Raw genomic sequence first — 44,787 nt, forward strand, 5'->3', positions numbered from 1 at the left:
CTTTCAATTCTTCCGTAACGCCTTGCTTCTCCATCATCTGACGCACCAGAATACCCATCCTCTCCTGTGCTTCATCGTCCACAGCATTCAGATGTTCTGTTAATCTGTCTTCCAACATATACAGAGAATACATTGCCGGACGATGCCCTTTCAGATACGTTTTCCGCATTCTTCCATATTTTCCATAATGCGGTTCTTCATCTGTACTGACAAGATTCGGATAGTAAATTCCGTCTGCTCCCAGTGTGTAGATTCCTCCCATCTTTTCAAATGTGCTTTTCATGTGTTATTCCTCCTTGAAATCAGCAATGTCCTTAGATCATCGCAAAATATTTCAGGGCAGCCTTGATAGCATCTTCTTTCTCTTTCGGACACTGTGGCACTTTTGGATTTTCTGTCCTTGGCAGATTATAGTTCTCTCCTACTTCGATTCCACATTTCCTTTTGATTTGAGAAATATATAAACTTGAAACCTTCAAGCCAAATTCTTTCAGCACATAATCTTTGATTTCCTGATAGGTCGCTTTCGTCTCTGCACTGGTTGCATCCAGCTCATCCAAACCCAAGTCGATCTCTATCGTGTCATCTGGCTTTTGTTGGAACAAAAGAACAACCGTCTCCAGGTAGTCCTCCCCGGACGAAGTTATTACTGGCTTCACAAACTCTTTTCGTTCCTGTTCCTGCTTTTTTTGCATTTCCGCAATCGCTTCACGGACAATTAAAGAAAAAAATATAGTACGCCCCCTTTCTTTCTAATTAGATGCTTTCTAAATGTTCCTCTCTGGGCACATGAAGTTTCATGATTACACGGCCCAGCCAAGGCTTTCCTGCTGAATATGGAACAGCTTATGATACAGACCGTTCTTCTTCATCAGCTCATCGTGGGTTCCATGCTCTACCAACCGTCCATTGTCAAGGACGAGGATTTGGTCTGCATCTACAACTGTACGGAGGCGGTGAGCGATCATAATAACCGTCTTACCTTCCACCAGTCTGGCAATCGCCTTTTGAACCAGAACTTCATTCTCCGAGTCGAGGGATGCTGTTGCTTCGTCAAGCAGAATGATGGGCGCATTTTTCAGCAATGCGCGGGCGATGGAAATACGCTGGCGCTCACCGCCGGAAAGGGTGTTGCCGTTTTCACCGAGGACCGTCTGATACCCGTCCGGCATTTCCCGGACAAATTCATCACAATAGGCGGCTTTGGCCGCGGCAATTACCTGATCGTCTGTTGCGTTTGGATTGCCCAGCCGGATATTGTTCATAACCGTATCATTGAACAAGGTCACATCCTGGAATACGAAAGACATATAAGACATGAGGCTTTCCGGCTCCATACTCTTGATGTCTTTGCCGCCCACAGTAATCTTGCCCTTCTGAACATCCCAAAAGCGGGCAATCAGTTTGGAAATCGTGCTTTTACCGGAACCGGACGGGCCAACGAGGGCAGTCACGCTCCCCTGGGGAATTTTGCAGGAAACATCTTTGATGACATCTTCCTGATTGTAGGCAAAAGTCACATGGGAAAGTTCAATATCGCAGTTCGGGACCGTTTTCCCGTCACCGTCCATTGCAGGAGTGGTGAGCAGGGTACGCATACGACTTGTAACTACATTCAAATTCAGCAGCGAGGACAAATTCGCCAGGATTGCCAAAATAGGGCCATAAATCCGCGTGACCATCAGCAGGAACATGAGCAAAGGCAGCAGTTCAATTTGTCCACTGGTCAGGAGGATAGCACCGACAAAGATTGTAATGCCAATACCTGCCTGCAAAATCATACTTGCACTGGACATGAACACGCCGACAGCCATCTCCACTTTGATGGCGATTTTTTTCATTGCTAACAGAGCTTTATCCAGCGCGCTGAAATGAGAACCGGACAGCCCGCAGGACTTGATGATCTTCATGCCTTCCAAGTATTCCTGTACCTGGTCAGAAGCAGCCAGCTTTGCGTCAACCTGTTTTTCAAACAGTTTCTTTTGATGGTTCCGGCTGAGCCAGATAATGAGGAAGGCAATCGGTACTGTGATAAATACGCACAGAGCGAGCCGCCAGTCAAAGAAGGCCAGCAAGATGCAGGTCAGGGTCACCGTGATGCCATTTGCAATCAGTGGAGGGATCGTGCTGCTGAGCAGGGATTCCATGCTGCTGCAATCTGCCATCATATTTGTGGTCAGTTCGGAAAGGTCCTTGGTATTAAAGAAATTCATAGGGAGTTTCCGCAGATGCTCCGCAATCCGCAGCCGGGTCGTGTTCGACTCCTTATACGAGGCAATATAGGTTTTGCGGTAATCATTTTTGGCGGCCAGAAATACCAGGATGGCCGAAACAATGCCTGCGCCCCACAGCATCCAGATATGGTTCCACTGGATGGAGCCACCGCTGACAAAAGGCGTCAGAATTTCACTGAAAATCATAACAGTTACACAGAACGGCAGAAGCATAGCCAAGTTCGTCAATGTGCAGGCGAAGATCGCTTTTTTCAAATCTGTTGTCTGACAAAAAGAGAGCTTTTTGTAATCTGCTCATAGTTACACCGCCTTTCCGCTGATTTTCCAGCCAATCGTTTCTGTATAGTGGTTCCACATTTGTGCATATCGTCCACCTGCGGCCACCAGCTCGTCATGTTTTCCTTCTTCGATTAGGTGTCCTTTCTCCATGACAATAATCTTATCTGCATTGCGGATCGTGGAGAGGCGGTGTGCGATGATGATAACTGTCTTACCCTGCATCAGCTTTTCAAAAGCTTTCTGGATCAGGTATTCATTCTCCGGGTCGCTGAACGCCGTTACCTCATCCAGCACGATGATGGGCGAGTCCTTGATAATGGCCCGCGCAATGGCAATTCGCTGGCGCTCGCCGCCAGAGAGATGGATGCCTTTGGAGCCGACCACCGTATGATACCCGTTGGGCAGTTTGGAGATGAACTCGTGGCACTGCGCCGCTTTCGCCGCCGCAATCACTTGTTCCTCACTGGCCGAAGGATTGCCCATACGGATATTATCCAAGATGCTCTGCTTGAACAGGAAAATATCCTGGAACACAAAGCTGACATGGCGCATCAGGTCATCCTCCGCCATATCGCGCACATCTACGCCGCCGATGGTAATGCTGCCGGAAGATACGTCCCAAAGCCGAGAAATCAGATTGGCAATCGTACTCTTGCCGCCGCCAGACGGGCCGACAATAGCTGTGATCTGTCCCTGCTTCGCAACAAAGGAAACATCCTCCAGCGCCTTTTCGTGTGTGTCTCCCGTGTAGGAATAGCTGACATCCTTGAAAGCAACATCATCATTGGTGGGTTTCTTGGGATGGCTCGTTTCCGGCATTTCAGGGATGTTCAGAATTTCATCCATCCGAGCCACATTCCCATCAATTTGCATGAACGACTCGGAGATATACATGATCTTATTCAGTACGCCGGAAATTGCAGGTACAAAGAGCAGATAGAAAATGAAGGTCATGGCAAACCCGGCAAAATCATCTGACCTGGAACCGATCAAAATCCCGACAGGTACAAGGATCAGATAAACATTATTGATGATTGTGGTGAAGGCGGGCATACAGTTCTGCCAGCCCAGGGAAAATTTCAGGACCCACTCTGTATATCCGGTAATCGCTTCTTTGAGCTTTTTGAAAGAGGATGCGATCTGGTTGAACGCCTTTACAACCGACATTCCACGAACATACTCCACAGAAGCGTTGTTCATTTCTTCCAGGGCTTTTTGATATTTCCCCATATTCTCTTTCATCTCGCCACTGCCAAAGCCAATGAACTCCGCAACAAACGCCAGAATGATACCGACCAGAGAGGCAAGACCGAACCGCCAGTCAACGGCCAGCAGGATGATGACCATGACAATGGGAGCTGTAATAGAAGCGACAAAATCCGGGAACTGATGAGCAATAAAGCCCTCTACGCTTTCAATGTTTTCATCCATGATTTTCCGCAGACGTCCGCTGCCAATCGTCAGGTGATACCCAAGTGGAATTTTCGTAATATGGTCTGCAAAGAGAACCTTCAGCTCGTACAGCGTTCCGAACGCTGCCATGTGTGAACTAAAAATAGCCAGAAAGTACAGCAGGATATTCGCCACGATCCCGGCGAGCGCCAGCCAGCCATAATTCATGACCATCCCCATATCCAACTGATCCAAGTTCGGGAAAACACCGATAATCGAGCGGATCATAAAATAGACCGCTATGTACGGGATGAACGAAGCAATGGCCGCCAGTGACGAAAGAACCGCAGCTAAGAATACAAGGCCCTTTCTGTCAGCAGCCAATTCCATGCATCGTGCCAAACCCGTCTTTGGTTTTGCCTGTTTCGACTTTGCGTTTGACATAGCATTAACTCTCCTTAAAATTGAAAGTGGTGAGGTTGGCAATCCCTAACCTCACCACTCATTTTATCAACCTTTGAAATTGCCTGCTACTCCATAACTCTGTTCCACTGCCAAAAATAGCCCAAAGATACCATGGAGTTAGTCGCAACTATATTTCCCTTAGACAATGCCTGCCTTCTGGAAATGCTTTTTGAACACGCCTTTTGCAATCAAAGCGCCGACGATGCCTGCAACGAAGGTCACAACAGCGATGATGACTACCATTGTTCCATTCATAAAGCTATGCAGCTCCGTCAGATACTCGGCGCTGACACCATTCGACGTAGACATATCATCCACATAGCCGGTCATAATGACCATAGGGAGATAGGTTCCCAGCGCAAAGAACATCATATACACGGAATAGCCAATGGTATTCAGCCAGAAGCTCTTGTAGTGGCCGATACGGGCCAGAAGCTCCGCAATTACGGCACCTGCAATAAAACCGACGGCAACCGCCCATCCTGCGCCAATCAGGAACTCAATCAGGCCAATCACCACACCGCTCAACAGAACGCTCCCGGCCTTTGGCACTTTAGCGCGCATCAGCATATAGATAATGCCTCCAGGAATTGTAGCAATGGCGCTTCCAAACGCGAAGGTCACTACGGTAGCTGCGGAAGCAAAGATGCACACCATTACTACGGCAAAGAACAGAACCGTAAAAATGCCCAGTGTAATATAGTCCTTTGCCTTCATTTTGTCGGACACGCCGACAGCTTTTGCTTGTTCACTCATATAGATAGCCCCTTTCTATTATTGGTATATAACTAAGATGAAGTCTTTTCATCCATGCGAATGACACGGGAACAAATCTTCATCAGTAGTTCATTGTCATGGGAAATCACCAAGATGGCTTTCCCTCTTTTGGATAGCGCACTTAAAATTCCTGCAACACTCTCCATGTTTTTGTAGTCCAAGCCGCTTGTAGGCTCATCAAAAATAAGTACCTCTGCATCCCGGAGAGCCGCAACGCCGATAGCAGTGCGCTGCTTTTGCCCACCTGATAGGGACATTGGATGCCGCTCTTTATAAATTGTCAAATTCAGCTCATCCAGAATATCGTCTATTCTCTTTTCGTCTTTATCCTTCTGGTCAGATAATGCCAGCAGTAGTTCCTGGTAAACGCTATCGGTAAACAGTTGATAGTCCGGGTCCTGCATGACAAGATATGCTTTCCTGATCCGCCGTTTGCTTGGGATCATACTGTTTTGGTATAGAACTTCTCCACGGAGTTCCTTCTGCAAGCCACATAAGGTCCGGGCTAAAGTTGATTTCCCACAGCCATTTTTTCCTACCACACCAACAATTTCTCCTGGGTAGACACGAAAATTCAGGTGCTGCGCCACGGGTTTCCCTTTCTCATATCCTATCGCAAGATCTTTAACTTCGACAGCCGGGGTATCGTTTCGAGATGGCATTGTTTCTGGAAGTTCTAACCTTGCAGGCGTATAGCTTCTAAGTCCCAGCGCCTTGATTTGCTCGGTACTGAGTAAAGCAAAATCACGGGCGGACCAAGATTGTTTCAGCTTACCATGTTCCATAAGGACAATGCGGTCTGCAATCCCATTCAAGAAGTAAAGGCGATGTTCGGATACAACAATCGTTTTTCCCTGCGCCTTAATCAGCAAAAGCAGCCGCCGTAGTTCTTGGATGGCCTCCGGATCCAAGTTTGAGGAAGGCTCGTCCAAGACAAAAATATCAGGATTTAATGCGTAAACGCTGGCAAAGGCTATGGTCTGCTTTTGCCCGCCGGACAAGTCAAACAGGTTGCGATCCTTTAACTTTTCAATATGTAATTCCCGGATAGTCTGTTGGTAACGGTTCAACATCACTTGATAAGGCATCCCCTTATTTTCCATACCAAACACAATCTCGCTGTCCGTATCCAGGCTGAAGAATTGACTGCGCGGATTTTGGAAAACAGAGCCTATCTTGTCTGACAAATCGTGCGGTTGGATTGTGTGGGTATCAACTCCGTCAACAAGAACAGTCCCGGACATTTCCCCTTCGTAAAAGTGGGGAATAAGTGTATTTATCAGCCTGGTCACACAAGTTTTTCCACATCCATATTCGCCAGTAAGAACAACACACTCCCCCTTTTCAATCTGCAAATTGAAATCTTGCAGATTTTCCCGCTCAGCACCGGAATATTGAAAAGATACATGGTCAATATCAATCATCAGCATATCCTCCCATATATCTGGTATTTGCAGAAAAATAGCACCACGAATGCAACGAGAAAGAAGCACAGTACCATCCAATCTTTAGCATGAACTTTTAGCTGAATGAACGAAGTTCGTTGTGCCGGATTATCAATGCCTCGTGTCACCGCAGAAGCAGATAATTCTTCTGCAATCGAAGCAGAGCGCATCACGATGGGGATAGCGATTGCCTCCAGAATGAGCACAGGGCGCGTGAATACATTTTTCCACGAAAGTGCGATGCCTCTTAACTTCATCGCGTCATAGATATTGTGGATCTCCTCACTGAAAGTAGGAAAAAAGCGCAATACCATAGCGAATGTAATGGTAATGCTCCGAGGAATTTTTAGCGAGTACATAGCCGCAATCAATTCGCTGACTTTCGTTGTAGCGATAAAGATTGAGGCAAAGAGCACCACGGGTATCATCACCCGAATAAACAATGTGAAGATCGACAAAATAGTTTCGATGGCCTTGGGAAGGAAGGCGCAAAGCTGCTGTATGGCCGCAATCACCACATAAAAGATAAGGTATTTCAATACAATCTTTTTCTGCCCCATCAGGCACGAAAGGATACAGATAAAGAAAAAACACACGCTGCCAAGAATGAAATCCTTCAAGCCGAACACCATAAAGTTGATAAGAATGAATAACAACAACTTTATTCGTGTGTCTATAACAAGCACAAATCACCACCTCCTAAAAATGGGTTGATGTAGTTAGATAAAGCTAACTACATCAACCCATTATACACAGTCCCTCAATTTTTTTCCGCTCCATTCCTTTGAGATGATGCAGAAAATAGCCCGTTCTTCCTATTTATTTTTTCGATAGTCCTTTGGTAACATCCCATACACAGATTGAAACGCTTTAGCAAATTTGCTGGCATTGCTATATCCGAGTTCTAAAGCTATATCCCCGATTTTCATTTTATCTTCCGAGAGCCACTGGGCTGCTAAATTCATTTTGTATTTTTTGAGATACGCATAGGGTGTGTCTCCGTAGATATGAGAAAAAACCAAATGAAAAACAGAGAGGTTTAAGTGTGCTTCCTTTGCCAACTGCTCCAGAGACACTTTTTCATTCAAATGGGAAATGAGGTATTCTCGTATCGCTTTTGTGGTCTGTATCTGTTTCTTATCAAAATACTTCAAATCGCACCCGTTAATCTGTGTCAACTGATCCATGTGGTATAGTAATTCGATAGCTTTGATTTTGAAATAGCCGATTGGCTCCGTCTCAGCGGCAGAATATAATTCTGAAAACAGATGCTTCAACTGCGCTGGGGTATCACTGACATACCACCGTGTTTCAAGTCCCAGCGTTGTTCCTATTTTATCAAGGTCAATAGGGATTGTCTGCATCATCCGGCGTGTTCCATCTGAAAGCGCCTGACGGTCAATGACGAGGCTGACGCCGTAATATTTTCCCAAAGGGAAAGAAAAGGAAATCGGCAAATGCTCTGTTGCCGCAACGCTAAAATAACCCTCTGGCAAATATGAGACAGTGTGATTGGCAAATTCACATTCATAGCGTCCAGTTTGACAATGCGTAATCTGGATAATATCTGGATTGAACTTTTGAGCTTTCATAGCCCCATCCGTCTCAAAATCGAGGAAACAAAGCTGTATCCCCTCAAATAGGTTATAGTTTTTCACGATACCACGGCCATTGCAGCCATAATCAACGACTACACAATCATCACTCTGCGATAACATTTTGGCCTGCATACCGTACCAGTCTTGATTAAAGTTGGGTTTGTCCACACACATCCCTCCAATCGGTTAGTTTTAACTTACTGATTTTATAATAACACACGCCTGGACGAAATTCAAGAAAATAGCCCGTTCATGTTTTTACGAGTCCAGATTCGGGATAATACTGGCAAGCAATGCCTGTGTTAATACACACAGGCCCGCAGGGAAGAAAATCCCTCCGTGATTTTCCTCTCCGCTTGCTTGTTGAGGGCAGCGCCCCCAAGCCCCTTTGAACACAGAATTTCATTCTGTGGCTGCGCGTTCTGCGAACGCTTTTGACCAGGACCAGCTTACCGCTGGCCGTGGTCTTTTTCTTGTGTGCCGAGCATGGCACTAATCTTACTGGTGAAAGTCCAGTCACGGGTATTTACCGCCAAGTGTAGTGAACCACAAGTCGGTATCGAGCATAGCCAGCACCTTTTCCAGCCTGCAATTTTGCCTGAATGTCCACCAGCAGATTGATCTTCGGCGGCTCTGCCTGTGTGACTGTTTTCTTTCGCGGGGTATGTACTTTCTTCCCTAAGAGAACTGCCCGCAAATCTTCCAATCCATATCCTTCGTCCAGACTGTCCATGCGGGCGGCTATCTCCCAACCAGAGAGTTTCAGTCGATACGATTTTCCGCGCTTTGAGACTTCACAACCATACTCTTGCAACAGCTTCAGCAGTTCTTCAAAGTCAGCAGGACTTTGTGATAATGCGTTGTCAATCGCCACACGAAGCAGCTCTCGGTGAGAGGGCTTTGCCTGATCTCCCAGCCACTTGTTATAGCTTTTTCCGTGAGGTTTCGGATTCTCTACAATGGACAGTCCGTTTTCAATGCAGATTGTATCACTTAACCGGCGAACCGCCTTGGTGCTGCCCCAAAAGTTTCGGAATTTCCGGTCATATTCTAAGCTGACCGATGACCAGATAATGTGATTATGAATGTGCGACTTGTCTATGTGAGTGCAGACCACAAAGGCATGATTGCCTTTAGTAAAACGCTTTGCAAATTCTACGCCCAGCCGGTTTGCTTCTTCCGGGGTAATCTCACCAGGGCGGAAGGACTGGCGCACATGATAGGCGATCACATCATCTGCGCCGCGCACCCGTCCGGTAGCGGCAATGTACTGCCGCTTTGCCAGAAGGAACTCCGCATCCGCAGTCCGGCTGTCACAGCCATAGCCGGTAATTAGTTTTCCGTTGTCAGTCTTTTGCGGATTTGCCACATAATCAATAATATCGCTGATTGCTCGGCTCTCAGTGCGCCCCTTTCCGATATGCAGGGGCATGATGCGTGTGGTTGCCATAGAAGGGCCTCCTTTCTAAAAAAGAAACGGCCTGCATGGTGCAGACCGCTTCTGCTATTCTATAAAATCGTCCTCGATGTCCTCTAACCGCTTTGGAGGAAACCTCATCTCGTATTGTTCTTCTTCCCATTAAATAAGGGGACAATATTGTCCCCAAAAAGTTTTATGCAGCAATATAAAGCTCTTTTTCCCTGCTTGCAAGGGGCAGGACATATGTGCTCTTCTCCAGATGATGTGTTTTCTGATACTTTACACCATCATGATAAGAAGGAAAGTTCATAACCTGTCCATTTTTTTCATAGGGCTTCAGCTCTTCCCTCTGCCCTGGTTCCATGCCGGGAACCGCAAGTCCCCAGGCCACCTTGCAAAGATTGCATCTTAATCCTGCATACCCAAGATATTCTTTTACAAACTGTTCCGCACTGTGGATGTTGAAAAAATAACGGGCATACTCCAGGGAGCGGCACAGTATTTTTCCCTCTTGAAATCCTGCAAAATAACAGTCTTTTTTTAGTTCAATCACATACCCGGTTGCGTAGATTTCCTTTCCAGGATTCCGTTTTTTGGAATCCGTATGAATCTGTAACAACTGCTCGGAATAAATCTTTTTTCTATCCTGCATCATATTCCTCCTGTTTTTAATTTGCTCTTCTAAGTAATTTTGCAAGCTGTTTGGTCAGACGAACTGGCAGTTCCCCCAGATCTGAAATATCAAGATAAGCATTTCCGTAAATCTCCTGGATGGCTTTTTTGTCCCAGCCAATTGCAGCAGCCTGGAACACAATTCCTTTCTTTACAAGTTTTTCCTTGATTTTTCTTAGGTCTGCCATGGCATAACCTCCAGAATAACAGGTTGCATTTGGCAATCCGTCACTGATCAAAAACAGCATTTTATGCTTTTCCGGCCGGTTCAGAAGCTTATTTGCCACAAAAAGAAGGGCTGCCCCATCCCGGTTGCTGCCACAGGTTTCCATAGTGGTAATTCTCAGACGGTCGTTTCGGTCTTCTGCAAACTCTGCACAACTGTGAAAATAGACGGTTTCCTCACTGGGATTATTATGACTGTAGCCATCCGTATGGTGCCCATAAACAAGAACCGGGATTCCAGCCTTCCTGCAAAAATCATATAAGGTAAGGGCAGCTGCCTTGGCAGCTTCCATACGCTGTCCCATCATGGAATCGGAATTATCCACTAATACACAGACTGCTGCATCCGTTTTCTTTCCCTGAAAAGTCCGCTTGTACACCGCACCGCCAGGATCCGCAATTGTACGCATATCCAGTCGCTTTCCGAAAATCATTCTGTGTTCCGTTCGTTCCTTCTGGTTTTCCAGAATTGGAAGAAATCTGACCCGAAGCCGCTTTTCCGTTCTTTTTACAGCAGCTTCATATAGGGGAAGAAACTTCTTTTCCGCTTCTGTAAAGACATTCTTATACAGAATCTTTTTTTTCACCCTGTCATGAGCCGCATCAAATTTCATCCCATCCACTTCCTTCTGTAGGCGGTTTCGGACTTCCAGTCCTATTTTCTGATCTACAGTTCCCTCTACCAGCTGAAAAAGAATCTTTTGGAATATAAGTTCAGAGTTCTCATCTGTACTCTCTTTTTGGTCTTCGATTCTTTTGGAAACCTGTATGACCCTGGCATTTTCAATATCTGGTAAAGCTTTTTCCTCTGCCTCCGATTCCTGGATAAAGGCTGGAAGGTTCTCCGTCAATTTTTTTAAATACTTATCCATGGCACTTTCCATCTTTTTTTGCTGTTCTTCTGTCAGCTCTTCGCTGCATCCATTTTCCTGAGCCTCAGCTTTCCATTTTTCTTTTTCAGATGGTTCATCTGAAGATTCTTTTCCTGGCTGTTCCTCCTGGGGCGTTTCTTTTTCCGGAGGTTGTTCCTGTGTCTCCTGCTGCTGTTCCCCATTTTCTTCCGGATCCTGACATTCCTGCTTCAGTTCCTCCAGAAGCTTTCTAAAATACTTCCACATCTTTAGGAGAATCCGGTTCGTGGTCTGGTAACGGATCAGGTCACTGTCTGCTTCCACTGACAGATCTACAAGCTGTTTTACTTCATTTAAGGTATCCAGCATCTCACAGCTTTCCATATTCCAGGAATTTACATAGCCCCGTAGGGCATACTGCACAAGTACTTTTAAGAAGACGGAAACCGGATCCGGCTTTCCCTCCAAAAGTTCTTTCAAAGGAGGGATCCATTCCACATTACGTCTCCGGTTGACCAGAATCCCTTTTTTGATACTGCCAGGAAACAAACTGCACATTTTCTCCTCTATATATACGTCATTTAAAAGATTGCTGATATAGGAAGCGCATTCTGTCAGAAGGGATAGTACCGCCGGATCTTTCTTGGTCAGATAAGTATTGATTTCAGCCAATGCGCTCTCTTCATCCTCGTTTTCGGGCTCCGGTGCATCTGGATACCAGGTTCCCGCCTGCATTTTCTGTATATAGACTCTTCGAAGCCTGGAATCCGTAAATCTGGCATGGCCACATTCGTGTCCTAAAATTCCAACCAGGCTGTCACTTTTTTGTTCCAGTTCCAAAAAGCTGCCAGTGATTGTATTATCAACGTTGATGCCAATCCTCTTTCCGTCATTCCAGCCGGCAATCCCATCTGAAGCGTTCTGGTACAAAAGCAGCTGTTCCAGCTTTTCCCCTGCCACTTCATCTGCAAGATGCTGGAAAAGCCGCTGGTAGCCTTCTGAAAAAAACACCTGCTGGGGGCTTAACTTTTTTTGTTCCTCTTTGATCCGTTCTCTATAAGTATCCTTCATTCTTTACTCCTGTTTCGAATAATATGGTTCGATATAGGTTTTCATCAGATGTTCCCGCTCTTCCGGATCCATTGCTGCCTTACTAAGCACCGCAATCTGGGCTGCCCGCCTGATATCTTTAATTGCCCGAAAAGTAAGCACCCAGTTTTCCAGTTCCCGGTAGCCGCAGACGCCATCCTGGAGGTCTTCTTCCTTCAGATAAGCATGGATCTTTTTTACCACGGAAATCATAAACCTTAAAACGTTCTCATCTGCATACCCAGTCCTTGCCGTTATCCGCTGCTTCATTTCCTCTTCTGTAAGCTCCTGCTTGGGCTGGATCAGACTCATACGGGACAATACAGACTGGTTAAAATTCCCACATCCCACATAATCCAGGTTAGTGGTCATAATGATAATGGTATTCGGATTTCGTCGTATTTTTTCACCGTTAATCAGATCCGTCACCGCACCATCATCAAAAAGGGAATTCAGCCTGGTCAGGGTACCCGGTTTCTCGATCATGGACGGTTCCTGTATTTCCAGAACCGAAGGCCGCCGGCAGGCTTTTATGATTTCTGATTCCTTTAAGAAAAAATCCTTCTCTTTCCTTGCACTTTCATATCCTTTTTCAAAAGCCAGGCTCAAAAGTTTGTGGAATGCCTCCCCTTCTGAAATGCCGTCTTCATAAGTACCGCTTAATACATAAAGCGCAGAGGCAGGATCCATCTGAAGGTCCTGAAAATCTGGCAGTTGCGGCAGCGTCCTTTTTTTCGTTCCCATGTTTGGAACGGTACTTGCCAGGAGTTCCAGTTCATCCGTTCCAGGTCCACAGGTAAATACGTAATAGGGAAGTCCTAAAATCTGGGCCAGCATCCTGGCATCTGTGGTTTTCCCGGTTCCTGCTTCCCCGGTCATCATAAACAGCCTTGCCGGGGTATGCGTCACCATTTCCAGAATCTCTTCCACTTCCTGGCTGGCAATATAATTCTCCGGAAGCATGGGAATCCTTTCTTCTTCAGCAGCAGGGCAGGTAAAGCATCCTTTATAAGCCACTTTTAACTCTGCAATGGTAGCGTTATTCTTTCCCTTTCGCGCTCCCAGCACTTTAAAGCTTCCGATTATACAGGCATTTGGGGCATAAATTCCAGAATTAAGGTCAAAGGGCAGAAAACTATCCTTTAATTTCCCGTTAAAAAACTGGTTACAGTCAAATGGAATCGCGTCTTTTGTTCCGGCCGTAACCCTTTGATACAGGTTGTCACAGCAGAGGAAGGACATTTTAAGCACCAGCTGCACCAGTCCTTTTTTTAGGGCACGTTTTAACTCTTCATAGCAGGCATGAAACTCATCATCGTAATACCTGCTTTTGGAAACAATACTTGCAAAGGCAAGCATGGCAAGATATTCCTCCCCTGTGGAGCCCCCTTTTAAAACCCCGGGCATTTTTGTTGTATCTCCTCCGTCCGGATCTTTTTTCTTTCTGATTCCACAAAACCTTCCATTCCGGAAATTATAGGTCATGACACAAACTTCTTCATCCAGTGGATATTCCATACAAAAATACCGGATGGAATTTTCTACATTCTGGATCCCGGCAGCTCCCGCATCCGGCTCTTTTTGTTCCTGCATGGCAATAAGCTTTAAAACAGCAGACAGAGTCGGCGGATGGAGTTTTGCTGATTTACCCTGGGTCCGCGTATTATACTGTGAACAATGGTCTGCTTCATAGCTGATTCTTTTTTTCTTAGTCTCTTCTAAAATCTGCTCAAATTTCTCCGGCAGTGCCAATTGATAGGTCCATGGCTCGTAAAAACAAATTTCCGGCATTTTCATTCCTCCCATAGGAAAAGCAGGGCATGGGAATCTGTTTTCCCATATCCTGCCCTTCTTTGTCCGTTATGCTGATTTCTTTTCCTGTTCCAGATAGGCTTCGTAAATTTTCCGGATCCGGAGCCCAAACATGGTATTGCGTTTACTCAGCGTATCATTCTTAATGGCGATTGCCATTGCTTTTTTACTTCCGACTATGATCACCTTCCGCTTTGCCCTTGTAACGGCTGTATAAAATAGGTTTTTACGGAGCATCCGGTAAAAACTGGTAAGCATCGGCAGGATCACAACCGGGTATTCATCCCCCTGTGCCTTATGGACTGTGATACAGTAGGCGAGGTTTAATGGCCATATATCATCATCTGTATATTCCATGATCTTTCCATCCCCAAAATCTACGCGCATGACATTTTTTCCATCTGCCTTGTAGATATTTAAGACCTCTCCCACATCACCATTTGCTACTTCCTCGATATTTTTCAGCTGCATGACAAGATCCTTTTCCCGGTATAAGGTCGTTCCATTTTTGATTTCCGGATAGCCGTACCGTTTCGGGTTTACAATATCCCGAAGAACAGGGTTTAATGCATCTGCTCCAGCCCTGGTATCTTTCCGGAGCGGGGAAATTACCTGGATTCCTTCTGCCTGGATTTCATTTTTTTGGAGTTCCTCCCTATAAAGCTTTTGGATCAGCTCCGATGCTTCTGTATCATCAGCAGCCGGGTAAAACTGGAACGTATCATCAAATACCAGGTTGGTTTTTCTTTCATTGATTTTATCTGCATTCTGGATGATCGTGGATTTGCCTTCCTGACGGAAGCTCTCTGTTAATACCGTGACTGGGATCACACCGGATTCGATCATTTCCTTAAACACATTGCCAGGCCCCACAGATTCCAGCTGGTCCTTGTCACCAAGAAATACCATTCGCGCACCATTCTGGACCTGCGACAAAAACTTATCCATGAGATACATGTCGATCATACTGCATTCATCCACAATGATAAGCTCCGCCTGGATGGAGCATTCCTCGCTCCACTCTTCCTCGCCGGCTTCTCCCTTTAAACCTACAGCCTTATGGATGGTCAGAGCCGGATAAGCAGTGCAGTCACTCATACGTCTTCTTGCACGTCCAGTTGGAGCACATAAAAGAATCTCTGCATTTTTGTTAAGTGCTTCCTGGACGGCCATGATAAAACGGATGATGGTCGTCTTACCGCGTCCCGGACCTCCGGTAATAATCGATACCGGATTTTGGAATGCTTCCAGAATTCCTGCTTTTTGTCTGGCATTTAAAAGGATTTTTTCTTTCTTCTGGATATCCCGGAGGATTGTTTCCACGTTTCTTCCCATTCCTTTTTGCAAGCTGAATTTCACAAGGGAAGCAGCTGCCCCAAGCTCTGCTTCAAAGCTTTTTTTCGCGTAGAAGCCTCCTGCATTACACACAAGGGTTCCATCTTCGCGAATCATTTCATTTCCCACATCACGGATGGTTCTTTCTGTTACCTGACCATCTGCACCTTTGTGGTTTAAAAGCCTGCCTGTCCGTGTCAGGACCTGCTCACAGGATAAATATAAGTGTCCTTCGCCCTCAGCCTCGGACATGACATGCAGGATAGCCGCTTTGATCCGCATGGGCTCATCCGGTTTAAAATTCTTTGCTTTTACTGCAATGGGATCTACGGTCAAAAAGCCAAACCCTGGGATTTCACATAAGCGAAACGGGGTGTCCTGAATGATAAGAGGGGCTGCATTTCCAAAATGCTCCTGAATCTGCGCCACCTTCCTTGGTGTCATCCCAAAGGGAGATAATGCTACCATCAGCTGCCGCAGCGTCTCACTGTTTTGATATCCTTCCAGGATTTCCATAAGCTTTTTCTTTGTAATCCCTTTGATTTCCAATAGCCTCCCTGGGTCTTTCTCCAGAATTTCAAAGGTTTTTTCCTTATAATGGTCTACGATCCGTTCTGCGAGTATCGGACCGATCCCTTTTATAAAATCTGATGCCAGATACGCCTTAATCCCTTCTGTGTTTGTGGGAAGTACCACCTGAAAAGACGATACTTTGTACTGCATCCCAAACTTTCCATCTTTCCAGGTTCCGTTTAGTTCCACTTCAAGCCCATCCTCTGTCGGAAGCTCATTTCCAACAGCTGTAAACATTCCGTACTGGCTGTTTTTCTGGGTACTTACTTTCTCTGGAAGGGCTTCTTCTGTCACATAGGAGGCAACCGTGTATCCATTGCCTTCATTGTAGTAGATACATCTAAGTGCTTTACATTTCATTTTTTACTACCTCATTTCCAGGAAATCCATAGATAGGAACCAGAAGATCTGACGGTATAACCATCGTCTTTTAACAGCTTCACCAGAGTTTCTCTCGGCCGCCCTGCATAGCCTTTTAAAAAGCCAATACGGTGGTAACCGTTTTTTCCAGGTACCGTACAGATCCCATCCTTATTAACCGCCAGCTCTGTTTTTTTCTCGTAACCTGCTTTCTTCCGGATTGCAGCAAGCCGTTCTTTTCCTTCCTTTTCATACCAAAGTAATGCTTCCTGGCTTATCAGTTCTGGTTCTTCCTTCGTATTTACCGGTTCTGTCCGCGTTTCATCCGGACTTTTTGGAACACTGCCGGACGCTTCAGCATGTTCGCATACTTCACCGGGAGCTGATTCTTTTGTTTCAGCATGATGGCATTTTTGTTCATTCTCATTCGTTTTCTCCTTCTTCTCATTTAGATATTTGTAACAGCAAATCCCTGCTGCAATTGGAAGGCCAATCGTCAGGCTCTGCACAATAACAGCCAGAAACACAGACCATAAAAAAGGAGCCAGAAGCAGCCCCATAATTCCGGTAACCAGGCAGGCTTTTTTATGCACCCGGCCCCATTTTTCTACCTGTTCCATTTTTCCTCCTTTACCATCAGCAAAAATCATCCATAGCTTCACCGCCTGCGTTCATGAACTGCTCGTCCACGCTATAACTGTCTTGCGAATGTTGGCGTGAAGGCTGTGCGTTCTGGGTTCTGTTTCCGGTCCGGTTTGTCTTATTCTGATTACTGTTTTGGTAATAAGACGAATTCTGGTAAGAGCTCCTCTGATTGAACCGCCCTGTAGCATTCGAACTGCTGTTTCTTGATGACTGTGAGGAACTGTTGCGACCGGTATGCCCCTTTTGACTCTCACCTTCGCCCTTACTGTCGGCAAACTCAATATCGCTCACAATAAGTCTCATTCCATATACTTTTTCTCCCCTGTCATTCGTATAGTTATCATTATGCATCTCACCTTCTAAAGCAATCCTTTTTCCTTTTTGAAAATACTTGCCTAAAAACTCTGCTTTGGTTCCAAATGTAACACAGCTGAAGTAATCTGCATTTTGGTCACCTTCCTGTCCATATTTTCGGTTAACTGCAACCCTGAAATATGCTGCTGTCTTTTTTCCTTCTGAAGCAACCACTTTAGGGTTCTGTACCAGGCAACCGATAAGTATGATCTTATTCATATAAATGCTCCTTTTCTTTTGGATAGCAAAAAAGACATTCAGAATAACTTCCAAATGTCCGTTACCAGATTCTTTCTTTTCGTTTCACCAGTTCTTCTGGCCTCCTTTCTTTTCTGATTTTTTGTTTTTCCTCCTTTCCGGGTATTGATCCGTATTTGTTTTTTGCAACAAAAAAAGGCCACTTAGAATCCATTCTAAATGACCTTATCCATCACAAAAGGCAGGAACCATGTCCCTCATAATTTTTCTTTCAGGCTTCCCCGAAACAAGAACTTCTTACCTGCTTTTACAGATACAAATACAAATCTCAAAATCATAATAACACAAGATGTAGTATGCGTCAACTTTACTTTCCTATATTTTGTGTTTCTTTTTGCGCATATACTTATTTTGCATACACCTGCCATATGTACACAGTCAGGAAACTCATTTTTTCATCAATCTGGTTTCATTTACAGTTTTTGATTCCACCTGACGTCATATAAGTTCCAACTAATATTACCAATACCGACATAACTGCAATAATGCCAGAAAGGAAACATCCGATCCCATTTCCAGCCACAATAAAATGCAGAGCAGCTAATATTATACCAATCACTATCAATGCAATTCCATATAAAACTTTTTTCCACTGTATGGTTGATTTCATCCAGACACTCCTTCCCTATCTACCTCTCTGATAAATTTTTCTATAAGCCTGTTTACTTCATCCGGTTGGTCAGTGTTGGAATTATGACCAGCATTCTTTATCCACTTAAGGGGTAAACCTTCTCTCTGATGCCATTTCTTATTATAGCTTTTTGCTGATCCCGCTTTATCCTTTTCTCCACAGATAAGTAATGCCGGACAACTGATATGATATGGCAGATCTACTTTGATTGCCTCAGCAAGCATTCTATAACCAAAACCGGCAAGCCTTGCATATTCTTTAGGATCTGAATCATAGGACATCATCATCTTTTGCATAAGATTCTGACCATAATCCGTCTCTGCGCACCCTCTTGAACCAGCCCTAAGAAGTGCTTTCCATGGATATATTTTATATAACGGCTCTGCTCTTTCAAGAAGCCATATTTCCATTGCTGTCATATAAGACTTTTGAAGCGGTGCAGAATCAATGGAGATAAAGCCCTTTATCTTATCCGGATATAATTCCATATACATTTGAGCCAAATATCCACCCATAGACTGACCGATAATGATGGGATTATAAATATCTTCTTTTGCTAAGATTTTATCAAGCCATTCTGCCATGTCAGACAGACTGTAATTATTCGTAAATGGTCTGGATAATGCATGTGATGGTGCATCCCATACAAACACATTCTGTTTTTTCTCAAAATATTCTGTCTGCTTCTCAAAAAGCCTGTGATCTGCTGTAAGTCCTGGCAAAAACACTAATGTAATTTTTTGTTTATCTATTATATTTACAAAATAATGGATGCAGCCACTAGGTGTCTTATAACTGTTTTCTGTCATTTTCCGTCCCCTTTCCATAAACTATTTCCCAATGATTTATCATTTCCAGATATTCCTGCTCAAAAACAGTTACATCATAATTTCCTGTTCTGTACCAATATTTAAGCATCCCATCTGAAGCATACAGAATTTCTTTATATATACTGGCAAATTCTATATCCTTACGGATGAAATCGAGATTCAGAATTGACTGAAGTAATTCCAATGTCGTTTGGGCAGCATCCTGTACATCCGGTTGGATGATGGATTGAATATCGGACTCCGTTTCAAAGTATGAATTTACGGAAAATAAGGATAAAAATGTATATTTTCTCATCACTGCACACTTAGCCATCAGACCACGACGCATCATTTCAAAAAAATCATCTGTTTCATATACCTTATATTTACACATGTATTTTCTTGTTAAATCCGCTGCATGCTTCCATAGAAAAAGATATAACTCCAGTTTGTTATGAAAATAATGAAACAATAGTGACTTGGATATTCCAGCTTCTGCCGCAATTTCTGAGGTTGGCGCCTTTTTATATTGATTCGTTGCAAATACTTTATACCCAGCATTTAATATTTGCGATTGTTTTTCTTCCGACAATGCATAAAATTTATCATTCATAAGCCGCCTCCGTTGACCGATTCGATTAATATGAGTATATACCCATTAACCGATTAACGGAAGACCTCATTAATATCTTACGATAAATCTGACCTCAGTTTATTTAAAATATTCAATTATCGTCATATGAATGGGAAGTTTTCTTCCCGCCATTTACATCTAATTTAATCTTCAAATAGTATTGCTATTGTACGGACATTTGTGTCTAATAACTATAGATAACATATTTTTCTTGAAAGGAGCGAATCTATATGGCTGCAAAATCAGCAAATTTATATGCACGAATCGAACCAGATGTAAAAGAAAAAGCAGAAAGTATTCTGTCTGCGCTTGGAATTCCAGCTTCCAGTGCTATTAATATGTTTTATAAACAGATTATTTTACAAAGAGGACTTCCATTTGAGGTGAAATTACCATCTTCAAGACCTGTTGACATTCATACATTATCTGAAGCAGAATTCAATGAAGAATTGGAGAAAGGATATTCGGATATGCAGGCTGGACGGACTAAAAATGCGAAAAAAGCCTTTGCAGATATCCGCAATGATTATGGTATATGATCTATGAGGTTGAATTATCTGAACAGGCTGACAGTGATTTAAGAGAAATTTTTGAATATATTGCATTTGAATTGCAATCCCCGGAAAATACGAGCGTAAACACTACACATTAAAAAACAATGCCATCTTTGATATTTTTGTTATCAAGGATGGCATTGTGGCTCCCTGCGATTAAAAGACTTCCATATTTATATCCTCGCCATTTACCTCTGATTCTTCCTCTTCCTCTGGTAGTTCACAAAAAAGCACCAGCCGTTTCGAAGAATCGGAACCACAGGTGGATAATAAAAGCTGACTGGTTTCAACTGGCTCTCCCAGCCAGAAGGTATCGCTGTCCGCATTTATATATTCGCATCTTATTACCGAATAGGTCAAGGACTGTCCATCCTGCAGATATAGGTACACTTTATTATGTGTTTCTAAATATTGCTCATTTTCGTACTTGTGCAGCCCCTGGAACATACTGCCATCTTTCATATTGTGGCCATATAGAATGCTCTTTCGGTTGGAAAAATCCGAACTATTATCTTTATCCAGAAAAATGCTCCCAGCTACATGTTCTGTCTTTTTAAAGGTACGCTTTAGATAATATTCGTTGTCTGTCCCTTGCACAACCGGATAATCAATCTTGGTGTCCGGAATCCGGATCCAGGCAATGATTTCCGGATTTATTTTTTTCAAAGCTTCAAAATCCACGGTAACGGTTTCTTTCTGGTTTTTCTCCGGTGTTTCACCATCTGCATTTTCTTTTGGTTCTTCCACGGCAACATATTCCCGAAGAGTGTTATATTCCTCTTCCCCATCCCGGTACATAAGATACGTTCCGATTCCCATGCAGATTCCAAAACCAAGCAGCATCAGGCACACAGCCACGATTCCCATTTCTTTTACCTGCTTCATAATTCCCTCCATTTCCAATTTTTTACACGAAAAAAGGACCGCCACCGAAGTGACAGTCCAGATTTCTTATTCCTCATGGTTTTTCTTTTTGGTGTACCAGAAGATTCCGGCAATTCCGCCCACTGATAAAACAAGAAGAAAGATAGGAAGCCAGATGTTGGTGTCATCTCCTGTTTTCGGAGATTTTACATAACCGCCAGTTGGAATCCGCTCATTAGTAAGTTCTTTGGTGATCTCAATCTCTTTGGTCTTATCATCCTGATAGGTAAATACAACGGATTCCTCTTTTTCGCTTCTCACATAGCCATCCGGCGCTTTGGTCTCAACCAGGATGTACTCGATTTCTTTTTTCATCTTTCCATCTTTATAGGTCGCGATTGGAATGTCTCCGCTTGTGGCAACGCCCTCTTCATCTGTGACAAGGGTTGCCACAACTTTTCCAGATTTCTTGATCCGAAGCTCAAACTCTGCTCCGGCAAGAGGGGAGCTATCTTCTGCATCGGTTTTCTTAAGAATCAGTTTTCCAGTAGGACGGGCATCTTTCATTTCCACCTTCTGGATTTCCCCAGTATCTTTGACCTCAAAAGATACCTCTTCCGCAACCAGGTACCCATCCGGTGCCTGTTCTTCCCGAAGGGTATAGGTTCCAACCGGAAGTTTCTCCACCATATGCGGATCTTTATCAGATACCCAGCTTTCTACTACTTTTCCATCTTTGTCCAGGATGGTCAGCTTCGCACCTGGAACTTCCTTGGAATCTGTCACATCGGTTTTACTGATTTCTACTTTTGTGACATCATCTAACATCTGGTGCTTCTGAACTTCTGCAGTATCTTCCACCTTAAACTCAATACTTTCTGCGGTGGTATATCCATCTGCCGGTTTCGTTTCTACCATGGTATAGGTTTCGCCTACCAGCAGGCCACGGATCATATGGGGTTCTTCCGTAGAAATCCACTCTTCCACAACAGTTCCAGTGGAATCCAATACCTGTAAGGAAGCGCCTGGAAGCTCTTTTCCATCTGTTAAGTCTGCCTTGGAAAGCTCCACAGAAGTCTGCACATCCTCAAAAGTAAATTCATAGACTGCCTGGGTGGTTTTATCACCCTGATACTCGAAAGTAAATTCCTGGGCTTCGGTCGCACGCACATATCCGTCAGGTGCATAGATTTCTTTCAGGTAATACTTTGCACGGATCGGAAGATCCGCAATAAAGTGAATCCAGCCGCTTTCATCTGTGGCCTTCAACTCAATGATGGTATCCTTTTCAATCAGTACTTTACCGCCTGCAGATGTAATGTCCTCCGCTGCAAAAAGTCCAAAGATAGCGCCGGAAAGAACCTTGTCACTGTCTTTTTCTTTCTTTAAGACATTTACCTGTACTTTCTGACGGCGGTTCTGCCAGTCCGCACTATAGGTTACAACCGGAGTGTCCTGGTCACGATAGGTAAGATCCACGTATCTTGGCTCGTCGTCTAATACATATCCATAGGAGGTTTCTTTTTCGACAATATAATATTTGCCAAGAGGCAGATTGTCAAGCTCTGCGATACCTGTTCCGTCGGTTGTTATGGTACCCACAAGCTGATCTTTTGTATAATAATTTTCACTCACACCATCTGCTGCACGGATATCCTCGGCGGCGTACACATTAAAGGAAACATCTGTCAGACTTCCGGTTACATAACTGAAGAAATGCTCCACTACACCTTTGGCATTATCAAGCAGGGTAACATCGTCCAAGAACTCACCTTTTTTATTTACCAGCAGGCGTGCAAAAGGAACATCATCTTCCATCCTTACCTTCTGAACCTCTGCGGTATCGGAAATCTTAAAGGTGATATCTGTTGTACGTAAATAGCCATACGGCGCAATCTGCTCCCGAAGAGTATAAGTCTCTCCAACTTTTAAGCCTTTTATTACATGTGGTTTGTCCTTCACAGATGTCCAGGAATCCACTACTTCGCCCTTCTTATTCAGGATAAGTAAGGAAGCACCGTCCAGCTCCACACCGGTAGTCACATCTGCTTTTGTGATTTCAACAGTCGTTGGCTGGTTTTTCTTTGTAGCAGATAATTTTACCACCTTAACATCCTGTCCCTGGTAGCTGGCATCAAATTCCATAATTTCATCTGAGGAAACATAACCTTCCGGTGCCTGCAGTTCTTTCACATAATACTTTCCAAGAGGCAGATCAAGGGTAAACTGTGCCAGTCCGTTTTTATCACTCATGACCTTCTGAAGCAGGGTATCTGCCTTTACGATCACCTTATCACCGGATAAAATGTCATTTTTGTTATAAATTCCAAATTCGGCACCTTCCAGTTTTTTACCATTTTCAGCATCCTCTTTCACTACTTTAAGATCTACCTTCTGGCGATTATTGGAAATTTCCACGGTTTCCTCCACGACCGGCGTATCCTGGTCTTTATACAGGAAAGTAATTTCCTTGCTTTCAGAATTAAGTACAAAACCAGTTGGAGCTTTGGTTTCCTTTACGAGGTAAGTTCCAAGGGGAAGATCAGCCAAAACTGCTTCTCCCTTCTCATCCGTTGTAACCTTCCGGATTAGGGTGTCTTTTGCATAAATAACAACACGGTTACCCTGTTCATCCACCTGATGATCTGGGGTATAAATATCCTCTGCGGCATAAACCGCAAACTCAGCACCAGAAAGGGAAGTTTCCTCGTAGGTAAAATCTTTTTTGAACGATTTTAAGGTTTCCCCCGATTTATGGATGATGAGCTTTCCTTTTGCCGGATGGTTCTCATAGACAACCGTAATGATTGCATCCCCAGTTGTAGAATCCATCTGGTAAGCGGTGTTGCTGTCCACCTTTATTTCTACATAATTGGTATTCTGGGTATAGCCGTCCGGGGCCATTACTTCCTCGATCCGGTAGTTGCTGCATTTAAGAGCACTTGGCAGGATCAGATAACCATTTTCATCCGTAAAATAAGATTTATGGGTAACGGTACTTGGATAGGTGGTCGTCTGCTCCACATATTTTCCTTCATCCAGGTCATAAATTTTAAACTCGGTGTTTGCAACCAGGACCGGCTTCTTGGTTTCATCATCCTGTTTAATGATTTTTAGTTTTGCGGAAAACTCATCGTCCAATAACACTCTCCAAACCTGGGGTTCTGACTTGTTCTCACTGATTACAACGGTGAAATCGTCAACGGGTTTGAAATTATGCGGTGTTGTGGTTTCCCTTACCACATAAGTTCCATATGGAAGTGGGATTGTGCAGGCATAGCCTTTTTCGTCCGTAAAGATCTCGGTCTTTCCATCTTCTGTCAGCACTACGGGAACGGCATTTGCAAAATCATAGGAACCATCCTCTTTTGTACTTAAACTGCTTGCGAGATAAGCGGAAAATCCGGCGCCTTTTAACAGATCTGCATCTGTTTTTCCGTTATTTGCAGCCTTAATCAGCTGGAACGGCTGTTTTTTCACATTCTCGGCAACTGTAATGGTACAATCGATTTCTTTCACCTGGTCACCTTCATAGCTGCCTTCCACATCATGCTCTTCTTCATCCAGGACATAACCTGCAGGTGGAGTAATCTCTTTTACATAGTATTTTCCAGGATAGAGACCGGATACACTTGCATTTCCAGATTTGTCGGTGGTAAGTGTCGCAACCTGGGCGTCTTTTGGATAAAGGATCCCGCTGCTGCCATCCGGGTAACTAATTGCTTCCCTTGCATATAGGCCATAAACAGCACCTTCTAAAGCTGCATCTCCCTGTGCGTTCTTTCCCGTCTCACTGTCTTCCTTTGTAAGATGGATATTCACACGGACGCGCTCATCTGTAAAAGTATGTGTAAATTCTACTTTTTTCTCTTTATCCCCTGCATAATTAAATGCAAAGGAATAAACATCAGAAGTATTTAACACGTACATCTGGGGTGCCTGAAGTTCTTTGATATAGTAGGAATTGTTAACCGGAAGGTCTGCGGTATAACCTGCTTTTCCATCCGTACCAGTAGCTACCTTTTCAATCAGGGTGTCTTTTCTGACAATCACATTCCCGTCTGCAGATACAATATCATTCCCTGCATACATTCCAAAAACAGCACCTGCAAGCGGCTGTCTGGTTTCCCCATCCTGTTTTACCAAAGATACAGAGGCTTTTTGTCTGTCGTTGGTAAAGGTAACCGTGCTAAAAGAAACTTCTTCGTTTTCACCGGCAGCTGATAAGGTTACGGTTTGGGATTCACCGGTGCAGACCAGCTTATCCGGTGCCTGTGTCTCGGTTACCACGTAGGTTCCTATGTTTAAGTTATCAAGGGTTGCACTTCCGTCCTCTCCGGTTGTCAGACCTTCTTTTACAAGGGCACCATTCTGATAAATAGTAGATCCATCTGCAGCCACAATGTCCGCTCCTGCGTAGACATTATATACCGCACCTTTTTGCCTTCTTGTTTCATAACGGAAGGTTACCTTTTCATCCGTTACATCTGCACCGGTTAAAACTTCACCCTCTTTATAAACGGTAAGAGAAGCCTTTTTCTCATCGTCCAGCAGTTCCTTGGTAACTTTGCTTCCCATGACAAGGGTCACATCATGGGCAGTGGCATCCACAAGATAGCCGACAGGGCTTGTGATTTCTTTTAAATAAACCACATCCTGTGTTTTATCAATGGTAACAGAAGAAACACCGTTTTCATCTGTTGGAGGCATTTCCACAATCAGGTTCTGGCAGGCCTCATCACCATACACGCCATAAACCGCGCCAGCTAAAAGGGCATTGGAACCTCTGTCTTTTTTTATGATTTCAATGGTCGCCTGCTGAAGCCAGGTAACGGAAAAATCCACGTATTTCTCATCGTCCACACCCTCGCCGAATACCAGGGCCAGGTTCTGGGTGTCAGTACCTGTGGTTACTTTATATGCGGAAAAATCCTTCGTAATATAACCCTTCATAGTGGATTTCCAGGAACCTGCAACGGCTGTGGCCTGATTCAGGGGTGCGGATAAATAAAACGTTGTTCCACCATACACCTTTACCTTAGCACCACCTTCGCTTGTTTCACCGGTATCCACGTTATGAAATACCACACCGGCCGGAAGCTTCATGGTAATGTTCTGCAGGGTATCTGCCTTAAACTTGATTTCTTCTGTGCGCTGCTCACTTCCATCAATGTAAGCGGTCACATTCGGATTGGAAAACGCCATGGCTACATCTGGGATCTCCGGCTGAGCCATGCAATAGTTATATAATTCCATAGCAAGTGCCTGGCCGTTTGCATTTGCACCGGAAAATGCATCGTCACTTCCACTTGCGTATGATACTGCAAGGTGGGTAATTACAAACTGCTTTCCTGCGGAAAAATCCGGGTGCTCTGTTTTAAAGAAACCATTAACTCCGGATGCCTTTGTTCCATAGTAGCAGACCTTGGCAAGTTTCTTTCCATCTCCCAGTCTGCTAATCTTAAATACACCATCCCCTGGACTACTCTTGGACGGCTGAATGCAATAGGCAGTTGCTGTTACATTGTTAAAGCTGACGGTATATTTATAGGTCAGGTAAGAGCCGAGATCATAGTCACTGTAATAATAGCAGCTTCCGCGTGTTACACTGACATCGGTTGTGGTAGAAGCATATGTAGCAATAAAAGATGCAGTTTCCCCTTCTTCCATTTCCATAAGATCAAGGTTCTGTTCCTGGGCCTGTTCTAACACTTCACCGAGCGTCAGTCCGGTCTCCGGATCCACAGTGTTCTCTTCCTCAGCGCGTTCCAGTTCGGAGTCAAACTCTTCCTCTGAAAGAATTTCAGAACCAAAACCATCATCCTCTTGAATATCTGTCTCTGTTGTGTTCTCCGGTTTCTCTTCTGTATCCACTTCTGTTTCCACAGACACATCTGCTTCTTCACCTTCTACTGGTATCTCTGCCAGATCTGCATCCTTTTTTTCCTCTTCTGCAGGAACTTCCACAGCAACTGCTGGCTGTTCAGGCAGAGGGTCAGGATCTTCGCTGTCCCCAGACTCCTCAGAACCGGAATGTCCAGCAGCCTGGGTTTCCGGTTCTTTTTCAGTTACGGTAATGGTTCTTGCAACCAGATAAGAATCACCTTCTTTAGGTGTGATCTGATAAACACATTTATAGATCCCTGGTCTTCCAGAATCAAATGTGGTTCCATCCTCCATGGCAGCCTTTTTCAGTTCTGCCCTGTCACCATCTTTTAAGCCTAACCCTGTAAAATCTTTCGCTACATCAAAGGCAGTTCCCTGCTTAATTTCAAGAGCAAGAGAAGGATCTGCAACGGTCTCCGTGATCAGTTCTTCTTCTGTTTTCTCTACTGCCATCGGTTCCTGCACAGCCTCCTGTGCCACTTCTGTCTCCGCTTCAGCGGATACTGTAAAAACACCTGTCTGAAGGAAGCTGCTGCAGCACAGCATAACCGCCATTGCACCTGCAAGCCACCTTTTTCCCTTAAATTTACCCAATGTTTTTCTCCTCTCCTAGATAATGGTCTGTCCCTGGTTTTTACCAGGCATGGTCTGTCCCTGATTTCCATCTTTTTCTCCTTTCTACTGGCCTGTTTAGCCAGATAAAAAGAGACCTGAATACAGATTTCAGATCCCCTTTTATTTGACTAAATCAATAAAAACTCTCTTTTTCTTCTGGTGGCTTGCTGTAAATCCAGTCATCTACGCCCTTGTAATTGCCAAGCCACAAACCGTCTGCATCCGTGTCCCAGCTGATTCTCTGGCAGTTTAACCCAAGCCTTTCGCACATGTCATACAGTTTAAGGCATCCTTTCCGGATGGTATCACGCTTCCTCCTTTTTTGTGGGCACTCCTGTTTTCTCAACAAACGTTCCGGTGTCCCACATACGATGCACTTTTCCATACAGTCACAACGGCAGGTAAGATCCATCATTTTGTCCATATCCATACATTCGTACACGGTCTGTAACCCCCTGCTTTTTAAATCTGCAAGCACAGGAAACAGACTTTTATAGTTTCCCACCCCAGGGATTCCAATATAAGGATATCCGCTTCTCAAGCTGGCAAGCTCTGCCTTTAAAATTCCTTCTGTTACATGGATGCTCCTTTGTACCGGGCTTATATAGCCGGACACCCCGGCCGGACTGCCGCTTGAAGTTCCTCCCGAAAATCCACTGCTTGTAAACCAGATATATTTCCGGTGATTTATAGGATTATCAACACGTATCTGAAAACCTGCTATTTTTCTATCAAGGGAATATACGGGACACAGATAGCCCTGGTTTCCCTCATAAAAAGCTGCTTCCCATATACCGTCCCGGTTCCGGAAAAAACCTGGGATTCCATCCAGCCTTAAGCCTTTTTCCAACAGTTTTTCTGCTATAGAAACAGAATTTTCCGGTTCTATACTTTTATAGCCTATTAGTTCCAATTCCTTTATCTCCAAGGCAGTTGCACCGCGTCTTTTTAAATCCTGTCTATGGCGCTCCTGAAGCTTTAAAAGGGAAAGCAGTTCCCAGTACACAAAATCCAGGTATTCGGGTGATCTTTTAGGCACCACCTCTTTCATGCCAGAACTGGCTGTCATCTTTTTATACCCATTTCCTGTCACCTGCCTGTTAAGTTCCAGCCGTTTCCGGATATCCTGATAAGCTTCCTTACACCGGTCTGCTCCATAAAATCCCATAATGTCTGCATACAGAGTAAGCATATTTCCGCTTTCTCCACAGTGAAAACAGTTAAAAACATTTTTTATTTCTCCATTTTTACTGACACAAAAACTGCATTTTCCTCTGGTGTCACCACAGTATGGGCATTCCACCGGGAATTCCTGGGCGGTGCCGCCATCAAGACAACGGATGGATAACAGCCACGCCACTTCTTTTATGGTAAAGGGATGTTCGTACATGATTCCTCCTAAAAAATGTGGCTCCGTATTTCCGGAGCCACAATCATTTTATGCTGCTATTTTTTTATGATCTTCGTAATCCATAATAATCTTTGCAGCCTCCCTCATTTCGTTATTGCTTCCTTTATATCCGCTTCCCATCCATCTTAAAGTTTTGGGACCGTCTGGTTTATACAAAATTTCACCAAGGGACATCCCGCTAAATAAGCCAAAATTACATATTACTTTTTTCGCTTTTTCCACATCATCCTCTTCTGAATCCATAGGGAAATCTTCTGCGGTCTCCTCTTCCTTCTCGTCGTCAAATGGATTTTCATCTTCCTCACTGACAAAGTGAAATTCTTCCTCTTCCTGGTCTGTCTCTTCAAAAACCTCTTCTGGGTTCTTTTCTTCCATGCCAAACTGCATCTGGCCTGGTAAATTATCATTATTATCCTGTAAATCACGGATCTCGTCAGGACTGATTTCAAGATCAAAAGAATCTTCCGAAATCTTAACAGTCTGTTTGCCACTCACTGCACTGCCATTACGAACCGTCTTTGAGGTAAGTTTTTCGTTTCGTTTTAAAGACTGTCCGATTTCTTCAGCAGAAGCCTCAGCAGAACCAGATTTCGGGGGATGTTCTGGTTTTTCTTTGGCTTCCTTCTTTTTGGACTCTGATTTTACAGCATTAGTAACCGAAACTGTTTTCTTAGGGGATAAGTCTGGTTTCGTGTTTTCTCCTTTGTTTTGTGTTTTTTCTTTTTTTGTTTTGTCGCCATCCGGAACAGGGCCGCGCATGTCCGGATCCTCGGTGTTTGCCTGGACGATGTTATACTTATTTAATAGATAATATTTCAGTCCATAGCTCCAGGCTGCACCTTTGGCTTTGTCCGGAACCTCATTGGTTCCGACCACATGAATGTCACTGTAACTTTTTTCATTTGGACGATCTGCATTTACCCAGCAGAGCTTCAGATCTGCTTCATACCGCCATAAATTGCCAAATGGTATCAGATATACCTGGTTTCCGGAAGAATCCACCTGGGTGGGCTTTTCGGTAAGTACCTCAAAATCCACGCCATATTTCGTTAGCGCCGGGGTAAGGTATTCATAAATATCATCCAGCCGCACAAAATCATAAGGTACTTCTTCGCTGTACCGTTTCCGTATCAACTTTGGCACCATCTTTCTTATTTTGATCATCTTCTGAGTCAGATTCAAATACTCAAATTTACTCATAAATCCATTTCCTCCTTCATGCTGCCTTTTTTTGCAGCTCTTCCATTTCTTCGCGGACACATCCAAGGTAGATCCTTTTCTGGGAAATCTCCCAAAGAGATTCCTTCAGCCATTTATCTGCAATCATTTGTACAGCCTTCTCGTGGTGGTTCAGGCAGTAAAGAAACATTACATCCGTGTACTCCACCTGCATCTTTGCAAAGGAAAACTTTGGACTGTAAAACAGCTCCTCCGGCTTTATTTTGGCCTTCAGGTATCTTTTGGAAGTTTCCTGCACCTGTGTCCGGTTTATATTAGGAAAAAGGCTGTCCCTCTGGTTTTGGTACTTTAACAGGAGCTTGTCCCATTTTGTATCAATCAGATTTTTCACCAGATGGGTGACCCTGCTTTCCACTTCTTTTTTAAGATTTTCCCTGGTTGGAAAAATAAAATCGGCAGGTATCCCGACTGCTTCATAAAAAGCAGTGTCCACTTCATACAAAAAATAATCCGGCAGATAAAGTACACCACAAAGTTTTGGTTCCTTAAGCTGTAAACAATCCTTTTCCTTGGAATCAACTGCATAAAACACTATGCAGTCCTCTTCCTGGCATTTTAGTAATAGCCGACCGTGAAACATTTTGAAGCTGTGCACCGGATCCTGTATCCACTGGAGTAGTTTCTTAGATTCTTTTGCTTTCATAAGCCAATCCGGATACTGCATAATTTCCTCCTACATACAAAAAAGACAGGATTTCCTGCCTTCGTCTGTTTTTCCTAATATTTAATTTCACCTGGAATGTCAAGTTCATGCCAACGCCTGTTTACACAGGCTGCCACTTTTTCTTCCAGAAGAAGCAGTCCCCGTTCATTGGTTTCCTGCTGTCTTGCGATTGAAATAACATCACAGATTCCACAATAAATTTCATAAGCACTGCAAGGTTGCTCTCCAGCTGATGCGCGGTAGCGTTCTACCGTTTCTGCAATCAGCTTTTTGGAAAAGCCTGCCTGCTTCATGACACCGATCATGGCATTTGCAGGATGATTCACCCAGATATCACAAAGCTGCAAAACCTCCTGTACGGCTGCCTTATAATATTCAAAAATGGATGCCATATTTTGGTTGAAATCTTCGGTTCCCTTGCAGTTTTTATGGCGCACTTTCAGGGTTTCACCTAATATAATGTACTGGTCATTGGCAGACACCGTATAAAATATATTGGCACCGGAGCTTCCTACATCAGATGTGCTGATCCTGACTGACGCAGACAGTTCCCCATTAAAAGTTTTCCCATAACGTCCTAATAATTCCTGATAAGATTCGTTCAGCCGCTGGTCCCTTAACTCCCATGTTGCATTTACCAGATTGTGGTCTGCACATCCGGACTTAAAGGCAGCTGTTTCAAAATCACTATAGATATAAGCTCCTGCAATTGTGTAGACCTCCGGCATGGACATAATTGAATAATCCTTTTCATCACCAGATAAAACTGCCCGCACCTTGCCTTCACAAAAGCGGAGTAGGGATTTTCCCTTAGAAACTTTCAGGCATTCATTCAAAATATAGGCAAGGGTTTCCTTGTCCAGTTCTGCAAGAGCCTTTCCATCAATCCGGGCTCTGCCTTTTAAGCTTTTGACTGCAGATATTCCAAGATAGCAGCTGCGATCCGGGGTTTTTATCATCAGCCCGGAATTTTTCAGGGTATCTTCTTTTAAATATTCCAGATTGATATTTCCAATCGGGGAACAGATACTATCCTTTGTTACTGCTTCTACCTTCAGATCCTTACTCTGTGCACGGAACCATTCAGCCCTTTTCTCAACATCATCCAGATATCTGTAAAAAGCAGATTCCTCTTTAAATGTCACGTTAAAATCATCCTTATAGTACATAGCCCCTCCTTTGAGTTCAGGAAATGAGCTTTACTACAATGGATCTGATGCGTCCATCCGCAATCTGGAAAAAATATCCATCTTTTGCCATGTCAAGCAGCACTCCAAGTTCTAATAAATTTACATCATCCCAGTTTACTTCCCGCATAAATCTTCTCCTTTTCTTTTTGGGTTATTTGGCACTTCTTTTTTTCATTTTGACCAGTACAGTCTCTTTGATTTTTCTCATTCTGGCTCCTCCTTTTCATTTTTTTAACAAAAAAAGACACCAAAAGAAAACCTTTCTCTTCGCGTCTTCCAATGTTCCAAAGTATTTGCTGGTTTTAAGGCGAACTGCCCAAAAGATAAACATCCGGAATGTCCGGATCCAAATGAAAGATCAACCATGTAATGGCTGATAAAATATGATTTCATTTAAAGGTTACCACAAGATATAGTGGCTGTCAAACACATTTTTTATATATTTTGTGTTTCAAAATTTGTTAGCTCTTACGCTTCTTCCCCTGTTGTAAGAGGGACAATATTCACTGCAATTTCCCTGCCATTTTCATCGGCACCGACTTCAAACTGTACAGGCTGCTTGCCGGAAAGCCTTTTAAAACCTTCCATTTTAATCTGGGAGAAATGGGCAAAGTAATCTTCCCCATCCTCCCCGGTTACAAATCCGTAACCTTTTTTTGCGCTGAACCATTTCACGGTTCCACATTTTGTTTCCGACATAAATAAAATCTCTCCTTTTTTCATATTTTCCATACAGCTGTATGGAAACAGGGCGGCATGGACTCGAACCATGCCTGATGCTCCCCGCCCTGGATTACTCTTTTACCTCCTCCACGCCAAAAAAATTCCCAAAATCAAAAGCGGCATCCAGCCTGTGAATACCGGACCGCGCATGGTCACTCTGGTTAAAATAAAAGCGGTATGTCTTTCCATGCATGACAGTTGTCTCTTTATTTAACAGTAACTCTGTTGTAAGCCCATCATCCCCTTGCACCAGAACTCTCTTAAAACCATCAAAGAGAAGTTCCGCATGGATCTCTGTCACGGTTCCTTCCACCACCTCATAGGACTTTGTGACTGCCAGATAATAAATATAAAGCGCATACCCGATCCCGCAGACTGTTAAATAGACGGTCCAGCCCACAAATCCGGCTGATTTTTGTGTCAGGCCAAGCGCACAACCACCATATAATAGGAGAAAAGATAAAAGCAAGGTATTCACAATCCTCTTTTTAAAAAAATCCGGTATCCTGGCATAATTTTCTCTGCATTTTCTGAACTGTTCAGACAGCCACGTTTTCCATTTCTTCTTTTTCTTCAAGGAGACCTCCTTCTTTGATGCAGCTGATTACAAACTGTTTCTTCTTAAACAGGGAAACCAGGATCTGCATGAATTTCTGCAGGGCCTGGTTCTGAACGTTTTTTCGTTCTTCCACAGACAGGGGAACGGCACCCGCCTGTCTGGTTAACTCTGCCAGATGATAAGGGACATAGCCATTACCTGCAATCTGCTGTAGAACCATTCGCTCTTCATAGGTGAGCACAGGGCTTTTAAAAGCCCGCAGTGCGATTTTCAGTCCTTTTCCAAGTGCCAGGTCATCTGCAAATGCGCCTAACCGTTCAAAAAACGAATCCCTGGCAGGTGATACCACAGATTTACTAAGAAGGAACCACAAAGCTTCCTCCTTACTCGCGCCATCACACTCTGCTACCAGACCGCGTTTTTTCAGGCGCCTTAAGCAAAACAAAAAATCCTCTTCATCCGCCCACTCAGTTGCCTTCTCTTCTCCAAATGTAATACATAGTACCCGGTACATCTGGGAATAAATTCTGTTCTCCTCACAAACACTCCAGGTAAGAGCCGCCCAGAGCATGGCTTCTATCTCTGTGAGCACCTTTTCCTGTCCGCCAATCTTTACCAAAAGCCTGCCCTCATCATCTTCCGTTTTGATTCCAATGGCTGTATACCATTTCATAATCCCGTTCCTCCTAGTGTAACTTCATAATTTCCAGGAGTTTTGGAATCACATAACAGGCAATCATTCCTGCTACAATGCAGACTTCGATATTTGGTTTTCGAAGATTCCATACCTCCTGGTTCTTTGTCCCAATGATCCGGGTTTTCCCAGGAACATTCCAGCGAAGCTTCCGGTAAAACTCCGTAAACCTCTGACGGTTAAATCCAAACGAACGGACAAGAAAGATCGTCCGGTCCTGTTCTTCCTCGTCCAGAAGAAAAAAACTTTCCCGGTTTTTATTTTCGCCCAATACAATGTAAAATTCCGGGATTCCCCTGTGGCTACCTTCTACAATTTTATCAATCTCTTCATAAAAGATCCGGCAGCATTCATAATGCCCGTTTTTTTCCGGCTGACAGACTGCCAGACTGAATTCATCCAGCTCCATGTAACAGACTTCTGCTTCCATGATTCTTTTACTGATTTTATTTGACTGCCTTAGAAGAAGAAAAATCCCAAGGAAAAGCACCACGCACAGGTATATAAGATCCCAGCATCTGATTTTAAACAATAAAAAATATACTGCAATCCCCTCTATAAAGGAGCCAAGCCCGATCAGAACAAAATACAGTTCCTTTAAATCCATCAGATGATAAACGTCTTCCTCATCCGCCTGCATACGCAGGATATTTTTTCCATTTCTCATGCTGCCATCGTTTTCTTCTCCCGCGGAGAAATCCGATTCGTTTTTGTATAAGGTTCCATAAGCGCATTACATTCCCGGATGGTTTCCTCACAACGGTATTCTGAGAACATCCCTATATGCATATCCTTTTCCCGCAGGCATAGGCGGTTCTGAAGCCAGATGTAAACGCCATGCTTCGTCATAATCCCTGTCTGTACTACCTTATTTAAAGCCCTGTGTGCCTCAATCCTCTTATGGCGAAGATCTCCATTTGCCAGGGTTCCCATAGGGCGCATGCTCTTTTTATGTACTCCAATATAGGAATCACAGAACGGATAGCCACTGCAAACGTATAAGTAATTATCCGGATTTAAGTTGCGCTTACCATAAACATACTCTGCTGGTCGCAGCACTGCCAGCCTTCCGCAGTAGGGACAATACAGTTTTTCATTCTGCTGTTTTTTCTTCATTTTTGCCATTTCATTCGTCTCCTTTCCTGTTTGTCCCGATTGTAAAAAAATCGCATTTTCTGTGTCAATAGGATTTTTATTCGTTCTGTCTTTTTATTTATATCTTTTAATCAGTCTTGTAATAATCCCTTCCGCAACCTCATAATTGTCGTTAATTCTGGTCACCACAATGCCGATTTTGTCTCCCTTACCGGGAAGGGTTGGCATGTTACAGGAATGTGCTACTGCATTTACCCCGATATCAAGACGCATAAAATAAGTCCCCTTATAAACTTCTGTAATCACACCTGTGTACTTGCCCTGCCTGTGGCATTTCCGAAGATTATCTTTGTTGAGATTAGCAGTCGGCGTTTTTGCATCCACTTCCACGCTGAGATGTTCCGGTTCTTGTCCCTCTACTTTATTGACCATGACCTGGATAAGATCTCCAACCTGAAATTTTTCGCTGGCATCCAGCATCCACTCCCAGGCCATATCACGCGCCCTGACAGATACCTCCACACCGAACACTTCCAGACGTACTGCCTTTGGCGCCACTGCGATCACCCGGGCTTCTGCAATTCTTCCAGGGTACAGAAGCGGCTTCTCCCCCTCTTCTCCAATATAGAAGGTCTGACGCTTTTTCAGCATGGCATCTTTTCGGGAGGCTACTACGCTCCGGCTTTTGGTATCCAGATCCTTGATAATGAAATCAATGTCACAGCCAAGCATGTTGTTTGCAATCCGCACCTGGCGGTTTAAAGTGTCTGCATTTTCCCGCCCGTCTCCGCTTAAGTTAATCATCATTTCATTCATTGGAATAATGATACGAAAGCCATTATAATATGTGACTGCTACCATCCAGCCGCTCTCCAGCTTCTCAATACCACCAAGCTGACCTGTGAGTACCTTTCTGGTACGGTGTGCATTTAAAAGCTGGTGCCATCTGGTATCCTCCTGTTCCTGTGCACTCTCCACCTGCGCATCAACGTCAATTGTTAAGACACCTTCATAGGCTGCGCGTGGAATTTCTTTTTCCGTTACTTCTTCAATTGCTTTTTTTGTGTTCGCCATGTGTTGCCCTCCTATTATTTATACGACAAGAAGGCACAAAAAAAACAGTCTGCATAAAACAAACTGCTTTTTCGTGCCTTCTTTTTACGAATACCATTCTATTATAAAGAGAATCCGAAGTCAATATTAGAGATGTTGCAATAGTGTCGCATTTTGGTTGCAAATAAGTACAACTGCTGGTTCAACGGATGATCCAATTATACTCTTTTCTACAGTCTAAAATGTAATCCACATAAACTGTATCATCCTCAATCTGATACAAGATCAAATACCAGTTTTTTATAAACATTTTGTGATACTTATTGCATGGAATATACGGCTCATCAAAAAAGGGAAAACGCTTTGGACTGTACGTTAAGGAACGCATTGCTTCCATTAATTCTTTTTTCTTATTTCTTGCGGCATCCTTATCTACCTGTGCCAGAAAACGAATATGTACTCCAAGCATTTGCTTGGCCCGGTCGGATATGATAACTTTATATTTTCTTCTTTCTGACATTTTCAGCCCTCTTCTATTATATTATCAAGATAACTTTCCAATTCATCAAGACTGCATCCTGTTCTTCCTGCCAGACGATCCTCTTCAACAGCAAGCAGTTCTTCTCTTAATTTCAACATTTTCTCCCGTCGGTTAAAGGATTCAATATCCATCACCACAAGATCACCTTCTCCATTTTTTGTCAGAAAAACAGGCTCTGAAGATTTACGGCAAAGATCTGCAATCTCATTATAATTTTGTCTAATAGCAGCTGATGGACGAATGTTCATAAGATCACCTCTCGCTTTCATAGTAATATTATATACATATTATAATTTTATTATGCTATATTTGTCAACATCTATTACTGGCATATTCCATTTCTGCCCCAGCTTCTCTATTTTCATTCTGAAATTATCTCTCAATCGTAAAATGAAATACTAACTGTTCCTGATCCTCCGATGAAGTTCTTAAGGATTTTCGAATTCCGGTGGTATCTGCAAAGGTTCCACCATATGCATCAACCTTGATCCACTTTCCTTTTACTTTTACTTCATTCCACTGGTGTGTCCAGCTGTTAGCATTTACATGCCGTACCGGAACGTTCGCAGCTTCACAAAGCATTATATAGGCTTTTGCATATCCGGAGCAGGCAGCCTTTTTCATAACCAGAGCTGCATAGGCTTCATTGCCATAGTTTTTCTTGTATGCCTCTGAAGACTGATTTAACTGCCAGGAACAGTGCTCGGTCAGATACCGGAATAATACAAAAGCCCGCTCCTTTGTATTCATATCCGCAGTTACAAATTTTTTTACAATTTTCTTTGCTTCTTTTTTTGCCAGATTAATGCGTTTGGATTTATCCGGCTCTTTCACTGTCACCTTACATTTTAAGGTTCGTTTTCCAACTTTGGCATAAATGTATGCCGTTCCGGCTTTTTTTCCAGATACTTTCCCGGTAGCAGAAACGGATGCAACGGATTTTTTAGAAGAACTCCATTTTACTTTCTTTTTGCTTCCTGATACCTTCAGCGACGTGGAAGCTCCCCGATTGATGGTGACCGCCGATTTGTTCAGTTTCATTTTTGCAGCCTGGACACCCACTGGTCTTATAAAGCTCCCAAGGAATAAAACCACCAGTGCCAGCCAAACCATTGTTAATTTCTGCTTCCCTATGTTACATTTTTTTGCTTTTCTCATTGCAAACCCTCCGTTTTTGAAATCGTTTCCTGTTGCAGCTCCAATGTAGCAATTTGATTTTTTCTGTGTCAATAGGATTTTGAAAAATTAAAAAAGTGACTTACAATTATGCAAATCACTTTTTCACAATTATTATTTTATATCATAGACAATTCGTCTGCAATTTCATACAGGTTGCATTTTTGTTGAAATAAGGTAAACGAAAACAAAGATTAATTTCTAAGCAAAGCCTTCCAACGGAACTCAAAAATAAGAATGATCACACTAGAGTATAGACTTACTCCAGTGTGGTCATTTTATTATTCATCTGTACCTTTCGTTTCGGAATCCTCTCCAAAATATCGCATCATTCCTGAGATTGGACTGGCTTTAACAGGAACATACTTTGCCTTATATATTTGACATCTGAACTTTTCCAATTCGGATTCTATCTCATCAAATGCTGTTTGATATACTAATGTATTGACATAGCCATGAGCTTCCACATCTTTAGTTGCAAAGAATAACTTATTCAAATCTACAACCTTGGATGCGCATACAGCAAAATTTCCTTTCCCATCATTTAGCAAATTAAAGTGATATGCCTCTTCTCTGAATTGATAAACAAACTTTCTCATTTTATCAAAGATATCATTGTAAGCATATTCTCGAATTGAATGATTTGATATTATAAAATCTAGATTTCCATATGCATTATCGATCAATCCTAAATCAATTGAAGAAGCATCTTGATAAGACCTCATGCACCTTAAAAATGTATCTTTATAGGTTTTTAAGGAAGCGCTATAGTATTTCTCTAGTTCAGCCTCAATGTCCGAATTCTCATTGAATGACATTTGTATATTCTCTTCAAACCACGAAATCAAAGTGCTTTTTGCTTTATGCGTAATACCAGAATCATCTATAAGTAATGGGAATTTTGCATTCCAATCATTTGCTTGTTCTTCTAATAATGCATCCTTAATTAATTCTACTGGTGCATCGAGTTCTAGATATTTGATTTTACGTAATTCTTTCAAAATCTTGTTTGACTGTAACCAAAACTCTTCCATTGCCTTTCGCTTCTCTACATAATATTCTGTAAGCGACATTATAAATCCAAGCACAGCACTTCCAAGCAATGCCATTGAAACATCATAAGAAATACAATTACTGTCTTTTCCAATTATACATGCTACGCTGAGAGAAAAAATCGACACACACAGTGTAATAATGGTAAGCCATTTTTTTGCTTTCACTTACTGAAACACCTCCTTATGCAGCACCAATCCAACCATATCCTTGAACCGCCATGTCCACAAAGTGGTTCATGAGCAGAGATACCTTGGAATCGAATATTGCTTTATCATAGCTTTCCGGCAAATCATCATTTAATGATAATTCAACCTCATATTTCAGCTTTGCACGAGGCTGTTCATCTTTGTACCAATCGACAACAAGAAGGCTACTGCGATTATCTATCAATTTTTTATAGAGATTTTTCGCAGAGAGTTTTACTTTTTGCTCTTCAGCCTGTGTTAATTTTTTTCCGGCAATCAGCAAATCGTAAATTTCCAGTTCTTCTTCAGTTAGACCTTCGGTATTGGCTCGATTGTCTTCCTGACGAAGTTCTTCAAGGAGCTTAACAAGTTGCTCATAATAATCCTCATTTTCAGTGCCACCTGCATTATAGGAATCAATAATACGTTTGAAACGCTCTGAAAATTTAGTTCTGGTACAGTTTCTATTAAGCATCTGCTCAAGAGCTTGCGCGATGTATTCCTTCAAGTCATTAATCTCAATCGCCTTATACGTAGCAACCTTTATCTCTTTCCTCAATTGTTCAACATCAACTTTATAAAGATCAATTGCCTTTGTGCCTTTAATCATGTGCTGTGCAGGTTCCTTGCGCACATAATTAACGAAATCTTGACTTGCGGTAACACTGCCATCTAGAATTTGATTCATTTTCTGTCTGGCACGAGCTACTTTTTCATCATCGATAGTGTGGTAGAAAAGGCCATGCAAATAGACAAGCGGTGCAAACTTCTCGTTGCTCCAGTTTTTCTCAAAGATTTCCGGCTTTGATGCTTCATAGAGATTTGTCAACGTATTAAGGATAACCATGAATTTTTCTTTATCACCATCTTTTGTAACGATAATATCATAGGCACTTCTCAATGCATATGTATTTGCAAATGCAGATATTTCTTTTACTAATTTTGCCGGAGTTTCCTCATCAGCTTTAAATTCAAAGAAAAAGTTTTCATCTTCAGTTCCAGATAAAAATTTTTGAATATCAGTAGATCTTAATTTACTCCATGGTTTGTTATTAATATTAATCATACTTGTCTTTCCTCTATGTTCCTTCAATATTAACTATACATCTCTAAATCTTAGTTACTCATTTATTTCATTTTGCATCTGAATATCCGAAATTTTGTATTGGATCACCCGGAGGCATATTTCCATCAATTCTGCCACTGCAATATCTATTTTTAAAAGTTTTTCATTTTCTTTTCCAGAATCACCATGAAAATAGTGATTTCTCAAATCAATTAACTTTTGCATACTTCCTTTATTGATTGCTAATTCATTACCGCACTCCTGAAGATTACATATTTTCATCCTATTCAATATATTTGCTAGTTTTTGTGCACGTCCAATATCCGTCATTCTGTTCAAATTTCCCTTTAGTGTACTCAAAATTTGTTTGGATTTATCAGCCTCAGAATCAAGTTTTCCTTTAATTTCCTGTAGCATTTCATTCACATTCTCAGCAGAGAGCAATTTATTAGCACCAGCCAATCCAGCATATTCTTTTTCTATGAATTCAATAATAGCAAATAAATGGAAAAATTTGCTGGTCATATTCTCGGAACCAAGTGCAATAAAATATTCCTCAATAAGAAATTTCATTTTTTCATCTATTTCCAAATTCAATAGAGATAAGAACTCATTCTTTTTCAAATATCCATATAGTATACAGGACGTGCTTACTTTCATTCCTATTTTAGATTGAACCTGAATGCAAATATGTTTCATTCCATTCTGATCTACGTATTCCACAGGCTCACTTAACTTATCCAGTAAGTTTTCATATGGTTCATACGGTTTAGCGCTCCAATTTATACTATCATTCTCCCATTGCACCCTTGGCTGAAAACTTTGTTTATTGCAATTATGTATATTCAACTGAAGACTAAGCGTTCTGCATATATCCAATAAACTATTTTCAATTTTTCCCCAGGCTTCCTTTTCTTCATGCGCTACAATATTTTCTACCCTTAAAGAAAAATAATTTTCCGGTAATGTTCTCTCTTCATTCTGCCAGCCACAGCTTAAACAGAATTGCATTTCCTCTTGAGCTATTATGCTATTTCCTGGATAATCTTCCAATGACTCATTTATGGTATAAGTTTTCTTCCAAAAAATGTTCTCTTTTACCCCCATTATAAATTCGGAGGAATCTTCTTCGTTACCATTCAAGTCTCTACTGTTATACCGTAAAATAATATCAACTGAAAAACATCTCAATCTTCCCATTTTTGTATTCCTCGAAAAATATATTGTGAACCAATTATTCATTCACAAAATTGCCGCTTTATTAATACTGCTATTCTTTTGTACCTTCTTCAAAATCTGTAAATTTCAAAAGGTGTTCTTCAATTATCTGATACTGAAATTTTCTAATCAACTGTGTTTCATTTTCTTTGCAATATTTCATTGCAAGACATAATTTTTTTCTTTCTTCGTTATCTTCAAAAAAAGCATTTGAATTATATTCTAGTGGATATACTAAACGAAGAACAGAAGCAAATTTTTGCAAATTTTCTCCATTCGAATTTCTAAGCTTTTCAATAAGTATCTTCACATCTAATGCCTTAAGAAATGGAGATAATTTTTTCGAATAATCCTCCTGTTTTTGAGGATGTTTTGCAGCATAACAGTACTCATATATTTTTTGTGCCCAATCCTCCTCTTCCAAAAAAATATTCAAATCATCTTCTGATTTCTTCTCCATGGATTTTTCATATACGTCTTTAATTTTTTGAATACAGTTATTGTATAATAGTTCAATTTTCTTTCCTTCCCAAGACATTGTACCTATACAATCCAAATTTCCAGTTGCTCTTTTCTCTTTAATTCCTTCACACATTGCTTGAATTAATTGATCTACATATTTAATATCAAAACCTGCAGCGTGAATTTGCAAAAATATCTGTATAATTCGATCAAAAGAACCAATATCGTATTCTCCATCTCGAGCTTTTTCTATTACAGCCCCCATATTATCAAGGATAAACTCGTCATTATCTGCCTTATACCAATCTTTTTGTAACAAATTAATAGGATCATTTAATAATAAATATACTCTACTTTCCTCCACATCAAACTTCTTTAAAACTCTCTTTCCTTTTTCAACATCTAACCAGCTATACTTTATATAATCTTCTATGAACCGAATCCGGATTTTTCCACCATCTTTATAATATTCATCTTTCAAATCAGTTTTTAGTTTTCCTGCTTTAAATAAAATACAACTTTCCCAACATGACAGAATAATTATTTTGTAAATGAAATCTACATTTTCATATTTCTCAACATTCAGTTCCTGGAACAATCCATCCATTTTTTGCAAGAAAAATTGGAAGGTACGAAAATTAATATGTTTCTCTTCTTCCATACTTTCAGCCAAATAATTAATATTTTTTTCAAGCTGTCTTCTACTATTTGTATTATATGTAAAGTTTTTTTGAATTAAATTGCTCATAACTTTTTTGATATCAGGATTATAGTGAAATACAGTACCAATTATTTTTTCTCGAATACGCTCATATTCTGATTCCATACAAAACAATCTAGTTACACGATCTTTTGCCTCGTTTAATGAAAGCTTTTTAATTTTTTCATCTTCAGGCAGACCTTTTTTCATTGATTTAAGATATTCTGTAAGCTGTCTGTTTCTGGGCTCTGCAAAATCAAGTGTTTCATCCCTCCCAATAACTGCACGAATCTGCATTGCTAGAGTCTGTGCATCTACCTTTTTTCTGAGTTCTTCTTGATTGGCAATTATAATGACTTTCATTTCAGCCTGTTCAACAAATCCATTAATATATCCGAGAATATCCTGTATGGAACAATCGCATCTTTCCAGATCATCAAATATCAGAACACAATTTTTCATAGGACAAATATGTTTAACAGTATTTTGAACTATGTTTTTAATTTTCTTTTCTTTTATATCAATATCGCCCAGTTTTCCCATAAAGGGAGCCCCAATATCAATCATTGTTCCAATTACATTTTCAACCAGTTCTGAATGTTCTGTCACAAGTTTACTTTTATCCTTAAACAGAAAATCTAAATATAGCTTTTTCCCTAGCTCCTGGATATTTGAAATGCCATACAAAGATACATACAGTACTCTCTTCTCGTTAGATTCAATTTTCTTCAATAATACATGCTTCACGAAATATGTTTTTCCACTTCCCCATGCACCATCAATCATGACAGCATAATTATAGAAATCGGTATCTATATAATACATGATTTCTTTTAAAATTGTCTCTTCACTTACATATTGTTCAAACATGTCTTTCCCCTCCTTTTCCCAATATTTGGTCAGAAAATCTCTTAATAAATCAAATTTTCAACTTTTATAGTTAAGAATATAAACAATATACGGATACAAGTCCTAGTAAATCCTCCAATTCCATCTTAAAGCATTCCTCTTTTGAACCAATTTCCTTCGGAGCGTTCGTAAAACTTTTAAATAATATTTCTACAAATCTGGATTTCAGCTTTTCCGTCTCTTCTTTAAATTCACAATCATCTAACTCTTCAATCACTTTTATATTATAATATTGCATCATTATATCAAATACTATTTCTTGCAATTTCATTTTTCGCATTTCTTCGTCAATATCATTCTGTCCTGTATCCTCATACAAGAACTCACCAAAATTCATATGTAATAATGCAGTTCCAAATTCTACGATAAAACATTCCATTTCACTTCGTTCTATACTTCCATTAAACATTTGATAATGAGCTTTTTCATGAAATAATTTTTCTAAATCTGCTCTAAGTTCCCTATGCTTTTCATCACCATATTTTGACTGCAGTTTTTTTATAAAATTATTTCGGAACCAAAACTTTCCTTCAAATTCAAAAAAAAGCTCTGGCAACAGACCATACTTTTTTACTAAAGCACGATATTCAAATGGTTTTAATGGAAGTGCGGTTGTCCTACCGGGTTCATGTAAATTATAATGAAAATATTCTTCACCTTTATGTGGAAAATCAATTCTCAAGCAATAATTATCCATATTTTCCAGAGCAAAAAAGATTTTAATCCCAGTAGTCTTTTTAAAGCCACTACGTTTTGCCTTCGCAGCAATTGCTGGATCTATCATAATCTTCTCAATTCTTGCATTCACTAATAAATCTTTAAATACAATGAGCATCTGTCTGGCAATTTTATGTATTATCTGGGAATAGGGAGTTCCTATTTCCATAAGCAGTAATATCGCCTGTATTTCCATAAATGCATATGATGTTCCTAAAAATTTCAGATCATAATCCTTAATCAGATTTTCGGATTTTATTCCTTTAATCTTTGCTTTCCTTATAAAAGTTTGTGTTCTAAGTTAGCAACCACCAGTTCAACTGGTGGTTTATCCTTGGCCCTCCAAAGGCCA

Annotated in this window: 39 protein-coding genes and 2 pseudogenes; 1 reads left to right on the forward strand and 40 read right to left on the reverse strand. The window is 42.0% G+C overall.

Going from position 1 to position 44,787, the window contains the following annotated elements; translation table 11 throughout:
• The 19 genes and pseudogenes from DWZ38_RS14645 to DWZ38_RS22860 all read right to left on the reverse strand — a co-directional run.
• The coding region (locus DWZ38_RS14645; RefSeq protein ID WP_243000280.1) for a TnpV protein at positions 1-283 on the reverse strand (283 nt) is incomplete at its 3' end.
• A 31-nt stretch (positions 284-314) separates the two neighbouring features.
• Positions 315-659 carry a hypothetical protein gene (locus tag DWZ38_RS14650; RefSeq protein WP_347519881.1) on the reverse strand — a complete coding sequence of 115 codons (345 nt, stop codon included), beginning with the start codon at positions 657-659 and terminating at the stop codon, positions 315-317.
• A 144-nt stretch (positions 660-803) separates the two neighbouring features.
• A pseudogene (locus DWZ38_RS14655) lies at positions 804-2,532 on the reverse strand (ABC transporter ATP-binding protein).
• Positions 2,533-2,534: 2 nt separating this feature from the next.
• Positions 2,535-4,349, reverse strand: a complete 1,815-nt coding sequence (locus DWZ38_RS14660) for an ABC transporter ATP-binding protein (protein ID WP_117853769.1) — start codon at positions 4,347-4,349, stop codon at positions 2,535-2,537.
• Between the two features lie 159 nt (positions 4,350-4,508).
• Entirely contained in the window at positions 4,509-5,126 is a 618-nt protein-coding gene (locus tag DWZ38_RS14665) for an MptD family putative ECF transporter S component (RefSeq protein ID WP_117853771.1), read from the reverse strand.
• Between the two features lie 32 nt (positions 5,127-5,158).
• On the reverse strand, positions 5,159-6,571 hold the full coding sequence (locus DWZ38_RS14670) for an energy-coupling factor ABC transporter ATP-binding protein (protein ID WP_117853773.1): 1,413 nt from the start codon (positions 6,569-6,571) through the stop codon (positions 5,159-5,161).
• Positions 6,571-7,278, reverse strand: a complete 708-nt coding sequence (locus DWZ38_RS14675) for an energy-coupling factor transporter transmembrane component T (RefSeq protein WP_117853775.1) — start codon at positions 7,276-7,278, stop codon at positions 6,571-6,573. The genes DWZ38_RS14670 and DWZ38_RS14675 overlap by 1 nt, the downstream gene beginning before the upstream one ends.
• A gap of 129 nt (positions 7,279-7,407) precedes the next feature.
• The gene (locus DWZ38_RS14680; protein ID WP_117853777.1) at positions 7,408-8,358 is read right to left on the reverse strand and encodes an AraC family transcriptional regulator; all 951 of its coding nucleotides are present in this window, start codon (positions 8,356-8,358) and stop codon (positions 7,408-7,410) included.
• Between the two features lie 388 nt (positions 8,359-8,746).
• Positions 8,747-9,640, reverse strand: a pseudogene (locus tag DWZ38_RS14690) (relaxase/mobilization nuclease domain-containing protein); the annotation flags it as partial.
• A gap of 163 nt (positions 9,641-9,803) precedes the next feature.
• Entirely contained in the window at positions 9,804-10,262 is a 459-nt protein-coding gene (locus DWZ38_RS14695; protein WP_117853779.1) for a hypothetical protein, read from the reverse strand.
• 16 nt (positions 10,263-10,278) lie between these two features.
• Positions 10,279-12,429, reverse strand: coding sequence for a nitric oxide reductase activation protein (locus DWZ38_RS14700; RefSeq protein ID WP_117853782.1), 2,151 nt, complete (start codon positions 12,427-12,429; stop codon positions 10,279-10,281).
• A gap of 3 nt (positions 12,430-12,432) precedes the next feature.
• Positions 12,433-14,238 (reverse strand): hypothetical protein, encoded by a 1,806-nt coding sequence (locus tag DWZ38_RS14705; RefSeq protein WP_117853785.1) that lies wholly within the window; start codon positions 14,236-14,238, stop codon positions 12,433-12,435.
• A 69-nt stretch (positions 14,239-14,307) separates the two neighbouring features.
• Positions 14,308-16,527 carry an ATP-dependent RecD-like DNA helicase gene (locus DWZ38_RS14710; RefSeq protein ID WP_117853787.1) on the reverse strand — a complete coding sequence of 740 codons (2,220 nt, stop codon included), beginning with the start codon at positions 16,525-16,527 and terminating at the stop codon, positions 14,308-14,310.
• 11 nt (positions 16,528-16,538) lie between these two features.
• Positions 16,539-17,147, reverse strand: a complete 609-nt coding sequence (locus DWZ38_RS14715) for a hypothetical protein (protein ID WP_147343024.1) — start codon at positions 17,145-17,147, stop codon at positions 16,539-16,541.
• A gap of 16 nt (positions 17,148-17,163) precedes the next feature.
• Positions 17,164-17,745: a single-stranded DNA-binding protein gene (locus tag DWZ38_RS14720; protein WP_117853791.1), complete on the reverse strand. Its 582-nt coding sequence runs from the start codon at positions 17,743-17,745 to the stop codon at positions 17,164-17,166.
• Between the two features lie 61 nt (positions 17,746-17,806).
• Positions 17,807-17,938, reverse strand: coding sequence for a hypothetical protein (locus tag DWZ38_RS23160; protein WP_270414173.1), 132 nt, complete (start codon positions 17,936-17,938; stop codon positions 17,807-17,809).
• Between the two features lie 255 nt (positions 17,939-18,193).
• Positions 18,194-18,394, reverse strand: coding sequence for a hypothetical protein (locus DWZ38_RS14725; protein ID WP_117853793.1), 201 nt, complete (start codon positions 18,392-18,394; stop codon positions 18,194-18,196).
• Positions 18,391-19,224, reverse strand: a complete 834-nt coding sequence (locus tag DWZ38_RS14730) for an alpha/beta hydrolase (protein WP_117853795.1) — start codon at positions 19,222-19,224, stop codon at positions 18,391-18,393. Before DWZ38_RS14730 ends, DWZ38_RS14725 begins: the two co-directional genes overlap by 4 nt.
• Positions 19,205-19,837, reverse strand: coding sequence for a TetR/AcrR family transcriptional regulator (locus tag DWZ38_RS22860; RefSeq protein WP_243000281.1), 633 nt, complete (start codon positions 19,835-19,837; stop codon positions 19,205-19,207). The genes DWZ38_RS14730 and DWZ38_RS22860 overlap by 20 nt, the downstream gene beginning before the upstream one ends.
• Before the next feature lie 251 nt (positions 19,838-20,088).
• On the opposite strand from DWZ38_RS22860, the gene DWZ38_RS14740 reads away from it, so the two are divergent.
• A complete protein-coding gene (locus tag DWZ38_RS14740) occupies positions 20,089-20,397 on the forward strand; it encodes a type II toxin-antitoxin system RelB/DinJ family antitoxin (protein WP_117853797.1) in 309 nt (102 codons plus the stop codon).
• A gap of 171 nt (positions 20,398-20,568) precedes the next feature.
• Here DWZ38_RS14740 and srtB read toward each other — a convergent pair whose 3' ends face one another.
• From srtB to DWZ38_RS14840, 21 genes are all read right to left on the reverse strand, one after another.
• Positions 20,569-21,297 (reverse strand): class B sortase, encoded by a 729-nt coding sequence (gene srtB / locus DWZ38_RS14745; protein ID WP_178105349.1) that lies wholly within the window; start codon positions 21,295-21,297, stop codon positions 20,569-20,571.
• Positions 21,298-21,363: 66 nt separating this feature from the next.
• On the reverse strand, positions 21,364-27,756 hold the full coding sequence (locus DWZ38_RS14750) for a SpaA isopeptide-forming pilin-related protein (protein WP_347519889.1): 6,393 nt from the start codon (positions 27,754-27,756) through the stop codon (positions 21,364-21,366).
• Positions 27,757-27,910: 154 nt separating this feature from the next.
• Positions 27,911-29,167 carry a hypothetical protein gene (locus DWZ38_RS14755; RefSeq protein WP_117853802.1) on the reverse strand — a complete coding sequence of 419 codons (1,257 nt, stop codon included), beginning with the start codon at positions 29,165-29,167 and terminating at the stop codon, positions 27,911-27,913.
• Between the two features lie 48 nt (positions 29,168-29,215).
• The gene (locus tag DWZ38_RS14760) at positions 29,216-30,388 is read right to left on the reverse strand and encodes an ERF family protein (protein ID WP_117853804.1); all 1,173 of its coding nucleotides are present in this window, start codon (positions 30,386-30,388) and stop codon (positions 29,216-29,218) included.
• A gap of 16 nt (positions 30,389-30,404) precedes the next feature.
• Entirely contained in the window at positions 30,405-31,091 is a 687-nt protein-coding gene (locus tag DWZ38_RS14765) for a hypothetical protein (RefSeq protein ID WP_117853806.1), read from the reverse strand.
• Between the two features lie 53 nt (positions 31,092-31,144).
• A complete protein-coding gene (locus tag DWZ38_RS14770; RefSeq protein WP_117853809.1) occupies positions 31,145-32,260 on the reverse strand; it encodes a hypothetical protein in 1,116 nt (371 codons plus the stop codon).
• 16 nt (positions 32,261-32,276) lie between these two features.
• Positions 32,277-32,408, reverse strand: a complete 132-nt coding sequence (locus DWZ38_RS23165) for a hypothetical protein (RefSeq protein WP_278309167.1) — start codon at positions 32,406-32,408, stop codon at positions 32,277-32,279.
• Between the two features lie 341 nt (positions 32,409-32,749).
• On the reverse strand, positions 32,750-32,980 hold the full coding sequence (locus DWZ38_RS14775) for a cold shock domain-containing protein (RefSeq protein ID WP_117853848.1): 231 nt from the start codon (positions 32,978-32,980) through the stop codon (positions 32,750-32,752).
• 94 nt (positions 32,981-33,074) lie between these two features.
• On the reverse strand, positions 33,075-33,581 hold the full coding sequence (locus tag DWZ38_RS14780) for a hypothetical protein (RefSeq protein WP_117853811.1): 507 nt from the start codon (positions 33,579-33,581) through the stop codon (positions 33,075-33,077).
• Complete coding sequence (locus DWZ38_RS14785) at positions 33,544-34,236, reverse strand: hypothetical protein (protein WP_117853814.1); 693 nt, start codon at positions 34,234-34,236, stop codon at positions 33,544-33,546. The genes DWZ38_RS14780 and DWZ38_RS14785 overlap by 38 nt, the downstream gene beginning before the upstream one ends.
• A 13-nt stretch (positions 34,237-34,249) precedes the next feature.
• Positions 34,250-34,924, reverse strand: a complete 675-nt coding sequence (locus tag DWZ38_RS14790; protein WP_243000282.1) for a hypothetical protein — start codon at positions 34,922-34,924, stop codon at positions 34,250-34,252.
• Complete coding sequence (locus DWZ38_RS14795; RefSeq protein ID WP_117853816.1) at positions 34,921-35,382, reverse strand: zinc-finger-containing protein; 462 nt, start codon at positions 35,380-35,382, stop codon at positions 34,921-34,923. The genes DWZ38_RS14790 and DWZ38_RS14795 overlap by 4 nt, the downstream gene beginning before the upstream one ends.
• An 84-nt stretch (positions 35,383-35,466) precedes the next feature.
• Positions 35,467-36,426 (reverse strand): S1 RNA-binding domain-containing protein, encoded by a 960-nt coding sequence (locus tag DWZ38_RS14800; RefSeq protein ID WP_117853818.1) that lies wholly within the window; start codon positions 36,424-36,426, stop codon positions 35,467-35,469.
• Positions 36,427-36,607: 181 nt separating this feature from the next.
• The gene (locus DWZ38_RS14805; protein WP_117853820.1) at positions 36,608-36,925 is read right to left on the reverse strand and encodes a type II toxin-antitoxin system RelE/ParE family toxin; all 318 of its coding nucleotides are present in this window, start codon (positions 36,923-36,925) and stop codon (positions 36,608-36,610) included.
• 2 nt (positions 36,926-36,927) lie between these two features.
• Positions 36,928-37,194: a type II toxin-antitoxin system prevent-host-death family antitoxin gene (locus tag DWZ38_RS14810; RefSeq protein WP_117853822.1), complete on the reverse strand. Its 267-nt coding sequence runs from the start codon at positions 37,192-37,194 to the stop codon at positions 36,928-36,930.
• A gap of 124 nt (positions 37,195-37,318) precedes the next feature.
• Positions 37,319-38,104 (reverse strand): transglutaminase-like domain-containing protein, encoded by a 786-nt coding sequence (locus DWZ38_RS14815; protein ID WP_117853824.1) that lies wholly within the window; start codon positions 38,102-38,104, stop codon positions 37,319-37,321.
• 299 nt (positions 38,105-38,403) lie between these two features.
• A complete protein-coding gene (locus DWZ38_RS14820) occupies positions 38,404-39,342 on the reverse strand; it encodes a hypothetical protein (protein ID WP_117853827.1) in 939 nt (312 codons plus the stop codon).
• 16 nt (positions 39,343-39,358) lie between these two features.
• The gene (locus tag DWZ38_RS14825) at positions 39,359-40,429 is read right to left on the reverse strand and encodes a type I restriction enzyme endonuclease domain-containing protein (RefSeq protein WP_207661327.1); all 1,071 of its coding nucleotides are present in this window, start codon (positions 40,427-40,429) and stop codon (positions 39,359-39,361) included.
• A 54-nt stretch (positions 40,430-40,483) separates the two neighbouring features.
• Positions 40,484-41,629, reverse strand: a complete 1,146-nt coding sequence (locus DWZ38_RS14830; RefSeq protein ID WP_117853829.1) for a hypothetical protein — start codon at positions 41,627-41,629, stop codon at positions 40,484-40,486.
• Between the two features lie 70 nt (positions 41,630-41,699).
• Positions 41,700-43,679: a P-loop NTPase fold protein gene (locus DWZ38_RS14835; protein ID WP_117853831.1), complete on the reverse strand. Its 1,980-nt coding sequence runs from the start codon at positions 43,677-43,679 to the stop codon at positions 41,700-41,702.
• Between the two features lie 70 nt (positions 43,680-43,749).
• Positions 43,750-44,631, reverse strand: a complete 882-nt coding sequence (locus tag DWZ38_RS14840) for a hypothetical protein (protein WP_117853834.1) — start codon at positions 44,629-44,631, stop codon at positions 43,750-43,752.
• Between the last annotated feature and the right edge of the window lie 156 nt (positions 44,632-44,787).

Origin of the sequence: Ruminococcus sp. AF31-8BH (genome assembly GCF_003460605.1) — a bacterium.
Classification (GTDB): Bacteria; Bacillota; Clostridia; order Lachnospirales; family Lachnospiraceae; genus Blautia_A; species Blautia_A acetigignens.

What these genes read in the sequence shown, in the direction of transcription:
- DWZ38_RS14760 (WP_117853804.1), bottom strand. Translation starts at nt 30,388, where the DNA reads ATGAGTAAATTTGAGTATTTGAATCTGACTCAGAAGATGATCAAAATA.
- DWZ38_RS14710 (WP_117853787.1), bottom strand. Translation starts at nt 16,527, where the DNA reads ATGAAATGTAAAGCACTTAGATGTATCTACTACAATGAAGGCAATGGA.
- DWZ38_RS22860 (WP_243000281.1), bottom strand. Translation starts at nt 19,837, where the DNA reads ATGAATGATAAATTTTATGCATTGTCGGAAGAAAAACAATCGCAAATA.
- DWZ38_RS14670 (WP_117853773.1), bottom strand. Translation starts at nt 6,571, where the DNA reads ATGATTGATATTGACCATGTATCTTTTCAATATTCCGGTGCTGAGCGG.
- DWZ38_RS14765 (WP_117853806.1), bottom strand. Translation starts at nt 31,091, where the DNA reads ATGCAGTATCCGGATTGGCTTATGAAAGCAAAAGAATCTAAGAAACTA.
- DWZ38_RS14785 (WP_117853814.1), bottom strand. Translation starts at nt 34,236, where the DNA reads ATGAAATGGTATACAGCCATTGGAATCAAAACGGAAGATGATGAGGGC.
- DWZ38_RS14810 (WP_117853822.1), bottom strand. Translation starts at nt 37,194, where the DNA reads ATGAACATTCGTCCATCAGCTGCTATTAGACAAAATTATAATGAGATT.
- DWZ38_RS14775 (WP_117853848.1), bottom strand. Translation starts at nt 32,980, where the DNA reads ATGTCGGAAACAAAATGTGGAACCGTGAAATGGTTCAGCGCAAAAAAA.
- DWZ38_RS14705 (WP_117853785.1), bottom strand. Translation starts at nt 14,238, where the DNA reads ATGCCGGAAATTTGTTTTTACGAGCCATGGACCTATCAATTGGCACTG.
- DWZ38_RS14840 (WP_117853834.1), bottom strand. Translation starts at nt 44,631, where the DNA reads ATGGAAATACAGGCGATATTACTGCTTATGGAAATAGGAACTCCCTAT.
- DWZ38_RS14740 (WP_117853797.1), top strand. Translation starts at nt 20,089, where the DNA reads ATGGCTGCAAAATCAGCAAATTTATATGCACGAATCGAACCAGATGTA.
- DWZ38_RS14730 (WP_117853795.1), bottom strand. Translation starts at nt 19,224, where the DNA reads ATGACAGAAAACAGTTATAAGACACCTAGTGGCTGCATCCATTATTTT.
- DWZ38_RS14830 (WP_117853829.1), bottom strand. Translation starts at nt 41,629, where the DNA reads ATGGGAAGATTGAGATGTTTTTCAGTTGATATTATTTTACGGTATAAC.
- DWZ38_RS23165 (WP_278309167.1), bottom strand. Translation starts at nt 32,408, where the DNA reads ATGCGGGAAGTAAACTGGGATGATGTAAATTTATTAGAACTTGGAGTG.
- DWZ38_RS14825 (WP_207661327.1), bottom strand. Translation starts at nt 40,429, where the DNA reads ATGATTAATATTAATAACAAACCATGGAGTAAATTAAGATCTACTGAT.
- DWZ38_RS14815 (WP_117853824.1), bottom strand. Translation starts at nt 38,104, where the DNA reads ATGAGAAAAGCAAAAAAATGTAACATAGGGAAGCAGAAATTAACAATG.
- DWZ38_RS14665 (WP_117853771.1), bottom strand. Translation starts at nt 5,126, where the DNA reads ATGAGTGAACAAGCAAAAGCTGTCGGCGTGTCCGACAAAATGAAGGCA.
- DWZ38_RS14790 (WP_243000282.1), bottom strand. Translation starts at nt 34,924, where the DNA reads ATGAGAAATGGAAAAAATATCCTGCGTATGCAGGCGGATGAGGAAGAC.
- DWZ38_RS14660 (WP_117853769.1), bottom strand. Translation starts at nt 4,349, where the DNA reads ATGTCAAACGCAAAGTCGAAACAGGCAAAACCAAAGACGGGTTTGGCA.
- DWZ38_RS14715 (WP_147343024.1), bottom strand. Translation starts at nt 17,147, where the DNA reads ATGGAACAGGTAGAAAAATGGGGCCGGGTGCATAAAAAAGCCTGCCTG.
- DWZ38_RS14835 (WP_117853831.1), bottom strand. Translation starts at nt 43,679, where the DNA reads ATGTTTGAACAATATGTAAGTGAAGAGACAATTTTAAAAGAAATCATG.
- DWZ38_RS14695 (WP_117853779.1), bottom strand. Translation starts at nt 10,262, where the DNA reads ATGCAGGATAGAAAAAAGATTTATTCCGAGCAGTTGTTACAGATTCAT.
- DWZ38_RS14755 (WP_117853802.1), bottom strand. Translation starts at nt 29,167, where the DNA reads ATGTACGAACATCCCTTTACCATAAAAGAAGTGGCGTGGCTGTTATCC.
- DWZ38_RS14700 (WP_117853782.1), bottom strand. Translation starts at nt 12,429, where the DNA reads ATGAAGGATACTTATAGAGAACGGATCAAAGAGGAACAAAAAAAGTTA.
- srtB (WP_178105349.1), bottom strand. Translation starts at nt 21,297, where the DNA reads ATGAAGCAGGTAAAAGAAATGGGAATCGTGGCTGTGTGCCTGATGCTG.
- DWZ38_RS14795 (WP_117853816.1), bottom strand. Translation starts at nt 35,382, where the DNA reads ATGGCAAAAATGAAGAAAAAACAGCAGAATGAAAAACTGTATTGTCCC.
- DWZ38_RS14805 (WP_117853820.1), bottom strand. Translation starts at nt 36,925, where the DNA reads ATGTCAGAAAGAAGAAAATATAAAGTTATCATATCCGACCGGGCCAAG.
- DWZ38_RS14770 (WP_117853809.1), bottom strand. Translation starts at nt 32,260, where the DNA reads ATGTACTATAAGGATGATTTTAACGTGACATTTAAAGAGGAATCTGCT.
- DWZ38_RS14720 (WP_117853791.1), bottom strand. Translation starts at nt 17,745, where the DNA reads ATGAATAAGATCATACTTATCGGTTGCCTGGTACAGAACCCTAAAGTG.
- DWZ38_RS14800 (WP_117853818.1), bottom strand. Translation starts at nt 36,426, where the DNA reads ATGGCGAACACAAAAAAAGCAATTGAAGAAGTAACGGAAAAAGAAATT.
- DWZ38_RS23160 (WP_270414173.1), bottom strand. Translation starts at nt 17,938, where the DNA reads ATGGATTCTAAGTGGCCTTTTTTTGTTGCAAAAAACAAATACGGATCA.
- DWZ38_RS14725 (WP_117853793.1), bottom strand. Translation starts at nt 18,394, where the DNA reads ATGAAATCAACCATACAGTGGAAAAAAGTTTTATATGGAATTGCATTG.